The organism is Haemophilus sp. HN_Hi08, from assembly GCF_049824455.1.
Classification (GTDB): domain Bacteria; phylum Pseudomonadota; class Gammaproteobacteria; order Enterobacterales; family Pasteurellaceae; genus Haemophilus; species Haemophilus influenzae_D.
Genome location: NZ_CP187493.1, coordinates 1,499,458 through 1,557,128 on the forward strand (window position 1 = coordinate 1,499,458; position 57,671 = coordinate 1,557,128).

Sequence of the window (57,671 nt, forward strand, 5' to 3'; positions counted from 1 at the left end):
GGTACATCAATACCCGTTTCGATAATGGTTGAACAAACTAAGACGTTATAACGCTGATGATAAAAATCACTCATCACACGCTCTAATTCACGTTCGCGCATTTGTCCATGCCCCACAATCACTCGCGCTTCTGGCACAAGTGCGGTGAGTTTTTCTGCTGTATTTTCAATACTTGCGACATCATTATGGAGGTAATAAACCTGTCCGCCACGCAAGATTTCACGCAAAATCGCTTCTCGTACAACAAGATCATCATTCTGGCGGACGAAGGTTTTAATACTTAATCGGCGAGCAGGAGGTGTGGAAATAATGGACAGATCACGAATACCATTCATCGCCATATTTAGCGTACGCGGAATTGGCGTTGCCGTTAGCGTAAGAATATCGATATTCGCACGGAGCTGTTTGATTTTCTCTTTTTGCCCTACACCAAAACGGTGCTCTTCATCAATAATCAACAAACCAAGATCGCTAAATTTGACATCTGATTGAATTAATTTATGGGTACCAATCAATATATCGACTTTGCCTTCTGCAAGGTTTTCCAGAATTTGTTTTTGTTCTTTTGCAGTTTTGAAACGCGATAACACTTCTACGTTCACAGGCAAGTTCGCAAAACGATCTTTAAAATTCTCATCATGCTGTTGGGCTAACAATGTGGTTGGCACTAGCACTGCTACTTGTTTATGATTCATCACAGCCAAAAAGGCAGCACGCATTGCCACTTCAGTTTTACCAAAACCCACATCACCGCAAACAAGGCGATCCATTGCTTTTGGCTGACACATATCAGAAATTACCGCATTAATTGCCATTTCCTGATCGTAAGTTTCTTCAAAAGGAAAGGTTGCAGCAAATTGTTGAAATTCTTCACGATCATATTTAAAGGCAAAGCCTTTCTTCGCTTCACGTTGAGCGTAAACATCTAATAACTCGGCCGCCACATCACGAATTTTCTCCGCTGCTTTTTGACGTGATTTCGCCCAAGCCTCGTTACCCAGTTTATGTAATGGCGCACTTTCATCAGAACCACCCACATAACGGCTAATCAAATGTAATGAAGTCACTGGGACATAAAGTTTTGATTCATTGGCATAATTTAACAGCAAATATTCTGCTTTAATGCCGCCTGTATCTAAGGTGACCAAACCACCATAACGCCCCACACCGTGATCAAGATGCACAACTGGTTGCCCTATTTTCAACTCGGCAAGATTGCGTACAAGCGTGTCAGGATTAATCGTTTTACGTTTATCTCTAGAACGTTGTTGAACACGTTCGCCAAGTAAATTAGCTTCGCCAATAATCGCAACAGGAAACGATTGTTCAATAATAAAACCTTGTTCAAGAGAGCTGACTAACAAGCTAAATTTTTCATTCTTAGCCTGTTCCAAGGATTGAATTTGTTTTGGTTTAAGTTTTAACGCTGAAAGTAAATCAAGCAACGTCTCTCGGCGACCTTCTGTCTCCACAGAAAAGAGTATATTTCCTTTAAAATGCTCAATAAATTGGCGTAATTGCCCCAATGGTTCTTTTTGCTGGGATTGAATAGTCACTTCTGGTAAAGCGGCAACAGGTAAATTTTTCTGGCGTACCGATGACCGCACTTTTTCCGCTTTAAATGTAATACGTGGATAAGATTTCAATCGGCGATTAACTTTATCAACATTGAGCCATAATTTTTCAGGCGATAAAAGCGGACGCATTGGATCCACTTTACGTTGTTCATAACGCTGTTTGGCATCTTGATAAAAACGCTCGCCTTGCGTTTGGTTATTTTCCATATCCACAAACAGCGTTTGTTCTGGCAAATAATCAAACAACGTCGCCATTTCAGAAAAGAAAAGTGGCTGCCAATATTCAATGCCAGAAATCAAGGTACCTTTACTGATTTGCTGATAAATATGTTCGGGATCTCGACGGATCTCCCCAAAGGTTTCACGAAATTGTGCACGGAAAAATTCAATCCCTTTATCATCCGTTGGAAATTCGTGCGCTGGCAAAAGATTAATTGAGTTAATTTCATCAAGAGTACGTTGCGTATCCACATCAAAAGTGCGAATGGAATCAATTTCATCATCAAAAAAATCAAGACGAAAAGGCACCGCACTTCCCATTGGGAAAAGATCCAACAAAGCCCCACGAACGGCATACTCGCCGTGTTCTAATACTTGCTCCACAGCACGATAGCCCGCGGCTTCTAATTGTAAACGCATTTTATCGATGACCAAACGATCGCCTTTTTTAATCAGAAGCACATTGTGTTGTAAATATTGTGGCGGGCAAAGGCGTTGCATTAATGTCGAAATCGGCAATAAGAAAATGCCTTTTTTCGCATTTTGTAAATGGAAAAGCGCACTTAAACGAGAGGAAATAATTTCTTGATGGGGAGAAAAGGTATCATAAGGTAAGGTTTCCCAATCAGGGAATACGCAAACATTTTGACTGCTTAATTCCGATAAAACACGCGATAAACGTACCGCACTTCGTGTATCTGGTGTGACTACTACAGTTAAATTTTGATTTTGCTCTGCAATTTCACTAATCGCCAGTGCATCAGCACCTTGTAAGACATTGCCTAAAATTTTATGATCATTAGGTTGGGTTGGAATATCAGGTTGGAAAAAAGCCGTTTTCATAAATATAAATAATGCGTCAATCTTGTATAAAAATTGACGCATAGTGTACTGGAATTTGCCCTATCTTTCAATAAGCTTACTGTTTAAAAAAACAGTTAATATTTATTTCTTTAAAGAAGATTCTTCTTTCTTCAAATTACCATTTTCATCTTCTGTTGCTAACATAGGCACGCAGCTACAATTAGGTTGATCTAAACCCCATTCTTTAATGAAGTTGTCATATTTTTCAAGTGCGCGTTTAAACCAGCCTTTTGGTTTTGCGGTTTGTTCTGTCATAAAGTTCCTCGCTCTAAATATTGTTTAATTTCTAAACGTAGCCGTTCTACGCCTTTTTTCTTGTTAATGGGAAGTTGTTTTTTTGTTAAATAAGCGGAAATTAATGGGAAATTTTCTTTGCCCGCTAATTTTAATAAACGCCTCATCGCAGGAATGCTTGAAAATAAAGTGCGGTAAAAATTAGCGAAGTTTTTTAAGCTCATCCAATCAAAATCATCAAGCTGCCAATCAATTTGATTTTGCGAAAAATTTTCTGCCAAAGGATGATAAGACAGGCTAATATTTCGCTGAAATTGTTTATATGCAGTATCAACTAAAGCCAATCCTTCTTTAGAAATACCTTTTAGGGCTATCGCTGAATAACAACTACTACTCGCTTCTTGATGCTCGCCTAAATGCACCAAAACAAAACCGCACTTTTGCCAAAATTTTTCGAGTTCGTCAGTGTAACCAAAACTTACCGAAAGAAAATCCACTTCTGAATTTTCCATAAATTTCATTAGATTTTGACCAATTCCCTTTTTTTGCCAATTTGGCTGAACTGCGATACGAGAAATTCGTAAAGATCGTAATTTACAGGCTTGGGATAAATTTTCGTGGAAACATAACGCCTGTGGCACAAGGTTCCCTTTTGGACGGCGTCTGCCTTGTTGAATTTGCACAATCAATTCATCATCTGCCATATTTCCCTCTTCCAACGCCCAGATTGCACCGAGCAAATTCTGTTGATATTCTGCAAAATAAAAACGTTGATTTTCTCCATCAAGTAAACGGCGAAGATCGAGTGGCGATGTACGGTAGTGAGCAATCGTCATTAGTCCATAAAAATCTCGAAAGAAAAATTGATGACTATATTCCTCTTGTCTGCCCTTGCTTGTGAGGGGTGCTACCGAAGGCTGAGGGGGGCTGGCTATATCTAAGTCCCCCTTCCGCCCTACGGGCACCTTCCCCCGCAAGCAGGGGAAGGAAAGGTTTTTAGCGTTTTCCTCAATGTTATAAGTAATATCGCTATAGTCGAAGTGCTGAAAATCATCTTCGGCATTTAGCAACAAAAGATCATCAATAAAATGTTCTAAGGGATCATTTTCTTGCCAACGTAGAGGCTGTTTAAGCTCAAAATGCTGAAAAGTGCGGTGAATTTTCCGTTTAAATTTTAATTCGAAACCACGCCCCGTTCCTTCGTAGCTATGAATTGTAGTACTGAAGACAATATGTTGAAAATATTGAGAATATTGTTGCAATAATGGCAATGGGATCATCGCAGCTTCATCTACGAGCAACCAAGCAGATTGACTAAATTCAGGTTCATTTTGTAACCTAATAGCCAGTTCATCGGGGGCGATAAATTCTATCTCTCGTTCTGAAAATTCAATAACCGAATGTACCGCACTTTTATTTGGTGCAGTGAGATAAACTGGTGCTTGAATTTGGTTAGCAAGTATCCCCAATAATGCAGATTTCCCTCTTCCCCTCTTGGCTGTTAGAAAATAAATATCCTGATCGGCTTGTGAAATATTCTCAATAATTTGCTGCTGAACTAACGTGGCATTTTTGTGATGCTCGTTAGAATAAAAAACCGCAGGAAATTCAACCGCACTTTCCTCTCTGAAAATGGGGAAATGATAGCGTTCAATGCACTGTTTGAAATGATAAATAAAATTAGGCGTAGCAATCGCTGACTGATTTCCATTCCAACGTAAACTATCTTGATCAGGCTGCTGAGATAAATTTTCCCAATCGGATAAGACTAAACAAAGTGTACCGCCCATTTTTAGTGTTCCAGCTGCAATAGCCAGCGCTTCAAGATGAATGCCATTTCGTCCATCAAATAAGATATGTTCAAATTCTTGTCCGAGCAAATTCGTTGCTTTAGAAAAAGCAATGCCGCTTTCACCGATAATTAATACGTTATCAGACAAAAGCGGCAAAGTTTTTCTGATCAAAATTTGAAGATGGCGAGATGGCATCGTGTTATTTTAAATAGGCAATTAATATCGCACCAATAAAACTTACGCAAGCAAGCCAAAAGAAAATGCTTTTGGGTTGAGAAACTTTTTTACTGAAAAATTTTGCAGCAAACAGGATATACAAAATCAGTAATGCAAATTTAGCCACTAACCATAATTCAATACCAAAAGCAAAGAGATATAAAATGACGACACCAGATACAATCAGCAAGGTATCTGATAAGTGCGGTAAAATTTTTAATAATTTTATCGAACGCCAATTTTTACCATTAAGCTGCATTGCACCACGAATTACTAACAACGCCAAACTTACAAAGGCGAAAAAAATATGTAAATGAACTAACATAATCACTCCCAAAAAAGTAAGAAAAGTGCGGTCAAAATCCACCGCACTTTCTCAATCTAAATTACTTCGTAATACGTTTATATTTAATACGATGTGGCTGAGTTGCTGCATCGCCTAAGGTTTTCTTTTTCCACTCTTCATAGTCTGAGAAGTTACCTTCATAGAACGTGACTTTACCTTCATCGCCGTAGTCTAAAATATGCGTTGCGATACGGTCTAAAAACCAGCGGTCGTGCGAAATAACCATTGCACAGCCTGGGAATTCTAAGATCGCATTTTCTAAGGCACGCAAGGTTTCAACATCTAAGTCATTGGTTGGTTCGTCCAGTAATAGCACGTTACCACCACGTTGTAGAAGTTTCGCTAAATGTAAACGACCACGTTCCCCACCCGATAATTCGCCTACGCGTTTTTGTTGATCCACACCTTTGAAGTTGAAACGCCCCACATAAGCACGGCTTGGAATTTCAAAGTTGCCGATAGTGAGAATGTCTTGTCCATTAGACACTTCTTCCCACACGGTTTTCTTATCATCCATAGCGTCACGGAATTGATCCACAGACGCAAGCACAACGGTTTCGCCCATCGTAATAGATCCATTATCTGGCTGCTCTTGACCTGACAACATACGGAATAAGGTTGATTTACCTGCACCGTTCGCTCCGATAATCCCAACGATTGCACCTTTTGGAATACTAAAGGATAAATCATCAATTAAAGTGCGGTCGCCATAAGACTTGGTTAAGTTTTGCACTTCAATCACTTTATCGCCTAAGCGTGGACCTGGTGGAATAAAGAGTTCGTTCGTCTCGTTTCGTTTTTGATATTCGCCAGAGTTCAATTCATCAAAACGAGCCATACGTGCTTTGCTTTTCGCTTGACGGCCTTTAGGATTTTGACGAACCCATTCCAACTCTTTCGCAATGGATTTTTGACGTGCATTTTCAGCTGCTTGTTCTTGTTCTAAACGTTTCTCTTTTTGCTCTAACCAAGAAGAATAGTTACCTTCCCAAGGAATACCCTCGCCACGATCAAGCTCTAAGATCCAACCTGCTACATTATCTAAGAAATAACGGTCGTGGGTAATTGCCACAACAGTGCCTTCGTAGTCGTGTAAGAAACGTTCCAACCACGCCACAGATTCCGCATCTAAATGGTTAGTTGGTTCATCTAATAACAACATATCAGGTTTTTCGAGTAATAAGCGACAAAGTGCCACACGGCGACGTTCACCCCCTGATAAATGCTCAATTTTTGCATCCCAGTCTGGCAAGCGTAACGCATCTGCGGCACGCTCTAATTGGTTATCTAAATTATGCCCATCATGCGCTTGAATAATAGCTTCAAGATTGGCTTGTTCAGCCGCCAGTTTATCAAAATCTGCATCAGGATCCGCATAAAGTGCATACACTTCATCTAAACGAGTCAGTGCATTTTTCACTTCAGAAACCGCTTCTTCCACTGCTTCACGCACGGTTTGTTGTGGTTCTAATTTGGGTTCTTGCGGAAGATAACCAATTTTAATTCCTGGTTGCGGACGAGCCTCCCCTTCAAACTCTTTATCTACGCCTGCCATAATGCGTAAAAGGGTCGATTTCCCCGCACCATTTAAGCCCAATACCCCGATTTTCGCACCTGGGAAGAAGCTCAAAGAAATATCTTTCAAAATATGACGCTTCGGCGGCACCACTTTGCCGACACGGTGCATCGTATATACAAATTGAGATGACATTAATAATTCCTCACAAAAAAATTCGCCCTATTTTACTGGAAAATAGGGCGAAAATATAGAATACCAAGAACAAGATTTACTTAAATTCTTACTATTAACCAAAAATTTCTGAATGGGTATTAAGACGCGCTAATCTTATTTCATCCCCCACAATTTTATAAATAAGCACGAGATCATTCTTAATATGGCAATCTCGCCAACCTTTCCAATTGCCAGTTAAAGCGTGATCTTTATATTTTTCTGGCAATGGTAAGCTATTCAAAAGACAATACATAACTTCAATATATTCTGGACTATTTATAATAAGAGGAATATGTTTTTAAATTCTCTTTTATATTCCCCACTCACTGAAATCATAGTTTCATCTCCGATAGCATCGCTTGATGGAATTCCTCCAATGTTTTGTATTCACGCCCATTATGATTATCCAACTCTGCCATAGCCATTATCGTTTTTGAGTTAGGCATCTGTTCAGTTTGATAATCTAATGATACTGGAATCGCTTTCGTTTTAGCTATTTGAGCTAAAAACATATTAAGTGCTTGAGTTGGGGAAAGACCATAACTTTTAATCACTTCAAACGCTATATTTTTAGTTTCATCAGGTACTCGAAAGCTAACTGCAGCCATATTATTTTCTCCTTATCAATGATGCTTAACATACACAATAACATACAATGAAATACAATTAAAACACAAAAGATATACAAAAATGCGTTCCTAATAAATTTTAGATAAAAAAAACCACCCGAAACGGGTGGCAGGAAAGTAGTTTAGCTATATTTATGATTATTTTATTTAGGAACTTTATGAATATCAAGCAATTACTTGACGGGAGCAATGTTACTGAATATTCAGAGACGAGGGAAATGCTATTGAGAGTTTTTTTGATTTACATCAATATTTTTGACCGAAAAATTCGTTTTTGCGTGTAGAATAAACAACTTCTAATGCTAACGTTCAAAATAATTAGGATTTTTTGTGAAAACGTATTCATTATTACTCGGTCTATTCTTTAGTTGCAGTGCTTTATCTCACCCCCATGCATTTATTGATATACAAAGCACGCCCATTATAGAAAATAATCAACTTACTGGTTTTTCAATGAAATGGACGTTGGATGAACCAAGTTCGTCTGCAGTTATTTATGATATGAAACAAGCTAGAACTAAAACGGAGAAACAAAAACTTCTTGATGACGTCATGGGAAATATCGTCAGTGAACATTATTTCAGCTATTTATATGACAAGCAAAATAATAAAATCAAATATTCCCCTCGCCCAAAAAATTACGGCATTAACGTTCAAGGTTTACAACTGCAATATTATTTTGATGTGCCACTCGCCCATTCTCAAAAGTTAGAAAAAAACACATTTAGCTTACAAACTTACGATTCCACTTATTATGTGGCGATGACTTACGCCTCAAAAAGTGCGGTAGATTTTTCCGCACTTCCGAAAAATTGCCAAGGAAAATTAATTGAACCTAATGTGGATGAAAAAATCCAAGCCTACGCATCTTCACTTGATAAATCCCAAAAGAACGAAGATGATTCCTTAGGTGTGATGTTCGCACAAAAAATAATAATTCAATGTGAGTAGAAATGAAAAAATATAAAACAGTGCTAATGTTATCGATTGTTGCATTAGCCTTATTTGGCTATTTTTCCCCTTGGTTTTTCTTACATATTGCTGCATGGCAAAAAGAGTTTAATCAGCTTATTTCGGAAAATTTACATCAAATTCAAAATAATAGCATCAAGGCAGGCATCACACTTATTTTCGCCAGCTTTGTTTACGGCGTACTCCATGCCCTCGGGCCAGGACACGGCAAATTTATTATTGCCAGCTATCTTTCCACGCATGAAAGCCAATTAAAACAAAGCACTATCTTGAGCTTACTTTCATCCTTAATGCAAGGCATTGTCGCGATTACAGCAACAACATTGCTTGTTGTAGTGCTAAATCTTTCATCACGTTATTTCAAATTAAGTCAGCTTTGGTTAGAACGAACTGCCTTGCTATTATTGGTATTTCTCGGCTGTTATTGGATTTGGCAAGGTCTACGTGCCTATCGTAAAAAAGCTAAATTAACCATTAAATCCCTCAATCCCCTCCCTCTACACGAAAAAAGTGCGGTGAAAAATAACCGCACTTTTCAGCCAAACACTTGTAGCTGTGGACACCAACATTTGCCAAGCCCCACACAAACTGCACAAGCAACCAATCTAAAATCACAATTTCTCGTGATTTTAACAATTGGCATGCGCCCATGTAGCGGTGCAATTTTCGTTTTATTTTTAGCTTATATGCTTGATCTTTATAGCTGGGGAATTTTAGCTGTATTAGCCATGTCTTTCGGCACGGGGCTTATGCTGTCAGCCTTCGCAGGAATTGTGCGTTATGCGAGAAATACCGCAATCCACTTAGGGCGTTGGTATAGTTCAAAAAATACGAAAGGAAAAAGCGAAAGCATCGTGAAACTAATCGCTGGTGGAATAATGCTATTTTTTGCCTTGAGCTTGTTATACGGCACAACCATCTCAACTGGCGGAAGCAAAATCCTATTTTGAAGTTAAAAATAAAGCCCATCAACATGATGGGCTAAAAATCTTTTGGTTGCTAATTTAGAATTTGTAAAAGGAGACAAACAAACTCTAAACCAAAAGAAAAATTGGCTCCTCCTGCTGGACTTGAACCAGCGACATATGGATTAACAGTCCACCGTTCTACCGACTGAACTAAGGAGGAATAAACTTTGTATCACAAGGAACAGGGCGCGAATTTTAATGATCGATAGTTAGCTTGTCAATGCAAAATTTAAAAAAATTTCATAAAAAAATAAAAATTTTCTCATCTTTTATATACCCCCTAATATTTATTTTTCTATCCACAGAGCCTGTGGATAACTTTGTGGATTAACTTTTTAAAATTTTGCGGATCCCTTGTTCTTACAAGGATTATTCGATCTTGATTATAGATTAGCCTAAAATTAAATTTTAATTTAAAATCAATAAGTTAAGTTTTGTCTAGTAAAAATTTAAAGTTTTTTTAATGAATTTGTGACATCTTCCTCTTGACATCGCTAAGTCTGTGTAAAACTTAGATTTTTGCCTGATCAATTTTACACATTAAATATGCTAAAATAGACATTATTCAAAACTATGAAAAAACCGACCGCACTTTATGTCTGAAAAAATCAACACAAAACCGTTCATTCTACATTCCGACTTTCGTCCCTCTGGCGATCAGCCACAAGCTATCGAAAAATTGGCTGAAAATTTAACGGATGGTTTGGCACATCAAACTTTACTCGGGGTAACAGGCTCGGGGAAGACGTTTACTATCGCCAATGTAATCGCTCAATTAAATCGCCCCGCGATGTTACTTGCACCGAATAAAACCCTTGCTGCTCAGCTTTATGCAGAAATGAAAGCTTTTTTTCCAGAAAATGCGGTGGAATATTTTGTGTCTTACTATGATTATTATCAGCCAGAAGCCTATGTGCCGAGCAGTGATACATTTATTGAAAAAGATGCGTCTATTAATGATCAAATCGAACAAATGCGACTTTCTGCGACGAAATCTTTTCTAGAACGTCGAGATACCATCGTGGTGGCTTCCGTTTCTGCAATTTATGGTTTGGGCGATCCTGATAGCTATTTACAAATGATGTTGCATTTACAACAAGGTGCCATTATCGATCAACGCCAAATTTTAGCGAAGTTAGCGGAATTGCAATATACCCGCAATGATCAAGCATTTCAGCGTGGAACTTTCCGTGTTCGCGGAGAAATTATTGATATTTTCCCTGCGGAATCTGATGATCGTGCGGTGCGTATTGAATTATTTGATGATGAAATTGAGCGTTTAAGTTTATTTGATCCGCTCACTGGTAGTAGTTTTGGTGCTGTCCCACGTTTTACGATCTATCCTAAAACTCACTATGTAACGCCAAGAGAACGTATTTTAGATGCGATAGAAAAAATCAAAAAAGAACTGGTATCACGCCGTGAATACTTCATTAAAGAACATAAACTTTTAGAAGAACAGCGTATCAGCCAACGAACCCAATTTGATATTGAAATGATGAATGAATTGGGCTATTGCTCGGGAATTGAAAACTACTCTCGCTATTTATCGGGAAGAAATGAGGGCGAACCACCACCAACATTATTTGATTATATGCCCTCTGATGCCATTTTAATTATTGATGAATCTCATGTAACTGTGCCTCAAATTGGCGGGATGTATCGTGGCGACCGTTCACGTAAAGAAACCTTAGTCGAATATGGTTTCCGTTTGCCGTCCGCATTGGATAATCGTCCGTTACGCTTTGAGGAATTTGAACGCTTAGCCCCGCAAACCATTTATGTTTCCGCAACACCAGGGCCTTATGAATTAGAGAAATCAGGCTGTGAAATCATCGATCAAGTGGTTCGCCCCACTGGTTTACTTGATCCGCTTATTGAAATTCGTCCAGTATCAATTCAAGTGGATGATTTACTTTCCGAAGCTCGCCAAAGAGCGGATAAAAATGAGCGAGTTTTAGTCACTACACTCACTAAAAAAATGGCGGAAGATTTAACGGATTATTTAGATGAACACGGGATTCGTGTGCGTTATCTACATTCTGATATTGATACCGTGGAACGCGTCGAAATTATCCGTGATTTGCGTTTAGGCGAATTTGATGTATTAGTGGGAATTAACTTATTGCGTGAAGGTTTAGATATTCCAGAAGTGTCTCTTGTGGCGATTTTAGATGCAGACAAAGAAGGATTTTTACGTTCCGAACGTTCTTTAATCCAAACCATCGGCCGTGCTGCACGAAACTTAAATGGTAAAGCGATTTTATATGCGGATAGCATCACAAAATCCATGGAAAAAGCCATCACCGAAACCAATCGTCGTCGTGAAAAACAAACAAAATACAATGAAGAACATGGCATTGTGCCACAGGCATTAAATAAGAAAGTCGGTGAATTATTAGATATTGGGCAAGGTGCAAACCAAAAATCGAAAGCCAATAAACAACGTGGAAAAATGGCGGCAGAACCAACCGCACTTTATAATGCACCGAAAAATGCCAAAGAATATCAACAACAAATCAAAAAACTGGAACAACAAATGTATAAATTTGCGCAAGATTTGGAATTTGAAAAAGCCGCGGCTATTCGCGATCAATTACATCAATTACGTGAACAGTTTGTTTTTGATAACTAAAAGAAACGCCAGCTTAAGCTGGCGTTCTGTCTATTTATTTTCACCTGAAGAATACAAGCGATTTTTATACAAATAACTACCTAATAAAGCGTGAGCCAATGCCTCTTTTTTCATTGCATCAGGCACCTCTTTTGGCGTTAAAGTTTCTGTTGATTTATCATAATGATAACCTTGTGCCACTTTATTTGGCATTTGAATTACCACATCATTATTGCCTTTCATCATTGCTTGAGTTTGATCGTATTGCATAAAGGCACGATCTGGGTTTACATCTTGGGTTAAATCAAAGCCAATCATTGGATAATTGCCACTTACGCCTGCTAAAGAAAGTAATGTGGTTGGCATATCAATTTGGCTCACAAGACGGCTGTCACGGCGTGGCGTAATGCCCTCCCCAAGAATCAAGGCTGGAATATGGAAATGCTTAATTGGCACAAGACTTGCACCGCCTACACGAGAATCGTGATCCGCAATAATTAAGAAAATCGTATCTTTCCAATAATTAGACTGTTTTGCCATTTTAAAGAAATGACCTAAGGCATAATCCGCATATTTTGCTGCGTTATTACGAGTGGCTTTTGGTTGCTCATAAAGCTCAATCTTGCCATCTGGATATTCAAATGGATCGTGATTGCTGGAACTAAACACTAAACTAAAAAACGGTTTACCTTCATTTTGTAATTTCGTGAAAGTTTCATTGGCTTTATCAAATAAATCCTCATCACTCACGCCCCAAGTGCCAGTAAATTTTGGATTCTGATAGTCTTGTTGATCCCAAATATCTTTAAAGCCATTACCGTAGAAAAAACTCGCCATATTGTCGAAGTGCTTTTCGCCACCATAAATAAACGAAGTGTTATAGCCTTGTTTATGTAATAAATCCGCAATAGTAAAGAAACCACTTTGGGCATTATTAAGTTTCACCACTGCACGAGCTGGTGTTGGCGTAAAACCTGCCGTTGTTGCTTCAATACCACGTACTGAACGTGTGCCTGTTGCATAAAGATTTTCAAATAACCACCCTTCTTTTGCGAGCTGATCCACATTTGGAGAAAGTGGTTTGCCACCAAGTGTTCCAATAAACTGAGCACCGAGACTTTCTTGTAGCAAAATCACGATATTTTTAGGTTTCCCCTGATAAGTCGCGACATTTTTCGTTAAAGTTGGGTATTTATCTGAAATGTAATCACTTTCTGGACGGCCACGGCTAGCTTTAACAATACGAAACATTTCATCTGCATCCATTTTTCCGTACATTTCTGAAGATTTTTCTTCATCTTTAAATTGCTGTGCCGCATAAATGACGGAATAGCCCGAATTAAGCACCAAGGAATTAACTAACGCATCAGAAGAAAATGCCACCATGGCGGGGTTAATACCACGGTGTTGAAAACTTGAACGCGCGCCAAGGAAGCTCACGACAATCACAAGCAAAGCAATCACAGGGCGAAGTTTCCAACTCATTGAACGTAAATTTTTGACTGCCCAACCAGAAATTTTCCAATAAATCACGGCAGCTAAAATCGTGAAAACAAGGCTAAAAATTACCGCACTTAAATGTCCTTCCGCAAGCATTGAAAAAACTTCTTTCGGATAAATCAGGTATTCGATAAATAAACGATTTGGGCGGTAATCGTAGGTTTCAATAAAGGCAGGTGTGGCAATTTCCATAAAGATAATGAACACGCTACCAAAGGTTAGCCATAGACGTAAAATTTTTACCCAAACTTTACTGCTATGGAACAAGGTTGTGAGCAATGCTGGTACGCCAAATAAATAACAAAGTGCCACAACATCCATTCGTACGCCTTGCAAAAATAATTGCAACCAGCCATCTACGGTGGATACACGCTCTGATTGCCACACAGCAAGTCCCAAACGGGATAAGGAAAGGATAATGAGATTAATCAACACGAATGTGAAGATGGGGAATAAAGGAAAATGTGCTTTTTTCATTGTAAAAACCACTAACACAACGGCATCCAAGCCGTATTAAATTAAAGAAAGATAGGCAACTGTCTATCGGTCGGTTCCTTTTCGACACGACAAAAGTCTTAAAGTGCGGTAAATTTTCGCATAGTTTTACTTAATCTCAAATGTAAACACATTCACTAGAAAATAAAGCCTCGAGAAAAATCGAGGCTTCATTAAATAAACGACAAAAATTTACCGCACTTTTTTCGATTACTCTTGTTGTGCTTTCACTGCTGCATAGGCAATCATATTGATAATACGACGAACAGATGCACCTGGATTAAGAATATGCGCAGATTTATTCATACCCATTAAGATCGGGCCAACGGTAATTGCCGTAGTGGTGCTGCGTAATAAGCTATAACTAATACGTGATGCACTCAAATCAGGGAACACTAATAAATTTGCGCTTCCTTTCAATGGGCTATCAGGCATTAATTCTTTTCTGTGTGCTTCATTCATCGCTAAATCGCCACGCATTTCCCCATCAATCATTAAATGTGGATTGCGCTCTTTGACGATCTGTAATACTTCACGCATTTTTGGTGCGCCTAATGAATCAGATGAACCAAAATTAGAGTGTGAAAGCAACGCAACTGCAGGTTCAATACCAAAACGATGAATTTCTTCTGCTGCCATTAAGGTAATTTCAGCTAATTCTTCTGCTGTAGGATTACTGTTTACGTGAGTATCTGTTAAGAATACGTTACCAGTCGGTAATACAAGACTATTTAAAGCAGCGGCAGTTTTCACGCCGTCTTTTAAGCCAATAATATCTCGAATAGATGCAAGGTGTTTTCCGTATGAACCAAATAAACCACATACTAAAGCGTCTGCATAACCTAAGCTAAGCAATGTAGAAGCTAATACGGTAGTGTTAGAACGCACGACACGTTTTGCAATCGCAGGTGTAATGCCTTTACGTTTAGTAAGTTCGTAATAGTGTTTCCAACATTCTTCATAGCGAGGATTATCTTCGTTATCCACAATTTCAAAATCCACACCTGCAGTTAAACGTAAACCAAGTTTTTTAATTTTTTCTTCAATCACACTGCGGCGACCAATTAAAATTGGATTTGCCAAGCCCATTGAAATCACTTCTTGGGTGGCATGTAATGCTTTATTTTCTTCCCCTTCCGCTAAAATAATGCGTTGTTTTGCCGCTTTTGCTTGGCTGAAAATAGGGCGCATAAACAAGTTGGTTTTGTAAACAAACTGAGTGAGTTGGTCAATATAAATATCCCAATTTTGAATCGGACGAGTTGCCACACCAGATTCCATTGCAGCTTTTGCTACCGCTGGTGCAATACGCACAATCAAGCGAGGATCAAATGGACGAGGAATCACATAATCCGCACCAAATGTTGCCCCTTCGCCACCGTAAGCAGAGGTTACCACTTCGTTTTGCTCTTCTAATGCAAGGTCAGCAATGGCATAAACTGCCGCACGTTTCATTTCTTCATTAATAGTGGTTGCGCCCACATCTAATGCACCACGGAAAATAAATGGGAAACAAAGCACGTTATTTACTTGGTTTGGATAATCAGAACGACCTGTACATACAATCGCATCAGGACGAACAGCTTTTGCTTCTGGCGGGGTAATTTCAGGATTTGGATTAGCTAAAGCAAGAATAATTGGATGCGCAGCCATACTTTTAACCATATCTTGCGTAAGCGCACCAGCCGCAGAACAACCTAAGAAAATATCTGCATTTGGCATCGTATCGCCAAGTTTACGCCAGCCATTATCTTCAATTGCATAATCTTTTTTGGTTTGATCCATTTTGTCATCACGACCTTTATATACCACGCCTTTCGAGTCACAAACCGTGATGTTTTCACGTTTCATGCCTAAAGAAAGTAATAAGTTCAAACACGCAATTGATGCTGCACCCGCACCAGAAGCAACAAGTCGGACATCTTCAATTTTTTTACCTACAATACGAAGAGAATTGATGATCGCAGCAGCGCTGATGATCGCCGTGCCATGTTGGTCATCATGGAATACAGGAATATTCATTCGCTCACGCAATTTTTGTTCAATATAGAAACATTCAGGTGCTTTAATATCTTCAAGATTTACCCCACCGAAAGTTGGCTCTAACGAGGCAATAATATCAACAAGTTTATCGGGATCATGCTCATTCACTTCAATATCAAACACGTTAATGCCTGCAAATTTTTTGAACAATACGCCCTTCCCTTCCATTACGGGTTTGCCGGCAAGCGCGCCAATATTGCCAAGCCCAAGTACCGCTGTACCATTGGAAATCACCGCTACTAAATTGCCACGCGCGGTATATTTGTAAGAGGCGGCAGGATCTTTTTCAATTTCTAAACAAGGCTCTGCCACACCCGGTGAATAAGCTAAAGCCAGATCGCGTTGTGTTGCGAGTGATTTTGTTGGGGTAACTTCGATTTTTCCAGGAATTGGAAATTCGTGGAAATCCAAGGCTGCTTGACGTAATTGTTCGGTCATAATAAGTGCTCCATTTTCTTGAAACAGGATTGAAATACTGCGTCGATTATATCTGTTTTTTATTCAAAAAATTGTGACGAACTGCAAATTCTTACAACTTTATAACAAAATTTTTTTGATGCGAGGCATTAGCTAGACTTTTCATTTTTCAGTAAAAAAGGTAGGATTTTCGCAACAAAAGCATAAAGGATGAGAAAATGAATCCATTTCAAAAAATTAAAAGTGCGGTGAATAAATGCCAAAGATTTTTCATTAATCGCACTCTGCAACGTAAACTAACAAATCAAGGTATGACTGTCATTTCTGCCAATTGCGTGGGGGCTTTTATCTTACATGATTTGCACCAGCCGTTTAATTCCCCTTTTGTGAATCTCTGTCTCTCGCCACAGGATTTTTTGCGTTATTTACAAAATATGGATTTCTACCGTACTCAACCTCTCACATTCGTACAAACAGAAAAAAGTTATCCAGTGGGAAAACTTGCCGATCTTGAAATTCATTTTATGCATTATCACAGTGAGCAAGAAGCCAATGAAAAATGGCAACTTCGCACGTCACGAATGAAGTTAGACAATTTTTTTATTATGATGACAGATCGAGACGGCGTGACCGAAAAAGACATTCAACTTTTTGATCAACTCCCTTTCAAAAATAAAGTGATTTTTACTCACAAGCCCTATCCAGCTTTTAAATCGGCTTGTTATATAAAAGGCTTCGAGAAGCAAAATCAGGTGGGCGATATTTTTGAATTTTCTGGCTGGAATGGGAAAAAATATTACGATCAATTCGATTACCTGAAGTGGTTTAACCAAGCTTAATAGATAAAGGCTGCATTGCAGCCTTTTTTGTTTCGTTCTAAAAGCAAAAACCTGTACAATGCCTAGCGAATTTTAACAAGAGAAAACATAATGAGATTAGATAAATTTATTGCTGAAAATACGGGCTTAACGCGTTCTCAAGCAACAAAAGCGATCCGTCAAAGTGCGGTAAAAATTAATGGTGAAATTGTCAAAAGTGGTTCGGTTCAAATTTCACAAGAAGACGAAATTTATTTTGAAGATGAATTATTAACTTGGATCGAAGAAGGCCAGTATTTTATGTTGCATAAACCACAAGGCTGTGTTTGTTCTAATGATGACGGCGACTATCCAACTATTTATCAATTTTTCGATTACCCTTTAGCTGGAAAATTACATAGCGCAGGTCGCTTAGATGTGGATACGACAGGTCTCGTATTGCTTACTGATGATGGACAATGGTCACATCGTATTACTTCCCCAAAGCATCATTGTGAAAAAACATATTTGGTGACATTAGCTGATCCTGTAGAAGAAAATTATGCAGCGGCTTGTTCGGAAGGTATTTTATTACGCGGAGAAAAAGAGCCCACTAAACCAGCAAAATTAGAAATTTTAGATGATTACAATGTGAATCTGACCATTTCTGAAGGTCGTTATCATCAAGTAAAACGTATGTTTGCCGCACTTGGGAATAAAGTCGTTGGATTACATCGCTGGAAAATTGGTGATGTAGTGTTGGATGAATCCTTAGAAGAAGGCGAATACCGCCCATTAACTCAAAGTGAAATTGAAAAGTTAGTAAAATAATATGAATCAACAAAAATCGACTTTCATCTTTATTCTTACCCTCGGTATTCTCTCTATGCTACCGCCCTTTGGCGTGGATATGTATTTGCCGTCTTTTTTAGAAATTGCGAAAGATCTCGGCGTGAGTCCAGAACAAGTACAACACACGCTCACCTCTTTTGCTTATGGCATGGCGTTTGGTCAGCTTTTTTGGGGGCCTTTTGGTGATAGTTTCGGACGAAAACCGATCATTTTACTCGGTGTTATTGTGGGCGCATTAACAGCTTTAGTGCTTACCGAAATAAATTCAGTTGGAAATTTTACCGCACTTCGTTTTGTACAAGGTTTCTTTGGTGCCGCACCTGTTGTGCTTTCAGGCGCATTATTACGTGATTTATTTAGTAAAGATCAGCTATCTAAAGTGATGTCCACCATCACGTTAGTGTTTATGCTTGCACCTTTAGTTGCGCCAATTATTGGTGGTTACATCGTTAAGTTTTTCCACTGGCACGCGATTTTTTACGTCATTTCACTGGTGGGATTACTAGCCGCAGCATTGGTCTTTTTTATCATTCCAGAAACCCATAAAAAAGAAAATCGCATTCCACTGCGCTTAAATATTATTGCGCGCAATTTCCTTCTGCTTTGGAAACAAAAAGAAGTGCTTGGCTATATGTTTGCCACCTCCTTTGGCTTTGGCGGATTATTTACCTTTGTCACCGCAGGCTCAATTGTATATATCGGCATTTATGGGGTTCCTGTCGAACAGTTCGGTTACTTCTTTATGATGAATATCATTACGATGATCTTTGCTTCCTTTTTGAATACCCGATTTGTCACCAAAATTGGTGCAGAAACAATGCTACGGATAGCCCTCGCAATTCAATTTATTTCAGGAATGTGGCTAATTTTGACCGCACTTTTAGATCTCGGCTTTTGGTCAATGGCAATTGGCGTTGCCCTTTTCATCGGTCCAAACCCTGTGATTTCATCAAATGCAATGGCATCAGCTTTAGAAAGATGTCCTCAAATGGCGGGGACTACAAATTCTTTGATTGGTAGCGTGCGTTTTGCAGTAGGTGCAATGATGGGAAGTTTAGTTGCGTCAATGAAAATGGATACCGCTGCCCCAATGCTCTTTACTATGGGAGCATGTGTCGCGATTTCCGTATTATCCTATTATTTTCTAACCAGCCGAAATCTAAAAAGCCGTGGGTAAATATCCCCACGGCTCAATGATTGTTTTCTTTATTAAACAAATACCATCCATAACGGCAAGCAAGCAGCAATAAATAATAGGATAAATAAGCTATTGGCAGATAATTTCCACTTTTGGAAACCATGCAGAATCAGAATAGCCGCAATAACAAAATGGCAAACAAAATAAATGATGTAGGCAAAAACACTCTCAGAATTAACCGCACTTTCCATGCCATTTAAAAGCAAAAATAAGAACATTGCCAAGGCATTTAAAGCAAGCAATATAATCATGGCTAAGGGCAACAATGCGATAAAACCGTCCAAACGACTACGTGCAATCACAAGCGAAAGATTTGCTAAAATCACACCAGATAAAATCGGTGCAAAAGGGTTATATTCAGCAAAATCACTCGCAGGAAGCACGGTAAAAATCATTAAATAACTCAAGCAACCTAAACCCGCAATTAATGCAGCCATCAATAAAAAGCTGTTACGGATTTTTTCAGTTTTTGGCTGTTTCCAAATAAAATACACGACAGAAAGGCCACATACACTCATCACGTTAGTAAGCGTGTGATTATTCTGTAATAGGCTTATCAGCAACCAGACCGCCCAATAAATAGCAAAAGTCAGATTAACTTTGATTAAACGACCACGTTGTCCAGGGCAAATTTCGCCACGATAAAACACCAATAAAGAAATTAACTGTGCAACCAACACGCCTACACCTAAGTGAGGCATTGTTTGTTTTTCAGATTGCAAAGAAAAAATAAATAGATCGATGCCAAGCACCATTAAGGTTGATAATACCGCAAGCAATGCTGCGATATATTTAGAAGATTGTTCTGACATAATTTTGACGTCTGAAAAAATAATGCGCCATTATGCTAAAAATTCATTAAATTTTAAAGTAGAATGAAACCAATTTTAACCGCACTTAGGTACATGAATGTTACTTAGTATTTTATATATCATCGGTATCACTGCTGAAGGAATGACAGGTGCACTTGCGGCAGGTCGTGAAAAAATGGATATTTTTGGCGTGATAATTATCGCATCCGTTACTGCCATTGGTGGCGGCTCTGTGCGTGATGTACTGCTTGGGCATTACCCTCTAGGCTGGGTTAAGCACCCAGAATATTTTTTAATGGTGGCAAGTGCGGCAGTAATTACCGTATATGTTGCACCGTTCATCAATCATTTTATGCGCTATTTCCGCACTATTTTCTTGGTGCTTGATGCGATGGGCTTAGTGGTGTATTCCATTATTGGCGCGCAAATTGCAATGGATATGGGACATAGCCTCACTATTGTTTGTATTGCAGGCTGTATTACAGGTGCCTTTGGCGGTGTTCTACGCGATATGCTATGCAATCGAATTCCTCTGGTATTCCAAAAAGAACTCTACGCCAGCATTGCGCTATTTGCCACGCTGACTTATTACGCATTAAGCACAATTCAAGTAGAACATACGCTTGCCGTGTTACTCACACTTATTAGCAGCTTTACTTTACGCCTTTTAGCTATTCATTTTGAATGGGGTTTGCCGGTGTTTAATTACCAAGAACTCACATCGGAAGAACAAGATAAGCTGCCAAAGAAAAAGAAATAAATACAATAAAGGAAATAACTATGTTAGAACAAATGGGTAAACAAGCTAAAGATGCTGCATTTATCTTGGCTCAACTCACCACTGCTGAAAAAAATCGTGCATTATCCATTATTGCAGAACAACTCGAACAACAAGCACCGCTTATCTTAGCCGAAAACGCAAAAGATATTGAACTTGCTAAACAAAATGGATTATCCGATGCTTTGATTGATCGCCTACTGCTCACGCAAGAACGTTTGCAAGGCATTGCTAATGATGTACGCCATGTTATTTCACTTGCAGATCCTGTGGGTAAAATCATAGACGGCGGTACATTGGATAGCGGACTTAAAATCGAACGCGTACGCACGCCGCTCGGCGTCATTGGCACAATTTATGAATCTCGCCCAAATGTAACCATTGATGTGGCAAGTCTTTGCCTTAAAACGGGTAATGCAGTGATTTTACGCGGTGGTAAAGAAACGCAGTTTTCTAACAAGATCTTAATCGAAGTTGTGCAAAATGCTTTAGAACAAGCAGGCTTACCAAAATTTGCTGTGCAAGCCATTACCGATCCAAACCGTGAACTCGTTATGCAATTATTAAAACTAGATCGCTATGTGGATATGATTATTCCTCGTGGTGGTGCGGGTTTACATGAATTGTGTAAACAACATTCAACTATTCCTGTTATTGTAGGTGGCGTGGGTGTTTGCCATACTTTCGTTGAAGAAAGTGCGGATCAAAATAAAGCGATTTTTGTTATTGATAACGCTAAAACACAACGTCCAAGCACTTGTAACACATTGGAAACATTGTTAGTTCAACATTCTATTGCTAAAGAATTTTTACCTAAACTCGTGTCTCACCTCGCTGCCAAAAACGTAAAATATCACGCAAAATCCACCGCACTTAATATATTAAAACAAGCGGGTGCGAATGTCTGCGAAGTGACAGAAAAAGAATTGCGCGAAGAGTGGGGATCATTGGATTTGAATGTGGTTGTTGTGGAAGATATTCATGCAGCTATTGAGCATATCCGCCAATATGGTACGCAACATTCTGAAAGTATTTTAACCGCTTCACAAAACCTAGCCCGTCAATTTATTAATCAAGTCGATGCAGCTGCCGTTTATGTGAATGCAAGCACACGCTTTACTGATGGCGGACAATTTGGATTAGGCGCAGAAGTTGCCGTGAGTACTCAAAAACTTCACGCTCGTGGCCCAATGGGATTAGAAGCATTAACGAGTTATAAATGGGTGTGTGAAGGAGAATATACGGTTCGCAAATAGTGCCATTGAACAAAAAGCACAAAAAGTGCGGTAATTTTTAAAAGAGATTATTTGCATATAAAAAAGTCCGCGAAATGCGGACTTTTTCATAATCTTTATTTGTCAGACTTACCCAAATTATCAAAGAATTTTTTCACACCATCTAAAAATCCTGAAGATTTTGGTGCGTGTTTACTTAAATCTTTACCTTGTAAACTTTCTTCAAGTTTTTGAAGTAATTCTTTTTGTTCGCTGGTTAAATTAACTGGCGTTTCTACCACAATACGGCAAATCAAATCGCCCGCATAGCCACTACGTGTAGAGGCGACACCTTTGCCTCGCATACGGAATAATTTTCCAGTTTGGGTTTCTGCAGGAATTTTAAGCTTCACTCTACCATCTAAAGTTGGCACTTCAATTTCCCCACCTAATGCCGCAATTGCAAAGCTAATTGGTACTTCGCAGTAAAGATTAGAACCATCACGTTCAAAAATATGATGTTCTCTTACGTGAATGACCACATATAAATCGCCAGCTGGCGCACCATTTTCGCCCACTGCGCCTTTTCCAGCTAAACGAAGTTGATTGCCCGTATCTACGCCTGCAGGAATTTTTACTGAAAGATTTTCTTTCTTATGAACTCGCCCTTCTCCATGACAGCTGCGACAAGGTTTTTCAATTTTCTTACCGCTACCATGACAAGTTGGACAAATACTTTCAGATACGAAGAAACCTTGCTGACGACGAATTCGACCAGAACCGTGGCAATGCGGACAAGTTTCCACTTTAGAACCTTTTTCAGCCCCAGAACCACCACAGCTATCACAATGTGCAAGAGTATTGATTTGAATATCTTTGGTTGTACCTTTTACAGCTTCTTCCAAAGTAATTTCTAAGTCATAACGTAAGTCTTCGCCACGAACAACGCGCTGACGACCACGTCCACCACCGCCGAAAATGTCTCCAAAAATATCGCCGAACATATCGCCGAAATCAGCACCACCAAAGCCGCCACCGAAACCACCAGCTCCCCCACCTTGTTCAAAGGCTGCGTGGCCATATTGATCGTAGGCTGCGCGTTTTTGATCGTCGCCTAATACTTCATAAGCTTCATTAATTTCTTTGAATTTTTCTTCTGCTTCTTTACTGCCTTGGTTTTTATCAGGGTGATGTTTAGACGCTAAACGTTTATACGCACGTTTAATATCGTTCTCACTCGCCCCTTTTTTCAATCCAAGGACTTCGTAGTAATCTTTTTTTGCCATAGTGTTTCGTTTGTAAATTTTATAGAAATTTGACCGCTTGTAACATACTCCCCTCTTTAACAAAGAGGGGCGGGGGGAGATTTGGCAGAAGTAAATTTAGCTCATAAGAAAATTTGATATCGCTATCAAATCTCCCCTAACCCCTCTTTTCTAAAGAGGGGGATCATTTATATACACCAAAAGGGCGTGTTTCCACGCCCTTTGTTTATGTTAAGAAGAGCGGTGAATTATTTATTATCTTTCACTTCTTCAAATTCAGCATCTACCACGCCATCATCTTTTGCTGATGATTGTTGTGGTTGCTCGCCACTAGCTTGTTGAGCTTTTGCTTGAGCTGCTTGCATTAATGGTTCAGAGGCTTTAATTACTGCTTCAATTTTCGCTTCAATCTCTGCTTTATCTTCGCCTTTTGCTGCGGTTTCAAGCTCAGCGACTGCAGCTTCAATTTTCTCTTTGTCTGCGGCACTCAATGCATCGCCAGCTTCTGCAATTTGTTTACGTGTTGCGTGAGCAATACCATCTGCTTGGTTACGAGCTTGAACAACTTCTTCAAATTTACGGTCTGCATCAGCATTTGCTTCTGCATCACGCACCATTTGTTGAATTTCTTCATCAGATAAACCAGAAGATGCTTGAATACGAATTTGTTGCTCTTTACCCGTATTTTTATCTTTTGCCGATACGTTGATTACGCCGTTTGCATCGATATCAAATGTTACTTCGATTTGTGGCATACCACGTGGTGCAGGATTAATACCCTCTAGGTTGAATTGACCTAAAGATTTATTGTCTGCCGCACGTTTACGTTCACCTTGAAGAACGTGAATAGTTACCGCACTTTGGTTATCTTCTGCTGTTGAGAATACTTGCGATTTTTTGGTTGGAATCGTGGTGTTTTTCTCAATTAAAGTGGTCATCACGCCACCCATGGTTTCGATACCAAGTGATAATGGAGTAACATCTAATAAAAGAATGTCTTTCACATCGCCTTTTAATACACCACCTTGTACTGCCGCACCGATTGCCACCGCTTCATCAGGGTTTACATCTTTACGAGCTTCTTTACCAAAGAACTCAGCCACTTTTTGTTGTACAAGTGGCATACGAGTTTGGCCACCCACAAGAATAATATCGTGGATTTCACTTACACCTTTACCAGCATCTTTTAATACAGTTGTAAGTGACTCAATTGAGCTTGCCACTAAATCTTCTACCAATGCTTCTAATTTTGCACGAGTGATATTTAATGCTAAATGTTTAGGGCCAGTCGCATCTGCAGTGATGTAAGGTAAATTGACTTCGGTAGATTGCGCTGATGAAAGTTCAATTTTTGCTTTCTCTGCCGCTTCTTTCACACGTTGTAATGCCATCGCATCATTACGTAAATCGATGTTTTGTTCTTTTTTGAATTCATCAATGATGTAATCAATTACACGGTTATCAAAGTCTTCCCCGCCTAAGTGAGTGTTCCCCCCCGTTGCCAATACTTCGAAAGTTTGTTCGCCATCAAAGTTATCAATTTCGATGATTGAAATATCGAATGTACCACCACCTAAGTCATAAACTGCGATCACTTGGTTCTCTTTACTTGAACCTAAACCGAACGCTAACGCAGCCGCTGTTGGTTCATTAATGATACGTTTAACGTCTAAACCAGCGATCTTACCTGCATCAATCGTTGCTTGACGTTGTGCATCGTTAAAGTATGCAGGAACGGTAATTACCGCTTCTGTTACAGACTCGCCCAAGAAATCTTCTGCCGTTTTTTTCATTTTTTTCAACACTTCAGCAGAGATTTGTGGCGGTGCTAATTTATCGCCTTTTACATTGACCCAAGCATCGCCATTGTCAGCACGAGTAATTTCAAAAGGCATAATTTTAATATCGCGTTGAACTTCTTCACTTTCAAAACGACGACCAATTAAACGTTTAATAGCAAACAATGTATTTTTCGGGTTAGTGATTGCTTGACGTTTTGCTGGCTGACCCACTAAAGTTTCGTTATCTGTATATGCAATGATTGATGGAGTGGTACGCGCACCCTCTGCATTTTCAATTACACGAGCTTTGTCGCCGTCCATTACAGCTACACAAGAGTTTGTTGTACCTAAGTCAATACCAATAATTTTTCCCATTTTGTACTCCTAGTAAAAATTTTAAAATTCAGGGTAATTTATTACGAGTTTTAAGATGTGGATATTCTTTCGCATTTCAAGAGAAAATTTTAAAAATTTTTTATTTCTTAAAGTGCGGTAATTTCCGTTCTTGTTTTTCAAAATAAGTCTCAAATGATGAACTTCAAGGGGAAAACAAAAATTTTCAGGCAAGAAAAAGGGATTTGTGATAAATTTGGCGAAAATTTTTACTTTAAAATAGGAAAGAAATAAATGAAAAAATCAAAAATTGCTGCAGGCGTAGTCGTTGCGCTTGCTGCTGTTTGGTGTACCAGTGCATGGTTTACAGGGAAAAAAGCTGAAGAAGAATATTTACATCAACTAAAACAATTAAATCAACTATTTGCCAAAACTGAGGCATTAGAAGAAAGTAAAATTTTTTATAAAAATATAAAATATGACAGAGGATTATTTGCGTCTCATATTCAAGATCAAATTGAAATTCATAAAGCAAATGAAACGATCATTATTCCTTTATCATCAATACTTTATCACGGGCCTTTGCCGCTTGATCGTGTGGCAAAACTGAATTTCGTTCCAACCATTTTCTCAAGCCAAACCTTGTTAGGAAAAAATGCAACAACTCAGGCACTTTTTGACGTCACAAAATCAGAAAAACCGCTACAACTGAATTTCGCAATGAATTATGCCTTAAACGGTAATGCGGAATTAAAACTTGCATCGGGACAATATCACAATGAACAATCTAAGGCAGATTTTGATTGGTCAAATATCGTATTAAATGTTGATTTAGACAAAAATGAACCCAGCCATTATACGCTATCTGTAGATGCATTTAATTCAAATGACCCAAATCATGCAGTTTCAACTGCTTCATCAATTAAAATAAAAGATCTTGTCGTACAAGGCGCATTACAAAATACAAAATGGCCATTTATTTATAGTGGAAACCTCAATAGCAAAATTGGTTATTTTGAGCAAAATACCGAGTTTGCAGAGACAGGAGAAAAATTTTCTCTGATTCAGAAAAATAGCCAATCAGATTTAATGACTCAAGTTGATGACGACACAGTAAACATCATCAGTAAAACTAATATGGATGAACTACATATTAATGGCAAAAATTTAGGGAAATTTACCAACAACCTAGAATTGAATCACATTGATGGCAATGCATTACAAGAACTTTTAAACATTTTAGTAGCAATAGGCAAGGCTGATTCAGATATGCCGTTACCTAAACCATTGGTGCAAAAATTACAACAAGCAGGCATGGTCATTGCAAATAATCAGCCTCAAATTAAGTTTGCCCCTCTTTCTATTTCTGATGAAAAAGGCAAAGTAGCATTAGATCTGAACATTGCTTTAGTGCCAAATCCTAAATTTGATTTAATGCGTAGTGGCTTATACAAACAATTCAAAGATTTTTCCATCAATTTTGATGTGAATAAAGAAACTACAATTTCATTGTTATCTAAATTCACACCAGAAAACCAAAAGCAAGATTTAGTTTACAGAATAGATGAATTAGTTGCTGAAGGCGAAGCAAATGGCATTATCGTAAACACCGATAAAACCGTCACATTAACGCTTGCTTTAGAGAATAACGAATTGAAACTAAACGGCAAGCCAATCCCAGAAGAACAATTGAAAATGGTACTCTTTATACTTGTAATGGGGGGATTTGGGAGATAACTAAAACAGGGCGATAAATTTTGTTCGCGTTTTTCAGTATCGTAGGGTGGGCTTCAGCCCACCGTTTTTATTCATTTTTTATGGTTAATTGGTGGGCTAAAGCCCACCCTACAACTATAAAGTGCGGTAAATTTTCGTTGCAGTTTAAGCTAAACGCTCTTTTAAATACCCTTCATAATCTGGCACGTCAATTTCCACATCTTGTTCAAATAAAACTGAAGTTAAAAGAAAATCTGCAGAACTTTGATTAATAGCGACAGGGATATTCCACACTGTTGCAATACGCATGAGGGCTTTTACATCAGGATCGTGTGGTGCGGCATTCATTGGATCCCAAAAGAAGATCATCATGTCAATTTTCTTTTCTGCGATTAATCCTCCAAGTTGTTGGTCGCCGCCCATCGGACCACTTAATAAAGATTGAATGCTTAAACCTGTTTCTCGTTCTAAAATATGTCCAGTCGTACCTGTTGCATAAAGTATATGAGGCTTAAGAGCCTCTTTGTGTTTTTGCGTCCAATTCAGTAAATTTTTTTTGCAGCTATCGTGAGCCACAAGTGCAATACGTTTGTGTTGAGTGAGGGTTCGAGTTGTTGTCTGCATTGCTGATTCCTTTTTGAAAAAAATTTGAAAAAACTTTAAAGCAAAGCCAACTGGAATGCAATATTTTACTGGTTATTTTAGCGAACAAAAAAACACGAAAAAATTACCGCACTTTCAAATAATTATTTACGCCAAAGCTGATTTGATATGATGATTTGATGAAAATTCACTATCTTTATCTCAAAAAATCTTCTAAAATTTACAAGATTTGTTAAATGTTTGTGAAAAGCAAATGTTGCCGTATTCGTGTTTAGCCTTGTCTAAACTAATATTCACTCAAAACAGATTAAGGAAAACCTATGTCTGAGATTTTAAAAAATGACGTTGATCCAATCGAAACACAAGATTGGTTGCAATCATTAGATTCATTAATTCGTGAAGAGGGCGTTGAACGTGCTCAATATATCGTTGAGCAAGTTATTGGTCAAGCACGCACAAGTGGTGTTTCATTGCCAACAGGGGTAACCACTGATTACGTGAATACTATTCCTGTGGCTGAGCAACCTGCTTATCCAGGTGATCACGCCATCGAACGTCGTATTCGTTCAGCAGTACGTTGGAATGCGATCGCAATGGTTTTACGCAGTCAGAAGAAAGATCTTGACTTAGGTGGTCATATTTCCACTTTTCAATCTGCTGCAACTATGTATGAAGTGTGTTATAACCACTTCTTCAAAGCTGCAACAGAGAAAAACGGTGGCGACTTAATTTTCTTCCAAGGCCATGCAGCACCAGGTATGTATGCGCGTGCTTTCTTAGAAGGTCGTTTAACTGAAGAACAAATGGATAACTTCCGTCAAGAAGCCTTTACGGACGGTTTATCTTCATATCCACACCCTAAATTAATGCCTGAATTTTGGCAATTCTCTACGGTTTCTATGGGATTAGGCCCTGTAAACGCCATCTATCAAGCGCGTTTCTTAAAATACTTAGATAACCGTGGCTTAAAAGATACCAAAGATCAAAAAGTTTATGCTTTCTTAGGCGATGGCGAGATGGATGAAATTGAGTCTAAAGGAGCATTAACTTTCGCAGCACGTGAAAAATTAGATAACTTAATCTTCACTATTAGCTGTAACTTACAACGTTTAGATGGCCCTGTGAATGGTAACGGTAAAATCGTTCAAGAATTAGAAGGATTATTTACTGGTGCGGGCTGGGAAGTGATTAAAGTTTTATGGGGAAGCGATTGGGATAAATTATTCGCTAAAGATACTTCAGGTAAATTAACTCAGTTAATGATGGAAGTGGTTGATGGCGACTATTTAACCTTTAAATCTAAAGATGGTGCGTATATTCGTGAACACTTCTTCGGTCGTTACCCAGAAACTGCGGCATTAGTAGCAGATATGACCGATGATGAAATTTGGGCATTACGCCGTGGCGCACACGATAGCGAAAAATTATATGCAGCCTATGTAAAAGCACAAAATGCAACGAAACCAGTTGTAATTTTAGCCCATCAAGTTAAAGGTTATAAAATTCCTGAAGCGGAAAGTAAAAACACCGCTCACCAATCTAAAAAAATGTCTTACGAAAGCCTTAAAGGTTTCCGTGACTTCTTTGAACTACCATTAACCGATGAACAAGTCGAAAAATTGGAATACATTAAATTTGCTGAAGGCACTCCTGAGTATGAATACTTACATGGCCACCGTAAAGCATTAAACGGCTATGTTCCTGCTCGTCGTACTAAATTTGATGTTGAATATAAAGTTCCTGCATTAGAAGAGTTTAAAGCATTATTAGAAGAACAACCTCGTGGTATTTCAACCACTATGGCGTTCACTCGTGCATTAAACATCCTATTAAAAGATAAAAATATTGGTAAAACTATCGTTCCAATGATTGCGGATGAAGCGCGTACTTTCGGTATGGAAGGTTTATTCCGTCAAGTTGGTATTTATAATCCTCACGGTCAAAACTATGTGCCTTCAGATCGTGATTTAGTGGCTTACTACCGTGAAGCGAAAGATGGTCAAGTGCTACAAGAAGGCATCAATGAATTAGGTGCAACGGCATCTTGGTTAGCAGCTGCGAATTCATATTCTGTCAATAACCAACCAATGATTCCATTCTTCATCTATTACTCAATGTTTGGTTTCCAACGCGTGGGCGATTTAATGTGGGCAGCGGGAGACCAATTAGCGCGTGGCTTTATGGTAGGGGGTACTTCTGGTCGTACAACCTTAAATGGAGAAGGTTTACAACACGAAGACGGTCACAGCCATATTCAAGCGGGCGTTATTCCTAATTGCGTTACTTACGATCCATCATTCGCATTTGAAGTCGCTGTAATTATGCAAGACGGTATTAACCGTATGTACGGCGAAAAACAAGAAGATGTGTTCTATTATATGACTACATTAAATGAAGTTATGGATCAACCTGCAATGCCTGCTGGTGCGGAAGAAGGTATCCGTAAAGGTTTATATAAATTTGAAACAGTGGAAGGTAAAAAAGGCAAAGGTCACGTTCAATTGTTAGGTTCTGGTGCAATTATGCGTCACGTGCGTGAAGCAGCACAAATTCTTGCAAATGATTATGGCGTAACCGCTGATGTATTCTCTGCCCCATCTTTCAATGAATTAGCTCGTGAAGGCCACGATGCGGCACGTTGGAACTTATTACACCCAACAGAGACACAACGTGTGCCTTATGTTACTCAAGTATTAGCTGATTTACCAACAGTTGCTTCAACTGACTATGTGAAAGGTTACGCTGATCAAATTCGTGCGTTTGTTCCAAATCGTCACTATCACGTATTAGGTACAGATGGTTTCGGTCGTTCAGATAGCCGTGCAAACTTACGTGAACACTTTGAAGTCGATGCTCGTTATGTGGTGGTTGCAGCACTTTCACAATTAGCAAAAGAAGGTACAGTTACTACTAAAGTAGTGGCTGATGCGATTGCAAAATTTGGCTTAAATGTGGATCGTATCAATCCGCTTTATGCGTAATTGATAAGAACGCGGTTAAAATTTTGGTAAATTTTGACCGCACTTTAAAAGGAACAAACAAATGTCAAAACAAATTAATATTCCAGATATTGGTAGCGATGAAGTTACCGTAACAGAAGTGATGGTAAATGTGGGAGATACCATTTCTGTTGATCAATCCATTATTAACGTTGAGGGCGATAAAGCTTCAATGGAAGTCCCTGCACCAGAAGCTGGTGTTGTAAAAGAAGTTTTAGTCAAAGTGGGCGATAAAGTTTCAACTGGTACTCCAATGCTTGTATTAGAAGCGGCAGGTGCTGCACCAGCAGCTGATGCACCTACTGCACCAGTGGCTGCTACCGCACCAACGGCTTCAGCTATTGTGGAAGTAAATGTGCCAGATATTGGATCTGATGAAGTCAATGTTACTGAAATTATGGTTAAAGTGGGCGATAGCGTTGAAGTTGATCAATCGATCATTAATGTTGAAGGCGATAAAGCTTCAATGGAAGTTCCTGCTCCAATCGCAGGTGTGGTAAAAGAAATTTTAATCAATGTCGGTGACAAAGTTTCAACTGGCAAATTGATTATGAAATTTGAAACAGCATCAGCTGCTCCAGTTGCTGCAACAGCACCTGCTCAAACTGCTGAGCCTGTAGCTGCTACAACATCTGCAATCAAAGATGTGAATGTGCCAGATATTGGTGGCGATGAAGTCAATGTAACCGAAATTATGGTCGCAGTTGGCGATACAATCACTGAAGAACAATCTTTAATTACCGTTGAAGGCGATAAAGCCTCAATGGAAGTTCCTGCTCCATTCGGTGGTGTGGTAAAAGAAATTCTAGTGAAATCAGGCGATAAAGTTTCAACTGGTTCATTAATTATGCGTTTTGAAGTAGCAGGCGCAGCTCCAGCAGCAACATCAGCTTCAACATCAGCATCAGCACCACAGGCAGCAGCTCCTGCACCTACTGCACAAGCACCTCAATCAAATAACAACGTATCTGGATTAAGCCAAGAACAAGTAGAAGCAAGTACAGGCTATGCACACGCAACACCTGTAATTCGTCGTTTAGCACGTGAATTTGGCGTAAACTTAGATAAAGTAAAAGGTACAGGTCGTAAAGGTCGTATCGTTAAAGAAGATATCGAAGCTTATGTGAAGACCGCAGTTAAAGCCTATGAAAGCGGTGCAACAGCCCAAGCATCAGGCAATGGCGTAGCAAACGGTGCTGGCTTAGGCTTATTACCGTGGCCAAAAGTTGATTTCAGTAAATTTGGTGAAATTGAAGAAGTTGAATTAAGTCGTATCAACAAAATTTCAGGTGCTAACTTACATCGTAACTGGGTAATAATTCCACACGTTACTCACTTCGATAAAGCAGATATCACTGATTTAGAAGCCTTCCGTAAAGAACAAAATGTATTAGCAGAAAAACAAAAACTTGGTGTAAAAATCACGCCAGTTGTGTTTATTATGAAAGCAGCGGCAAAAGCATTAGAAGCCTACCCTCGTTTCAACAGCTCAATTACCGAAGATGCACAACGTTTAATCTTGAAAAAATACATTAATATTGGTGTTGCTGTAGATACGCCAAATGGCTTAGTCGTTCCAGTATTCAAAGATGTAAACAAGAAAGGCATTATTGAACTTTCACGTGAATTAATGGAAGTGTCGAAAAAAGCACGTGAAGGCAAATTGACTGCATCAGATATGCAAGGTGGCTGTTTTACCATTTCAAGTCTTGGTGGTATTGGTACAACCCATTTTGCGCCAATCGTAAATGCGCCAGAAGTAGCTATCCTCGGTGTGTCTAAATCATCAATGGAGCCAGTATGGAACGGTAAAGAATTTGCGCCACGCTTAATTCTTCCGATGTCATTATCATTTGACCACCGTGTCATTGATGGTGCGGATGGTGCTCGTTTCATTAACTATCTTGGCTCTGTTTTAGCAGATTTACGCCGCTTAGTAATGTAATACTTAGGTGGGCTTTAAGCCCACCTATTAATGAGATCTATTAGAAATCTTTGGTGGGCTGAAGCCCACCCTACAAAGACTACAAAGACCGTAAAAGTGCGGTCAATATTTTTAACGTTTTTACGAGGTAAAAATGAGTAAAGAAATTAAAACCCAAGTCGTTGTACTTGGTGCAGGTCCTGCAGGTTATTCAGCCGCATTCCGTTGTGCGGATTTAGGATTAGAAACTGTTATTGTTGAGCGTTATTCAACCTTAGGTGGGGTGTGTTTAAACGTAGGTTGTATTCCATCTAAAGCGTTATTACACGTTGCAAAAGTAATTGAAGAAGCAAAGCATGCTAATAAAAATGGTATTTACTTTAGTGAACCACGCATTGATCTAGATGAAGTTCGTGCAGGAAAAGAAGCCGTTGTTGCTAAATTAACAGGCGGTTTAGCGGGAATGGCAAAAGCGCGTAAAGTGACTGTTGTTGAAGGTTTAGCGGCTTTTACCGATCCTCATACATTAGTTGCGCGTGATCGCGATGGAAATCCAACGACTGTTAAATTCGACAATGCCATTATTGCGGCAGGTTCTCGTCCAGTTCAATTACCCTTTATCCCACACGAAGATCCACGTATTTGGGATTCAACAGATGCGCTTAAATTAAAAGAAGTACCGAAAAAACTACTTATTATGGGCGGTGGTATCATCGGCTTAGAAATGGGTACTGTATACAATGCTTTAGGTTCTGAAGTTGAAGTTGTTGAAATGTTCGACCAAGTGATTCCTGCAGCAGATAAAGATGTTGTTGGTATTTACACTAAACAAGTTGAGAAAAAATTTAAGTTAATGCTTGAAACCAAAGTGACGGCAGTTGCAGCAAAAGATGATGGCATCTACGTTTCAATGGAAGGCAAAGCATGCAATGACACAAAACGTTATGATGCGGTTCTAGTTGCTATCGGTCGTGTGCCAAATGGTAAATTGATTGATGCAGGTAAAGCTGGCGTTGAAGTGGATGATCGTGGTTTTATTCACGTTGATAAACAAATGCGTACCAACGTGCCACATATCTACGCAATTGGGGATATTGTAGGTCAGCCAATGTTAGCACATAAAGGTGTTCACGAAGGTCACGTTGCCGCAGAAGTCATTGCGGGACAAAAACACTACTTCGATCCTAAAGTGATTCCATCCATAGCTTATACTGAACCAGAAGTGGCTTGGGTAGGTAAAACCGAGAAAGAATGTAAACAAGAAGGTTTAAACTACGAAGTCGCTAAATTCCCTTGGGCTGCATCAGGCCGTGCAATTGCCTCTGAATGTTCAGAAGGTATGACGAAGTTAATCTTTGATAAAGATACACATCGCGTACTTGGCGGTGCAATCGTAGGTTCTAATGGTGGGGAATTATTAGGCGAAATTGGTTTGGCAATTGAAATGGGTTGCGATGCAGAAGATATTGCATTAACTATCCACGCTCACCCAACTTTACACGAGTCTGTTGGTTTAGCTGCGGAAGTATTTGAAGGCTCAATCACTGACCTTCCAAATGCAAAAGCGAAGAAAAAATAATTCTTATTGAAGAATTTTTAATTCGGCTAAGATTAAAAATTCCAGCCTAAATAAAAATCCCCAATTGGGGATTTTTATTTTCCTCTCTTTCTATTTTTTTATGATAGAATGCCAGTCTAAAAACGTTTATTTTTTTACCGCACTTTTGAGCATTATTTATGACTACACAACTTGATTTAATTAAATCTTCTATCAAATCAATTCCTAACTATCCAAAAGAAGGCATTATCTTCCGCGACATTACGACCCTTTTAGAAGTTCCAGCAGCTTTTAAAGCAACAATAGATCTTATTGTGGAACAATATCGAGACAAAGGAATCACAAAAGTACTTGGAACTGAATCTCGTGGTTTTATTTTTGGCGCACCAGTAGCTTTAGCCTTAGGTTTACCTTTTGAATTAGTACGTAAACCTAAAAAATTACCACGTGAGACTATTTCGCAATCTTATCAATTAGAATATGGTCAAGATACTTTAGAAATGCACGTTGATGCAATTTCACAAGGAGATAATGTTTTAATTATTGATGATTTATTAGCAACAGGTGGCACCGTTGAAGCAACGGTAAAATTAGTGCAACGTTTAGGTGGAACTGTAAAACACGCTGCATTTGTGATTAATTTACCTGAATTAGGTGGCGAAAAACGCTTAAATAATTTGGGCGTTGATTGCTATACACTCGTCAATTTTGAAGGTCACTAATTAAGGATTCGATGAGCTACCAAGTCTTAGCCAGAAAATGGCGACCAAAAACATTTGCTGATGTCGTTGGGCAAGAACACATTATCACGGCATTAGCAAATGGATTAAAAGATAATCGACTACATCACGCCTATCTCTTTTCTGGTACGCGTGGTGTAGGAAAAACCTCTATTGCTAGATTATTCGCAAAAGGATTAAATTGTGTTCACGGCGTAACAGCAACCCCTTGTGGAGAATGTGAAAATTGTAAAGCGATCGAGCAAGGCAATTTCATTGATTTAATTGAAATTGATGCGGCATCTCGCACAAAAGTTGAAGACACGCGTGAATTATTGGATAACGTGCAATATAAACCTGTTGTGGGCAGATTTAAGGTTTACTTAATCGATGAAGTCCATATGCTATCTCGTCATTCATTTAATGCGTTGCTCAAGACTTTGGAAGAACCACCAGAATATGTAAAATTCTTACTCGCGACAACGGATCCACAAAAATTACCTGTAACTATTCTTTCGCGCTGTTTACAATTTCATCTTAAAGCATTAGATGAAACCCAAATCTCCCAGCATCTTGCCCATATTCTGACGCAAGAAAATATTCCTTTTGAAGAGCCTGCATTAGTTAAACTTGCAAAAGCGGCGCAAGGAAGTATTCGTGATAGTTTAAGTTTAACGGATCAAGCCATTGCAATGGGCGACCGACAAGTTACGAATAGTGTTGTAAGCAATATGTTAGGGTTGCTTGATGATAACTATTCTGTTGATATTTTATACGCCTTACACCAAGGCAATGGCGAACTCTTAATGAGAACACTGCAAAGAGTTGCAGATGCAGCAGGCGATTGGGATAAATTACTTGGCGAATGTGCAGAAAAATTACATCAAATTGCACTCATGCAACTTCTTCCACAAAAATCTTCAGATAACAATGAACATTTTTCATTTTTAGCCAAACATATCTCTCCAGAAGATGTTCAGTTTTTTTATCAAGTGATCATTTCTGGTAGAAAAGATTTATCAAATGCGCCAAATCGTCGTATTGGAGCAGAAATGACATTATTGAGGGCATTGGCATTCCACCCAAAGTTCCTTACGGCAGTACCAAAGGCTAACACTACAATTACTCCACCGCCATCAACGCCAAGTGCGGTTGAAAATACTGGTAATTATGTAGATGTGCCAGTACTGTCGCAAAGTATAAAATCAGCTTATTCTCAAGCAAAACCAAATAAAACGAGCATTCCAAATTTGGCAAGCCTTTCGGCTTTAGATGCGCTAGAACATTTAACACAACTCGAAAACCAAGAACGTCAAGAACACAAAGCTGAATCATTAGCTGCAGTAAGTGAAACTTTACATCATATCCAAGAACTGGACGAAGAAAAATCTCATAAAAAAATGACCGCACTTCCCGTGCGAGAAATGACTGAACCAAAGCCCAAGCACATAGAAAAGCCAACATCACCACCAAATGCCGCACAAGCTCCACAAGAAAATAGCACAGAAGAAAATTCAAGTGATGATAATGCAGAAGTGGCTCAAGATGAACAAGAAATCTTGAGTGCTGACACCTATCGTTGGGAATGGAGCAATCCAGAACTTGCTAAAGCCGATACAGGTGTTCGTCCTTCCGATATAAAACAGGCGATTTTAAAAGATATTACGCCTGAATTACGTTTAAAAATCATCACCCAAACTCAACAACAAGATGAGTGGGCAGATATAGTTGAACGTTCTGGCGTAACAGGATTTAGCAAAGAATTAGCGTTAAATTGTTTCTTACAAAGCAAAACCGATGATGAAATCAATCTTGGACTACATTCAGAAAAATCTCATTTACGCCAAGACAGAAGTATAAAAAATTTGGTTGAAGCTTTAAGTAAATTGCAAGGTAAAGATATTCGATTAACAATCAATCTTGATGATAGCAATGTCACGACGCCAATTGAATATCGCCGTAATATTTATCAAGCATTGCGGGAAAAAGCTCAAAATGAATTGCAAAAAGATAGTAAATTACAAATTCTGCTCAATGAGTTCGATGCAAAATTAGATGTAGAAAGTATTCGACCAGTTTAAAAATATTGTGTTTTCCCCTCACAATTTCCCTATCAAATTTATAAAACCATCAGAATATTTTTATTAAACTCTACCATTTTGTATGTTTTTAATCTAAAATTCGTTAATTTGTTTTTTAAGAGCCAAAAGGAGAGTGAAAATGAAACTAGTTGAAGTAAAACACCCACTTGTAAAACACAAACTAGGTGTGATGCGTGAAGCTGAGATTGATACAAAAAAATTCCGTGAACTGGCAACAGAAATTGGTAGCCTATTAACCTATGAAGCAACCTCTGATTTAGAAACTGAAAAAGTAACGATCAACAGTTGGAATGGCCCTGTAGAAATTGATCGAATTAAAGGTAAAAAAGTAACGGTTGTGCCAATTTTACGTGCAGGTTTAGGTATGATGGATGGTGTACTTGAACATGTACCAAGCGCACGTATCAGTGTAGTGGGAATCTACCGTAATGAAGAAACCCTTAAGCCAGTCCCTTATTTTCAAAAATTAGCCAGCGATTTAGAAGAACGTCTTGCAATTGTTGTCGATCCAATGCTTGCAACAGGCGGTTCTATGATTGCCACCCTCGATCTTTTAAAAGCAAAAGGTTGTAAACATATCAAAGTATTAGTATTGGTCGCTGCGCCAGAAGGAATTAAAGCTCTTGAGGCTGCGCACCCTGACATTGAACTCTACTGCGCTTCTATTGATAGCCATTTAAATGAACAAGGTTACATTATTCCGGGTCTTGGTGACGCGGGCGATAAAATTTTTGGGACAAAATAATCCCCAAAACAAGACGGCATTTAAGCCGTCTTTTTTCCGTGCGTGAAACACAAGAAAAACTGACCGCACTTTTAAGTTAATTCAAACAGAGAGTTGAAACTAAATGACAAACCAAACTTCTTCTTTTCCTTCGGAAAATCAAAGCAAATTAAAACAATCTTTCGTTGGCCTACAAATGCTCTTCGTCGCATTTGGTGCGCTTGTTCTTGTACCATTAATTACAGGCCTTGATTCCAATACGGCATTATTAACAGCAGGCGTTGGCACTCTACTTTTCCAATTTTGTACAGGCAAACAAGTGCCTATTTTCTTGGCATCATCTTTTGCCTTTATCGCGCCCATTCAATATGGTGTTCAAACTTGGGGTATTGCGACTACGATGGGCGGTTTAGCGTTTACTGGGCTTGTTTATTTCGCCTTGAGTACGTTAGTAAAATTACGGGGAGCAGAAGCACTACAACGTTTTTTCCCACCAGTGGTTGTTGGGCCAGTAATTATTATCATTGGCATGGGGCTTGCACCTATTGCGGTGGATATGTCCTTAGGCAAAAACAGTGCTTATGCGTATAACGACGCAGTATTAGTTTCAATGGTAACGCTTCTTACCACTTTATCTGTGGCTGTATTTGCCAAAGGATTGATGAAACTTATTCCAATAATGTTCGGTATTACCGTAGGCTATATTTTGTGTTTGTTTCTGGGTTTAATTAATTTCCAACCAGTGATTGATGCACCTTGGTTCAGTTTGCCAAAATTAACGACACCTGAATTTAACCTAGAAGCCATTCTTTATATGTTACCAATTGCTATTGCCCCAGCAGTAGAACACGTGGGCGGCATTATGGCGATTAGCTCTGTGACAGGTAAAGATTTTCTAAAAAAACCAGGATTACACCGCACTTTATTAGGCGATGGCGTCGCTACTGCTGCAGCTTCTTTAGTGGGCGGTCCGCCTAATACGACTTATGCGGAAGTTACTGGTGCTGTGATGCTAACACGCAACTTTAACCCAAATATTATGACTTGGGCTGCTGTTTGGGCTATTGCGATTTCATTCTGTGGAAAAGTAGGCGCATTCCTATCAACCATTCCAACGATTGTAATGGGTGGAATTATGATGCTTGTTTTCGGTTCAATCGCAGTCGTGGGCATTAGCACCTTAATTCGTGGCAAAGTTGATGTTACCGAAGCGCGTAATCTATGTATTATTTCTGTTGTAATGACATTTGGTATCGGCAATATGTTTGTAGATGTGGGTAACGTATCACTAAAAGGTATCAGCTTATGTGCGATTGTTGCTATCATCTTAAACCTTGTTTTACCGAAAGCAAAAAATGAAGTAGAATAATCCTCATTTCAAAGGGTTAAATTATCATTTAGCCCTTTCTTACTTAATCTGTAATACATAAACATTTGAATAAGCAGCTTCCCTTACCCATTCATCAAATTGATGATGCCACATTAGAAAACTTTTACGGCGATAATAATCTTTTATTGCTCGATTCTTTACGCAAAAATTCATCTGATTTAAAACAACCGTTTTTCTACATTTGGGGAGATAAAGGCTCTGGTAAAACCCATTTACTTAGAGCATTCAGTAACGAATATTTAATCAATCAACGTACTGCTATTTATGTACCCCTTAGCAAATCTCAATATTTTTCTACCGCAGTTCTTGAAAATTTAGAACAGCAAGAATTGGTATGCTTAGATGATTTACAAAGCGTCATAGGAAATGATGAATGGGAATTAGCTATTTTTGATCTATTCAATCGAATTAAAGCAAGCGGAAAAACGCTGTTACTAATTAGTGCAGATAAATCTCCCTCCGCACTTTCTGTAAAATTACCTGATTTAAACTCTCGCTTGACTTGGGGGGAAATTTATCAATTAAATTCATTAACAGATGAACAAAAAGTCGAAGTACTACAGCATACAGCTTACCAACGAGGATTCCAATTATCTGACGAAACTGCAAATTTTTTAATTACACGACTAGCACGAGATATGCATACTTTATTTGAAGCACTTGATCTACTAGATAAAGCATCATTGCAAGCACAACGAAATCTCACAATTCCTTTCGTCAAAGAAATTTTAAACCTATAACAAAAAAGGCACTAATGTGCCTTTTTAATCATCCACCTGATAATTTAACTTTAAACCCTTTTTGCTCTAATAATTGCTTGAGCAAATCTCGTTTTTCCCCTTGAATTTCAATAATACCATTTTTAACTGATCCGCCACATCCACAACGTTTCTTTAATTCTACAGCTAATTTTTTCAAATCCTCGTCAGATAAATCTAAACCAGTTATAACCGATACGCCAGCACCTTTCCTACCACTTGTTTGTTTTTGGATACGTACAACACCGTCTCCTTTTGGGCGAACTACAGAAGCCTTTTCCTCTTTAATTCGCCCCACATCTGTTGAATACACTAAAACAGAATCTGACATTATGATTACCCAATAGATACATTAATAGAACGGAGAACCTCCGCAGGATTATCCGCTTGAGTTATTGGGCGTCCAATAACTAAATAATCTGAACCTGCACGAATTGCTGCAGTAGGCGTCATCACACGTCGTTGATCGCCAAAATCAGTTCCTATTGGACGAATCCCCGGTGTAACTAATTTAAACTCTTTACCACAAGTATTACGTAAAATTTCAACTTCTTGAGGGGAACAGACTACACCATCTAAACCCGCCCGTTGGGTTAAATGAGCTAAGCGTAAAACTTGTTCCATTGGCGATGCATTAATCCCAATTTGTAATAAATCCAAATCTTCCATACTGGTTAATACCGTCACGGCAATAAGCAATGGTGCATCTTTCCCATAAGGTTCAAGAATTTTCTTCGCCTCTTCCATCATACGCAAACCACCACTTGCGTGTAAATCCACCATCCATACGCCTAAATCAGCAGCAGAACGAACTGCTCTTGCTACCGTATTTGGAATATCGTGATATTTAAGATCCAAAAAAACATCAAAGTTACGTTGATGTAATTGTTTTACAAAATTAATACCAAGTGTAGTAAACATTTCTTTACCCACTTTTAATCGACACAAACTTGGATCAATTTGATCAACTAAAGCAAGAGCCTCTGCTTCTTTCTCATAATCCAATGCCACAATAATTTTGCTTGTCATAATGTTACCTCACTGAGTATCAATTAATTATGTTCTTGATTTGAAACCGGTTTAATACTTTCCCATTGACGGCAAGATGGGCAATTCCACAATAGCTTATGAATTTGATAACCACAATTTGCACAACGATAAGGCGATGTTTGCTTAATCCTTTCGCCAACCATTTTATGTAATAAAATTAAGCTTTCTTTTCCCCGCCCGTCTTCTGCATCATCAATTTGATACTGCATAAAACGATGGAAAATTAAAGTACTTGGATTTTTTGTAAGTTGTTGATAAAGCTTAGCTTGCGCAGCAGACTTACCATCTTTTTCTTCAATTAATTTGACTAGAGCTAGTTCTACTTCATCATTATTAATAATTTGACCTGCACGAATTAAAAATAACTCAAAATTATCTAACTGATTTAATTCTTCGTAACAATGTTTTAAAGGTGACAAAATTTCACCCGTATAATCTGGATTTTGCTCCAAAACTTTTTCTAGTATTTTTGCTGCTTGTTGATATTGACCGTCAAGCATTGCTAAATTTGCAAGTAATAAAGAAGCACGAACACAAGTCGGAGAAACCGACAAAGCTTTTTGTAAAACACTGCGTTTTTCAACCGCACTTTCAGGCTCTAAACTTTGTGAATATTCACAATAACATTGCGCAAGTTCAATATTATTCTCTTGTGGCTTTATTTTAGCGAGTTTTTCAGCAATATTGACTGCTTTTTTCCATTCTTTTGTTTTTTGATAAATCACTAAAAGTTGCTGTAAAGCATTTTCTGCAAATTCAGGTTCATCTACTAGTAAAATATAAAGATTCTCAGCTCGGTCAAAAAAACCAACCACCATAAAATCTCGAGCAAGCTGTTGTTTTGCAAGTAATTTTTGTTCAAAAGTATAATTAGGACTAAGATCTAAAGCTTGATGAATACGCAATGCACGATCAACTTCGCCTCGAGAACGAAACAGATTGCCAAGTGTAAGCTCGGCTTCAAATTGGGAGTGGCTTTCGATTTCATTTTCGATTTCTTGCTTTTGCAACATATCTAAAAACAAATCTACAGCTTTATCAGTTTGATTAGAAAGTAAAAAATTCACTCCCGTAACATAATCTCGGGAGAGTTTATTACTTATGTCATCTTGATCTTTCTTCGCACTACGCCGCCCCATATACCAGCCATAGGCAGCAGCAATAGGCAATAATAGAAAGAGTAATTCTATCATTAAGCGACCTTATCGCGCGTAGTCGTCAATTCATTGATTTGTAAAGTCTGACGTTTCACTTGACGAGCTAATGCCATATTTTTTAATTTTAACTTAATATAGAAAAAAGCAGTAATTAACCAACCAAGAATTAAACCTAACCCAAATAAAATAGCAACGAGGCTTGAAAGCTGAAACTGACTTTCTGCCACAATATAATTAAATGTAATAATCTGATCGTTATTCGCACCAATGGTAATTGCAACTAACACAATAGCAATAAAGATCACAATGCCTAAAATATATTTAATCATTTCATTTCCTTTAAAATATTTGTAACCCAAAATAAACTTTTTAATCAAAAATATTTTAATTAAATTTTAATCAATTAAGCCTGAACATCCACTCGAGCTTTTAATTCTTTACCCGCTTTAAAATATGGAACAGACTTAGCTGATAAGTTTACTGAATCGCCTGTTTTCGGATTTCTTCCCAAACGTGGTTGCCGATGATGTAAAGAAAAGCTACCAAAACCTCGAATTTCAACACGATCACCATTTTCAAGAGATTGAGAAATAAACTCTAAAATATCTTTTACCATATTTTCAATTTCTTTTGCAGGTAAAGTCGGCTGTTTTGCTAACAATTTTTCTATAAGTTCTGACTTAGTCATCGTCTATGCTTCCTTAATATTATTTAAATTAAGATCTATTGATAATAAATTACACAAATATATTAGCAATAACTCCTAACAAATAAGGCTGGACATCAGCCCAGCCTTATTACGTGAATTAATTATTCACCTTTAGCTGCTTTAAATGCTTCAGCCATTGCATTTGGAATAACAATATCTTCTTGTTTGTTATTTACACTTGCAACTGCCGCAGCTTCTTCAGCTTGATCTTTTGCTTTCACTGATAAGTGAACAATACGAGATTTACGATCTACCCCAGTATATTTCGCTTCAACAACATCGCCAACAGCTACTTCATTTGTTAAATCAGCAGAACGGATATAACCTTCAACACCACCTGCTAATTCAACTTTAGCACCTTTAGCATCTGCTTCAACAACAGTTGCAGATACTACCGCACCTTTTTTGTTGATTGCGACGAAGTTATTGAATGGATCTTCTTCAAGTTGTTTAATACCTAAAGAGATACGTTCTTTTACTGCATCAACAGCTAATACAACAGCTGACACTTCGTCACCTTTTTTGTATTGACGAACAGCTTCTTCGCCTGAAATACTCCAAGAAATATCAGATAAGTGAACTAAACCATCGATACCACCTTCAAGACCGATGAAGATACCGAAATCAGTGATAGACTTGATTTTACCCGTTACTTTATCGCCTTTGTTGTGAGTATCAGCAAATTGAGTCCAAGGGTTAGCTTTACATTGTTTTAAGCCTAAAGAAATACGACGACGTTCTTCATCAATTTCTAATACCATTACTTCTACAGTATCGCCTAAGCTAACCACTTTAGATGGGTGGATATTTTTATTAGTCCAATCCATTTCAGAAACGTGAACTAAACCTTCAACGCCATCTAAGATTTCAACGAAACAGCCATAGTCAGTCAAGTTAGTTACTTTACCTGTTAATTTGCTGTTTACTGGATGATTTTCAGCAATTGCTGCCCATGGATCTTGACCTAATTGTTTTAAGCCTAAAGATACGCGAGTACGATCTTTATCGAATTTTAATACTTTAACAGTTACTTCATCGCCAACATTTACGATTTCACTTGGGTGTTTAACACGTTTCCAAGCCATATCTGTGATGTGTAATAAACCATCAACACCGCCTAAATCAACGAATGCACCGTACTCAGTTAAGTTTTTAACGATACCTTTAACTTCTGAACCTTCAACAAGATTTTCTAATACTTGTTCACGTTCTTGGCTGTTTTCAGATTCAATTACTGCACGACGAGAAACAACAACGTTGTTACGTTTTTGATCTAATTTGATTACTTTGAATTCTAATTCTTTACCAAGTAAGTGATCTGCTTCACGCGCTGGACGAGTATCAACTAAAGAACCTGGTAAGAATGCACGAACACCGTTTAACTCAACTGTGAAGCCACCTTTCACTTTGCCGTTGATTAAACCGATAACGGTCGCTTTTTCTTCGTAAGCTTTTTCTAATTCAATCCAAGATTCGTGACGAACAGCTTTCTCACGAGAAAGTTTAGTTTCGCCGAAACCATCTTCAACTGCATCTAAAGCAACATTTACAGTATCGCCAACTTGGATTTCAAGTTCGCCTTGTGCATTTAAAAATTCAGCAACTGGAATTGCAGACTCAGATTTTAAACCTGCATCAACAAGCACAAAGCCTTTTTGGATAGCTACTACAGTACCGCCAACGATTGAACCTTGACGAGTTTCAAGGCCTTTTAATGATTCTTCAAAAAGTTGAGCAAAAGATTCTGACATATAAATAATCTTCTTAATTTAAGTTAATAACATCCACATTAAAATCCATAAAATGCGGGGTTGAGGATAAATGCTTATTCTTCCTTGAACAAACAGTTAAATCTAAACTGATACCTTTTCTTGAATATAAGCTAACGCCTTATCGATCACTTCATCGATACTCAAGGCTGTGCTATCCAATAATAAAGCATCATCTGCTGGTTTTAGCGGCGCAACTTCACGATTTCTATCACGAAGATCACGCTCTTTTATCTCGGCTAAAATCTGTGCAAAGTTACCATTTATTCCTTTATTTTGCAACTGTTTATAGCGTCTTTTTGCACGTTCTTCAGCACTTGCATCTAAAAATAATTTTACTTGTGCATTTGGGAATACAACTGTTCCCATATCTCTACCATCCGCAATTAATCCATCATTTTTCGCAAAATCTTGCTGAAGTTGTAATAAAGCTGACCGCACTTTTTGAAAGACTGCTACTTTTGACGCAGCATCTGCCACTTCTTGCGTGCGAATTAAACGGCTCACATCCATTCCTGCAAGCAAAATGTTTACCTCGCCATTTTGAGGAATAAATTGAATATCTAAATGACGTGCTAATTCTGCTAAATCTGTTTCATTTGCTAGATCAGTTTTACGTTGCAACGCTGCCAATGCAGTAACGCGATAAATCGCCCCACTATCCAACAGTGCATAGCCCAACTTTTCAGCCAACGCGTAACAAAGCGTCCCTTTCCCAGCACCACTAGGCCCATCAACAGTAATAATCATTCCCATACAAATTATCCTTTCATTATCAAAATTTTGCGCATTATAGAGACAATTGCCCCTCATTACCATCCTAGAGATTATTACTAGCTTTTCAAACTTGTTCTAAAGACTTTTCTACATTACAATAAAAAACGTAGCTATCAATACAAATAATCAAATAATGAGGACAAAGAAATGGCTGAAAATCGTTATGAACTAAATAAAAACTTAGCACAGATGCTCAAAGGTGGAGTTATCATGGATGTTCAAAACCCTGAGCAAGCTCGCATTGCAGAAGCTGCTGGTGCAGCTGCAGTGATGGCTTTGGAACGAATTCCTGCAGATATTCGTGCTGTTGGAGGTGTCTCTCGCATGAGCGATCCTAAGATGATCAAGGAAATCCAAGGAGCAGTTAGCATTCCAGTTATGGCAAAAGTTAGAATTGGACATTTCGTTGAAGCTCAGATTTTGGAAGCTATTGAAATTGACTATATCGATGAAAGTGAAGTGCTTTCTCCAGCTGACAACCGTTTCCATGTGGACAAGAAAGAATTCCAAGTACCTTTTGTATGTGGTGCCAAGGATTTGGGCGAGGCCTTGCGTCGTATCGCTGAAGGGGCTTCAATGATTCGTACAAAAGGAGAACCAGGAACAGGAGATATCGTCCAAGCTGTTCGCCATATGCGCATGATGAATCAAGAAATTCGTCGCATTCAAAATTTACGTGAGGACGAACTCTATGTTGCTGCCAAAGATTTACAAGTTCCTGTAGAATTGGTTCAATACGTCCATAACCATGGGAAATTGCCAGTTGTCAACTTCGCAGCTGGAGGAATTGCAACTCCAGCAGATGCAGCCTTGATGATGCAACTTGGCGCAGAGGGAGTCTTTGTTGGTTCAGGTATTTTTAAGTCAGGAGATCCTATAAAACGTGCGAGCGCTATTGTCAAAGCTGTAACTAACTATCGAAATCCACAAATCCTAGCACAAATCTCCGAAGATTTAGGTGAAGCCATGGTTGGTATCAATGAAAATGAAATCCAAATTCTCATGGCCGAGCGAGGAAAATAAATGAAAATCGGAATATTAGCTCTACAAGGTGCCTTTGCGGAACATGCACGAATGCTAGAAAAATTAGGAATTGAAAGTGTCGAACTGAGAAATTTAAAAAATTTTCAACAATATTACAGTGATTTATCAGGTTTGATTCTGCCTGGCGGTGAGTCAACCGCCATAGGAAAACTTTTAAGAGAGCTGCATATGCTGGAACCGATGAAACAAGCTATCTCTTCTGGCTTTCCTGTCTTTGGAACTTGTGCTGGTTTGATTCTGTTGGCTAAAGAGATTACTTCTCAGAAAGAGAGTCATTTTGGAACGATGGACATTGTAGTTGAGAGGAATGCCTATGGACGCCAATTAGGAAGTTTCTATACAGAAGCAGATTGCAAAGGGGTTGGTAAAATTCCTATGACTTTTATCAGAGGACCTGTTATCAGTAGTGTTGGTAAAAAAGTCAATATTCTTGCAACGGTAAATAATAAAATCGTTGCAGCTCAAGAAAAGAATATGCTGGTAACATCATTTCATCCTGAATTAACAAATAACATGAGTTTGCATAAGTACTTTATTGATATATGTAAAGTAACAAGTTGAGAAAATATTTTCTCAATTTGTTACTTGGATAGTATTGAAATTATCTCTGCCACTCTACACCTTTCTCCAAGTCTCGGATAGTTTCTCCTTGTTTTGATTATTACCACTATTCCTTGGCTTATTCAGCACGTATATTTTTATCTATCCATCTAATCAATATTTCATTTTATTCTATTAATTATCGGATAAATAAAAATTAGTAATAAAAATGTAAAAAATGAAAACAAAATGTTAAATTTTATGAGATATTGATCACATTTTCTTAAAATAGGTATATGATTTTTTTATATAAATCCATAAAATCATCACATCTTTTACTCTAACTTTGAGGATATTTTATGCTGTCTTTTATTCTAAGTATTTTTCCTATCGTTTTACTGATTTATCTTATGGTAAAAAGAAACGCGCTACCTTCTTATGTTGCCTTACCTTGGATTGCGACATTAGTTATGGGCGTTCATCTTTTACACTTTAATACAGATATTGTCACTATTAGTGCAAATGTTGTTTCTGCAATTGTTGCGGTACAAACTCCTATTACAGTAATTTTTGGTGCGATTCTCTTTAACCGTTTCTCTGAAATTTCAGGCGCAACAAATATTATGCGAAAATGGTTAGGAAATATTAATCCAAATCCCGTTGCACAATTAATGATTATTGGTTGGGCGTTTGCCTTTATGATCGAAGGTGCAAGTGGTTTTGGTACACCAGCGGCAATTGCTGCACCTATTTTAGTGGGATTAGGTTTTCATCCATTAAAAGTGGCGATGTTGGCACTGATTATGAACTCAGTTCCCGTATCCTTTGGTGCGGTAGGTACACCAACTTGGTTTGGTTTTGGTGCTTTAAAATTATCAGAAAATATGATTTTAGAAATTGGGTCTATTACAGCATTTATACACTCCGTTGCTGCACTTCTTATCCCATTATTAGCACTTCGTATCTTAGTAAGTTGGGATGATATTCGTAAAAACATCGTATTTATCTATATTAGCGTACTGGGTTGCGTAGTACCTTATTTCTTGATTGCTCAAGTCAATTACGAATTTCCATCACTCGTTGGGGGGGCAATCGGCTTATTTATCTCTGTATGGGCTGCTAATCGCAATATTGGTTTAGCAAAAGTAACAAATACCCTTGATAATAATGCGGTAAGTACGGGAGAAGTAGTTAAAGCATTATTCCCTACAGGTTTACTTATTGCATTTTTAATTGTGACTCGTATTCATCAATTACCATTCAAAGCAATGATGAATGACGCAACTATTTGGTTCTCAACCACATTAGGTTCGTTAGGATTATTTGAAATTAGTAAAGGTTTAATCTTTAGCTTAAAAAATATTTTTGGCTCAAATGTTTCATCAAGCTATAAACTTCTTTACGTACCCGCATTGATTCCATTTGTCATTACAGTGCTAATTGCGATTCCTTTCTTTAAAATTTCCAGTTCAAATGTTAAACAGATTTTTGTATCAAGTTTACAACAATCTAAAAATCCATTTATTGCCTTAGTTGGTGCCTTAGTGATGGTAAACCTAATGTTAGTGGGTGGCGAACATTCTATGGTAAAAATTATTGGTCGAACTTTTGCTGAAATTTCTGGTAGTAACTGGACTATTTTCTCCTCTTTCTTAGGTGCGATTGGATCGTTTTTCTCAGGTTCAAATACCGTATCCAACCTAACATTTGGTAGTGTTCAACTTTCTACCGCAGAAACAACTGGCATTTCTGTCGCACTTGTTCTTGCTTTACAATCTGTCGGTGGGGCAATGGGAAATATGGTATGTATCAATAACATTGTAGCGGTAAGTTCTGTGTTAAATATTTCAAACCAAGAAGGCACAATTATTAAGAAAACCATTATACCTATGATCGTTTACGGTATTATTGCCGCACTTGGCGCGCTGTTCTTAGTACCTTTATTTTATAATCTATAAAATTTACGCCAAAAATGACCGCACTTTTGCGGTCATTTCCTATTTTTCTCTTTTATATTTCTACTATCAAAACTAACCTTTAACCCATTAAAGTGCGGTTGATTTTGCGAATAAATTTCTCCATTTCGCAAAAACCAAACTTTCTTTTTCTTTATCTTCTCAACATATTTCCTCTCTAAAAATTAATTTTTTTCATTATTTTTAGGTATTTTCATTAAATCATTCCTTGAAATCCCTCTTATAAAATGGATAATCGTAATCCTTCTCAAAAATAAATAGGAACTATAATGAAGAAAGCTATAAAATTAAATTTAATTACACTTAGCCTAATCAATACAATCGGTATGACGATTACACAAGCTCAAGCCGAAGAAACATTAGGACAAATTGATGTCGTAGAAAAAGTGATATCAAATGATAAAAAACCTTTCACTGAAGCCAAAGCCAAAAGTACCCGTGAAAATGTCTTTAAGGAAACCCAAACCATTGACCAAGTCATTCGGAGCATTCCTGGAGCATTTACTCAGCAAGATAAAGGCTCGGGTGTGGTTTCTGTAAATATTCGTGGCGAAAATGGATTAGGTCGTGTCAATACGATGGTTGATGGTGTAACACAGACTTTCTATTCTACAGCCTTAGACTCTGGTCAATCAGGCGGAAGTTCTCAATTTGGTGCGGCAATCGATCCTAATTTTATTGCAGGTGTAGATGTTAATAAAAGCAACTTTTCAGGATCAAGCGGTATAAATGCGTTAGCAGGCAGTGCTAATTTTAGAACATTAGGCGTTAATGATGTTATTACCGATGACAAACCATTTGGCATTATTCTGAAAGGAATGACAGGAAGTAATGCTACTAAATCCAATTTTATGACAATGGCTGCAGGCAGAAAATGGCTTGATAACGGTGGCTATGTAGGCGTGGTATATGGTTATAGCCAACGTGAAGTTTCACAAGATTATCGTATCGGTGGCGGAGAACGATTAGCATCATTAGGGCAGGATATTCTCGCGAAAGAAAAAGAAGCTTATTTTCGTAATGCGGGTTATATTTTAAATCATGCAGGGCAATGGGCACCTGATTTAAACAAAAATCATTGGTCTTGTAATGCCTCCTCTCCAAAATTTCATGGAAGTACAGAAAAAACAAAAACCTCTAATCCTTTAACGGGAGACACAGAAGAAATATGGACCGAGTCAAATTGTATTACTCATATTAAAAAAAACGGTGAAAACGAGATCAAGCAAAATATTTATAAAAATCAGGATAGAAAAAAAATTCTCGAAGAATTAGAACAACACAAAAACCCAGAAAAGATACCAAAATTACAAGAAGACATAAAAGAAACTGATGAAAGCTTTGAACGTAATAAAGATCAATATAGCGTCGCCCCTATTGAACCGGGTAGTTTGCAATCACGCTCCCGTAGCCATTTGTTAAAATTTGAATATGGCGATGATCACCAAAATTTAGGAGCGCAAATACGTACATTGGATAATAAAATTGGTTCTCGCAAAATTGAAAACCGTAATTACCAAGTCAATTATAACTTCAATAATAACAACTATCTCGATCTTAATTTAATGGCTGCACATAACATTGGTAAAACCATTTATCCTAAAGGTGGTTTTTTTGCTGGCTGGCAAGTGGCAGATAAACTTATTACCAAAAATGTCGCAAATATTGTTGATATAAACAACAGCCATACTTTCTTGTTGCCAAAAGAAATCGATTTAAAAACCACATTAGGTTTTAACTATTTTACCAATGAATACAGTAAAAACCGTTTTCCAGAAGAATTAAGTTTGTTTTATAACGATGCTTCACATGATCGAGGTAACTACAGTAATTTAGGACGACTTAAAGGTGCCCAAGGTTTACTACCCCAACGTTCAGTGATTTTACAACCTTCTGGCAAGCAAAAATTTAAAACGGTCTATTTTGATACCGCACTTTCTAAAGGCATTTATCATTTAAATTACAGCGTGAATTTTATCCATTATGCGTTTAATGGTGAGTATGTTGGATATGAAACTACAGCGGAACCGATTTTGCATAAATCAGGGCATAAAAAGGCATTCAATCACTCTGCTACATTAAGTGCGGAACTAAGCGATTATTTTATGCCATTTTTCACTTATTCACGCACACACAGAATGCCGAATATTCAAGAGATGTTTTTCTCTCAAGTGTCTGATGCAGGGGTAAACACGGCATTAAAACCTGAACAATCTGACACCTATCAACTAGGCTTTAATACTTATAAGAAAGGTCTATTCACTCAAGACGATGTGCTAGGTATCAAATTAGTGGGTTATCGTAGCTTTATTAAAAACTATATCCATAATGTTTACGGTGTTTGGTGGAGAAATGGTAAGGTACCTGATTGGGCAGCCACGAATGGTTTTCGCTTTAATATCGCACATCAAAATTATCAACCTATCGTGAAAAAAAGCGGTGCCGAGTTAGAGTTAAATTATGATATGGGGCGTTTTTTTGCGAATGTCTCTTACGCTTATCAACGTACTAATCAGCCAACCAATTATGCCGATGCCAGCCCACGTCCGAATAATGCTTCAAAAGAAGATATTTTGAAACAAGGTTATGGCTTATCTCGTGTTTCAATGCTACCAAAAGACTACGGCAGATTAGAGCTTGGTACACGTTGGTTTGATAAAAAATTAACTTTGGGTATGGCAGCTCGTTATTATGGAAAAAGTAAACGTGCGACAATTGAAGAAGAATATATCAATGGCTCTCGCTATGAAAACTATACTGCGGGCGACAGAACTTACTATGCCGTGAAAAAAACAGAAGAGATTAAAAAACAACCGATTATTTTAGATTTACACGTCAGCTATGAACCAATCAAAGATTTGATTATTAAAGCGGAAGTACAAAATCTATTAGATAAACGTTATGTTGATCCGTTAGATGCTGGAAATGATGCGGCTTCGCAAAGATATTATTCAAGCTTAAATGATTCAATTTGTAGTAAAGGTAATACTTGTGAAGATGGAGGAAAAGATAAAACTGTGCTTTATAACTTTGCACGTGGAAGAACTTATATTCTGAGTTTGAACTATAAATTCTAGAGAGTTCATATAAAAGGCATAGCTAATAAGCTATGCCTTTTCAATAATGTTTATGAAATTTTTGATCTTATGAAAAGATTATGACGACAGTCTATCTATCATCTCTAACACTAATGCGGAAGACTGCTTCGCCGCCAATGGCAAAAACTCTTCAAAAGATATACTTGCTTTGCCATCGCCGCCATCAGAAATAGCACGAACCACCACAAAAGGCACATTAAAAGCATAACAAACTTGCGCAATCGCTGTGGCTTCCATTTCAACCCCCGTCACATTGGGAAAATCTGCTTTTATTTGTGCGATTCTGTCTTCGCTATTAATGAAACTATCGCCAGAGCAAATTAAACCACGTTTTACCGATTGTCCTTGCTTTTCTGCAATTTCTTGAGCGAGATCTGCTAATTTTTTATCCGATAAAAATGCAGCAGGATTAGCAGGTAACTGCCCTTTTTCATAGCCAAAAGCGGTCACATCCGCATCGTGGTGGCGTGTTTCATCAGAAATTACAATATCCCCCACTTTCAAGCCTTTTGCGACCCCACCTGCAGAACCAGTATTGATTACTAAGTCTGGTTTGGCTAATTGCAATAACGCCGTCGTGCCAATGGCAGCTGCCACTTTGCCAATGCCTGATTGCAATAAGGCAACATTTTTACCGTTAATTTTACCTTCAAAAATGACCGCACTTGCTACTCGAGTTTCCGTTCTATCAGCCATTAAATTTTTTAAAATTTCGACTTCTTGTGCCATTGCACCAACAATTCCTATTTTCATTGTTTTTGTTCCTGTTCTATTTTATTTACCAAAAAATCTAACACTGCTACGCTATAATCATCGTTATAAAGCGTACTTGCAGTGAGTACATATTTTCCACCAATGACAACATAAGGATAGGTAAAAACACCATATTCTTCCGTCAATTCAATCGCATTTTGGATCTGTTCTTTTACGCTTTGTGAATTTTCAGTTTGAATAAATAACTGCTTATCTAGCCCTTGTTTTTCTGCCCATTGTTGAATTTTATTTGATGTGGACAATTCTGTATAACGGGATTTTTCTGAAGTTTCAAATAACAAAACATTGGATAATTCGCCCGCACTTAATGCTTGCAAAGTATAAAAAATACGTGCACTAAACTGGCTATCGGCAGTTGCAATAGGATATTGTTCCAACACAACTTTATATGTGCGTATTTGACTATAAAGCTCTAAAATATCCTGCGCTGAAGAACATACTCGACAATCATAATCAAAAAAGAATTGAATGCGGATTTTTTTATCGGTTCGAGACGCTTGTTCGATAGGTTCTTTATAAGAAAAATAATCCCGTCCATCTTCAAAATAGATCGTATCCCGTGATGGCAAGTGCGGAGAATTTTGCACTGAAAATTCTTTCTGATTGACTTCTGCTAAAACAAACGACGATAAAAAAAGCAAACAAAATGCCAATATTCCCTTTAATTTCATTCTATCACTCATCTATCGGCTCAATATAATCTACCAATAATTGTAGGCTACGATTGCCACGAAATTCGTTAATATCTAATTTATAGGCTAAACGAGCCTGTTTAATTGAAAGATCAGGATACAATCTTGTATTAATATTAAACGCAATCGCATCTAATAAAACCCCACCTTGTTTCGGTTCTAGCAACATTTTTAGATGATTTTTATTTTGCCCAATTGCGCGCTGGTCTAAAATTTTAAATTCGCCATCAAAGCAAGGCTCAGGAAACCCTTGCCCCCAAGTGCCTACCGATTTTATCAACTCTGCCGTTTCAAGATTAAATTCATTTGAATTTAGTTCGCCATCTGTCCAAATTACACCTTGTAGATGTTCTTCATCAAGCCAATCGGCAACGGTTTGATTAAAAATATGTTGGAAATCCGCAAAATGTTCTTCGCGAATACTCAAGCCTGCCGCCATTGCGTGTCCGCCAAATTTTAAAATCATATTAGGATGTTGCGAATGAATACGCTCCAGAACATCACGCATATGTAACCCCTCAATAGAACGCGCGGAACCTTTCAAAATTCCCTCACTATCTTGTGCAAAGGCAATCACTGGACGATGATATTGATCCTTAATCCTTGATGACACAATGCCTAATACGCCTTGATGCCAATCAGATTGATAAAGCGTAATACCATAGGGTAACTCTTTAAAAAGTGCGGTAAGATTTTGACAAATTTTTATTGCCTCAAGCTTCATACCCGCTTCAATTTCTTTACGCGTTTGGTTAAGCTGATCGAGATCTAAAGCTAATTCTCTGGCTTTTGACATTTCGTTCGCCAGCAAAAGCTCTACCCCAATCGACATATTATCTAAACGCCCTGCCGCATTTAAACGAGGTCCGATACAAAAACCGAGATCACTTGAAGTAAACTGTTCAACATTACGGTTAGCCACTTCTGCCAACGCAATAATACCGAGACGGCAATGTCTAGCACGGATACGCATTAAACCTTGATAAGCAAGGATACGATTATTTTGATCCAAAGGAACAACATCAGCTATAGTGCCTAGTGCCACCAGATCGAGCAAATCAGTAAAATTAGGTTGTGTTTCTGCCGTAAAAATACCGAGTTCACGAAATTTTGCTCGTACGGCTAACATCAAATAAAATGCCACACCCACACCTGCCAAGGATTTTGAAGGAAAACCACACTGACTTAAATTAGGATTAACAATCGCATCGGCTGGCGGCAAAGTTTCGGGGGGTAAATGATGATCCGTGACTAAAACTCGAATGCCTTTTTCTTTCAAAAATGCCACACCGTCAAAAGATGAAACGCCATTATCCACCGTCATTAAAAGCTGAACGCCCTTTTCAATTGCCATTTCAGCCACGGGAATACTCAAGCCATAACCCTGTTCAAATCGATTTGGCACAAGGTAATCCACATCAGAAAAGCCAAGTTGTCTTAAAGCCAGCACACTCAATGCTGTACTCGTTGCACCATCAGCATCAAAATCCCCAACAATCACAATTTTTTGCTGTTGTTGATAGGCTTCCACTAATAAATTTACCGCTTGCTCAATGCCATATAACTGATTTGGATTGAGCATTGATTTCAAAGTGCGGTCTAATTCTTTGGTGTTTTGAATATGACGAGCGCGATAAAGGCGATCTAATAAGGGATGATTTGAAACAGAATTTCCAATTTGAATTTCACGGCGTTTGATAAGTTTTTTCACTGGATATTAATTCATACCTAAAAGCAAAAAGCTGTTGAAATCAACAGCTCTTTTATCTATACTTTTTCCTGTCGGTCAGGGCTTTTAACCCTGAATGCTGACAGGGGTTAAAAGCCCTACTGACCATTAGTCTAACTATTGTGTCAGCTAAGGATTTTAATGATGCCTAAATTATGCATTTATATCATAATTTTTGTGTTGTTAATGCTTTTAAGCTCCCCAGCATATTAAGCATAACCGACTAAACACAAGGGGTAGGCAACTGCCCCTTGCTCTTTATTATAAAATTATTGTGCTGTTTCTTCAAGAGCTCTTAATAAATCAGCAGGTTTTAAATAACCGCCAATAAGCTCACCTGTTGAGGTAACAATACTTGGTGTTCCTCGTACACCAAATTGAATACCTAATTCATAATGTTTTTTCACGATATTTGGCATTTTAACTTCTTTTGGTAAATTGCCTTTTTCTGCTTCATTTAAAGCAAAAACGGGATCTTTCGCCGTCCAAATCGCTTCCATTTGTTTCGCCGTTTGATTATTCATACCTGCACGAGGGAAAGCTAAATAACGTACGGTAATGCCAAGATCGTTATATTCTTTTAATTGCTGATGTAACAAATGGCAATAATGGCAGGTAATATCCATAAATACTGTTACTACGTGTTTTTCATTTTTCGCAGGATAAACAATCATCTCGTTTTTATAAGAATTAAGTTTATCCACTAAAATTTTACCTGCGACATCAACAGGGCCATTATTTGTGAGTTCATAAAGTTTACCTTCAAAAAGATATTTTCCATCTTCGCTCACATAGAATATACCTTGATCCGTGACAGCCGTTTTAATGCCTGAAATCGGCGAAGATTTAATAGCAATATTTGATACATTAAAAGACTGTAATTTGCGTTTAATTGCCGCATCATCTGCCATTGCATTAGCCGCAGCCACGCACAAAAGTGCGGTAAAAATTTTCTTCATTTTTTGTTCCTAAATTAGCTTGAGTGAGAAAGTCTAAAATTATAGAGAGATTGCTAATTTCTGCAAGGTCAAACTATCCAAAAATCAGAAAATAGCATATAATTCCACACTTTATCACACAGTGAATTTATTATGTTTGAAATCAATCCTGTAAAAAATAAAATCATCGATTTATCTGACCGCACTTCAGTGCTTCGGGGGTATCTTTGACTTCGATGCCAAAGTTGAGCGTTTAGAAGAAGTCAATGGGGAATTAGAACAGCCAGATGTTTGGAATGATCCAGATAAAGCCCAAGCACTTGGTAAAGAACGCGTTTCTTTAGAACAAGTTGTAAATACCATCAAAAATTTAGAACAAGGTTTAGAAGACGTTGATGGATTATTAGAACTTGCCATCGAAGCAGAAGACGAAGACACCTTCAATGAAGCGGTAGCTGAATTAAATGAACTTGAACAACAACTCGAAAAATTAGAGTTCCGTCGAATGTTTAGTGGCGAACATGATGCTTGCGATTGCTATGTGGACTTACAAGCTGGTTCTGGCGGTACGGAAGCTCAAGATTGGACAGAAATGTTGCTCCGTATGTATCTCCGTTGGGCTGAAAGCAAAGGTTTTAAAACTGAACTGATGGAAGTATCTGACGGCGATGTAGCTGGATTGAAATCGGCAACCATTAAAGTGAGCGGTGAATATGCTTTTGGTTGGTTACGAACAGAAACGGGGATTCATCGCTTAGTGCGTAAAAGTCCATTTGATTCCAATAACCGTCGTCACACATCATTCAGTGCGGCATTTGTCTATCCTGAAATTGATGACGATATTGATATTGAAATCAATCCAGCTGATTTACGTATTGATGTTTATCGTGCATCAGGGGCAGGTGGGCAGCACGTAAACAAAACTGAAAGTGCGGTGCGAATTACCCATATGCCAAGCGGCATAGTTGTGCAATGTCAAAACGACCGTTCACAGCACAAGAACAAAGATCAAGCAATGAAACAATTAAAAGCGAAATTGTATGAGCTTGAATTACAGAAGAAAAATGCAGATAAACAAGCAATGGAAGATAATAAATCCGACATTGGTTGGGGAAGCCAAATTCGCTCTTATGTATTAGACGATTCACGCATTAAAGATTTGCGTACTGGCGTAGAAAACCGTAATACGCAAGCCGTATTAGACGGGGATTTAGATCGATTTATTGAAGCGAGTTTAAAAGCGGGCTTGTAGAAATTTCTTGCCTTCCCCTGTTTA

At 38.2% G+C, this 57,671-nt stretch carries 45 protein-coding genes, 1 tRNA gene and 1 pseudogene (1 of these 47 running past the window's edge); 22 read left to right on the top strand and 25 right to left on the bottom strand.

The features are described 5' to 3' along the window. The 7 genes and pseudogenes from mfd to ACPT8O_RS07375 form a co-directional block, all read right to left on the bottom strand. Window positions 1-2,639: the 5' portion of a transcription-repair coupling factor gene (gene mfd / locus ACPT8O_RS07345; RefSeq protein WP_041175406.1), read on the bottom strand. Its footprint begins 802 nt before the window's first position; the window shows 2,639 of its 3,441 coding nt (coding positions 1-2,639); its start codon is at window positions 2,637-2,639; its stop codon lies beyond the left edge, outside the window. A gap of 102 nt (window positions 2,640-2,741) precedes the next feature. Then, window positions 2,742-2,915, bottom strand: coding sequence for a DUF5363 domain-containing protein (locus tag ACPT8O_RS07350; RefSeq protein WP_021035056.1), 174 nt, complete (start codon window positions 2,913-2,915; stop codon window positions 2,742-2,744). Beyond that, entirely contained in the window at window positions 2,912-4,882 is a 1,971-nt protein-coding gene (locus tag ACPT8O_RS07355; protein ID WP_021035055.1) for a tRNA(Met) cytidine acetyltransferase TmcA, read from the bottom strand. The genes ACPT8O_RS07350 and ACPT8O_RS07355 overlap by 4 nt, the downstream gene beginning before the upstream one ends. Window positions 4,883-4,886: 4 nt before the next feature. Continuing rightward, on the bottom strand, window positions 4,887-5,228 hold the full coding sequence (locus ACPT8O_RS07360; RefSeq protein WP_021035054.1) for a SirB2 family protein: 342 nt from the start codon (window positions 5,226-5,228) through the stop codon (window positions 4,887-4,889). A gap of 61 nt (window positions 5,229-5,289) precedes the next feature. Continuing rightward, window positions 5,290-6,960, bottom strand: coding sequence for an energy-dependent translational throttle protein EttA (ettA, locus tag ACPT8O_RS07365; protein ID WP_041175310.1), 1,671 nt, complete (start codon window positions 6,958-6,960; stop codon window positions 5,290-5,292). 94 nt (window positions 6,961-7,054) lie between these two features. Further along, window positions 7,055-7,317, bottom strand: a pseudogene (locus ACPT8O_RS07370) (type II toxin-antitoxin system YafQ family toxin). Further along, window positions 7,314-7,589 (bottom strand): type II toxin-antitoxin system RelB/DinJ family antitoxin, encoded by a 276-nt coding sequence (locus ACPT8O_RS07375; RefSeq protein WP_021035051.1) that lies wholly within the window; start codon window positions 7,587-7,589, stop codon window positions 7,314-7,316. Before ACPT8O_RS07375 ends, ACPT8O_RS07370 begins: the two are co-directional and overlap by 4 nt. Before the next feature lie 351 nt (window positions 7,590-7,940). Between ACPT8O_RS07375 and zevA the strand changes: the two genes are divergently transcribed. Both zevA and zevB read left to right on the top strand, forming a co-directional pair. Next, window positions 7,941-8,561, top strand: a complete 621-nt coding sequence (zevA, locus tag ACPT8O_RS07380; RefSeq protein WP_041175308.1) for a zinc transporter binding subunit ZevA — start codon at window positions 7,941-7,943, stop codon at window positions 8,559-8,561. Window positions 8,562-8,563: 2 nt separating this feature from the next. Further along, complete coding sequence (gene zevB, locus ACPT8O_RS07385; RefSeq protein ID WP_146379030.1) at window positions 8,564-9,532, top strand: zinc transporter permease subunit ZevB; 969 nt, start codon at window positions 8,564-8,566, stop codon at window positions 9,530-9,532. 102 nt (window positions 9,533-9,634) lie between these two features. Here the strand turns inward: zevB and ACPT8O_RS07390 are convergent. Next, window positions 9,635-9,710 (bottom strand) — tRNA-Asn (locus ACPT8O_RS07390). Between the two features lie 435 nt (window positions 9,711-10,145). Between ACPT8O_RS07390 and uvrB the strand changes: the two genes are divergently transcribed. Continuing rightward, on the top strand, window positions 10,146-12,185 hold the full coding sequence (gene uvrB, locus ACPT8O_RS07395) for an excinuclease ABC subunit UvrB (protein ID WP_110426066.1): 2,040 nt from the start codon (window positions 10,146-10,148) through the stop codon (window positions 12,183-12,185). A 30-nt stretch (window positions 12,186-12,215) separates the two neighbouring features. Here the strand turns inward: uvrB and ACPT8O_RS07400 are convergent, their stop codons facing one another. Both ACPT8O_RS07400 and ACPT8O_RS07405 read right to left on the bottom strand, forming a co-directional pair. After that, window positions 12,216-14,141: an LTA synthase family protein gene (locus tag ACPT8O_RS07400; RefSeq protein ID WP_186706372.1), complete on the bottom strand. Its 1,926-nt coding sequence runs from the start codon at window positions 14,139-14,141 to the stop codon at window positions 12,216-12,218. A gap of 228 nt (window positions 14,142-14,369) precedes the next feature. Beyond that, window positions 14,370-16,640 carry an NADP-dependent malic enzyme gene (locus ACPT8O_RS07405; RefSeq protein ID WP_112080755.1) on the bottom strand — a complete coding sequence of 757 codons (2,271 nt, stop codon included), beginning with the start codon at window positions 16,638-16,640 and terminating at the stop codon, window positions 14,370-14,372. Between the two features lie 197 nt (window positions 16,641-16,837). On the opposite strand from ACPT8O_RS07405, the gene ACPT8O_RS07410 reads away from it, so the two are divergent. The 3 genes from ACPT8O_RS07410 to ACPT8O_RS07420 all read left to right on the top strand — a co-directional run bounded on the left by ACPT8O_RS07410 (window position 16,838) and on the right by ACPT8O_RS07420 (window position 19,445). Next, the gene (locus ACPT8O_RS07410; RefSeq protein ID WP_146379035.1) at window positions 16,838-17,458 is read left to right on the top strand and encodes a DUF1919 domain-containing protein; all 621 of its coding nucleotides are present in this window, start codon (window positions 16,838-16,840) and stop codon (window positions 17,456-17,458) included. Between the two features lie 90 nt (window positions 17,459-17,548). Further along, the gene (gene rsuA, locus ACPT8O_RS07415) at window positions 17,549-18,247 is read left to right on the top strand and encodes a 16S rRNA pseudouridine(516) synthase RsuA (RefSeq protein ID WP_005667258.1); all 699 of its coding nucleotides are present in this window, start codon (window positions 17,549-17,551) and stop codon (window positions 18,245-18,247) included. A 1-nt stretch (window position 18,248) separates the two neighbouring features. Further along, the gene (locus tag ACPT8O_RS07420) at window positions 18,249-19,445 is read left to right on the top strand and encodes a Bcr/CflA family multidrug efflux MFS transporter (protein WP_021035042.1); all 1,197 of its coding nucleotides are present in this window, start codon (window positions 18,249-18,251) and stop codon (window positions 19,443-19,445) included. Between the two features lie 32 nt (window positions 19,446-19,477). Here ACPT8O_RS07420 and ACPT8O_RS07425 read toward each other — a convergent pair whose 3' ends face one another. After that, window positions 19,478-20,278 carry a hypothetical protein gene (locus tag ACPT8O_RS07425; protein ID WP_021035041.1) on the bottom strand — a complete coding sequence of 267 codons (801 nt, stop codon included), beginning with the start codon at window positions 20,276-20,278 and terminating at the stop codon, window positions 19,478-19,480. Between the two features lie 97 nt (window positions 20,279-20,375). Between ACPT8O_RS07425 and ACPT8O_RS07430 the strand changes: the two genes are divergently transcribed. Together ACPT8O_RS07430 and proA are read left to right on the top strand one after the other, a co-directional pair. Further along, on the top strand, window positions 20,376-21,038 hold the full coding sequence (locus tag ACPT8O_RS07430; RefSeq protein WP_021035040.1) for a trimeric intracellular cation channel family protein: 663 nt from the start codon (window positions 20,376-20,378) through the stop codon (window positions 21,036-21,038). 20 nt (window positions 21,039-21,058) lie between these two features. Continuing rightward, complete coding sequence (proA, locus tag ACPT8O_RS07435) at window positions 21,059-22,312, top strand: glutamate-5-semialdehyde dehydrogenase (RefSeq protein ID WP_021035039.1); 1,254 nt, start codon at window positions 21,059-21,061, stop codon at window positions 22,310-22,312. Window positions 22,313-22,407: 95 nt separating this feature from the next. Here proA and dnaJ read toward each other — a convergent pair whose 3' ends face one another. Both dnaJ and dnaK read right to left on the bottom strand, forming a co-directional pair. Next, window positions 22,408-23,556, bottom strand: coding sequence for a molecular chaperone DnaJ (dnaJ, locus tag ACPT8O_RS07440; RefSeq protein WP_021035038.1), 1,149 nt, complete (start codon window positions 23,554-23,556; stop codon window positions 22,408-22,410). A 227-nt stretch (window positions 23,557-23,783) separates the two neighbouring features. Next, on the bottom strand, window positions 23,784-25,691 hold the full coding sequence (dnaK, locus tag ACPT8O_RS07445) for a molecular chaperone DnaK (RefSeq protein WP_021035037.1): 1,908 nt from the start codon (window positions 25,689-25,691) through the stop codon (window positions 23,784-23,786). A 252-nt stretch (window positions 25,692-25,943) separates the two neighbouring features. Here dnaK and ACPT8O_RS07450 point away from each other — a divergent pair, with 252 nt between their 5' ends. Continuing rightward, window positions 25,944-27,386, top strand: coding sequence for a YdgA family protein (locus ACPT8O_RS07450; protein ID WP_021035035.1), 1,443 nt, complete (start codon window positions 25,944-25,946; stop codon window positions 27,384-27,386). Window positions 27,387-27,530: 144 nt separating this feature from the next. Here ACPT8O_RS07450 and mgsA read toward each other — a convergent pair whose 3' ends face one another. Further along, window positions 27,531-27,989, bottom strand: coding sequence for a methylglyoxal synthase (gene mgsA, locus ACPT8O_RS07455; protein ID WP_005687337.1), 459 nt, complete (start codon window positions 27,987-27,989; stop codon window positions 27,531-27,533). A gap of 299 nt (window positions 27,990-28,288) precedes the next feature. Between mgsA and aceE the strand changes: the two genes are divergently transcribed. The 8 genes from aceE (at window position 28,289) to hda (ending at window position 40,124) form a co-directional block, all read left to right on the top strand. Next, window positions 28,289-30,949 (top strand): pyruvate dehydrogenase (acetyl-transferring), homodimeric type, encoded by a 2,661-nt coding sequence (gene aceE / locus ACPT8O_RS07460; protein ID WP_021035034.1) that lies wholly within the window; start codon window positions 28,289-28,291, stop codon window positions 30,947-30,949. Window positions 30,950-31,010: 61 nt separating this feature from the next. Further along, entirely contained in the window at window positions 31,011-32,912 is a 1,902-nt protein-coding gene (gene aceF / locus ACPT8O_RS07465; RefSeq protein WP_021035033.1) for a pyruvate dehydrogenase complex dihydrolipoyllysine-residue acetyltransferase, read from the top strand. Between the two features lie 133 nt (window positions 32,913-33,045). Then, window positions 33,046-34,470, top strand: coding sequence for a dihydrolipoyl dehydrogenase (lpdA, locus tag ACPT8O_RS07470; protein ID WP_021035032.1), 1,425 nt, complete (start codon window positions 33,046-33,048; stop codon window positions 34,468-34,470). A gap of 158 nt (window positions 34,471-34,628) precedes the next feature. Next, window positions 34,629-35,171, top strand: coding sequence for an adenine phosphoribosyltransferase (gene apt, locus ACPT8O_RS07475; RefSeq protein WP_005657614.1), 543 nt, complete (start codon window positions 34,629-34,631; stop codon window positions 35,169-35,171). Window positions 35,172-35,182: 11 nt separating this feature from the next. Next, window positions 35,183-37,249: a DNA polymerase III subunit gamma/tau gene (dnaX, locus tag ACPT8O_RS07480; RefSeq protein WP_021035031.1), complete on the top strand. Its 2,067-nt coding sequence runs from the start codon at window positions 35,183-35,185 to the stop codon at window positions 37,247-37,249. Between the two features lie 139 nt (window positions 37,250-37,388). Then, entirely contained in the window at window positions 37,389-38,015 is a 627-nt protein-coding gene (gene upp / locus ACPT8O_RS07485) for a uracil phosphoribosyltransferase (RefSeq protein ID WP_005657618.1), read from the top strand. 103 nt (window positions 38,016-38,118) lie between these two features. Continuing rightward, window positions 38,119-39,363, top strand: a complete 1,245-nt coding sequence (locus ACPT8O_RS07490) for a nucleobase:cation symporter-2 family protein (RefSeq protein ID WP_021035030.1) — start codon at window positions 38,119-38,121, stop codon at window positions 39,361-39,363. Window positions 39,364-39,428: 65 nt separating this feature from the next. After that, on the top strand, window positions 39,429-40,124 hold the full coding sequence (gene hda, locus ACPT8O_RS07495; RefSeq protein WP_005689548.1) for a DnaA regulatory inactivator Hda: 696 nt from the start codon (window positions 39,429-39,431) through the stop codon (window positions 40,122-40,124). A 28-nt stretch (window positions 40,125-40,152) separates the two neighbouring features. Here hda and yciH read toward each other — a convergent pair whose 3' ends face one another. From yciH to cmk, 7 genes are all read right to left on the bottom strand, one after another. Then, window positions 40,153-40,473 (bottom strand): stress response translation initiation inhibitor YciH, encoded by a 321-nt coding sequence (gene yciH, locus ACPT8O_RS07500; protein ID WP_005657626.1) that lies wholly within the window; start codon window positions 40,471-40,473, stop codon window positions 40,153-40,155. Between the two features lie 5 nt (window positions 40,474-40,478). Next, window positions 40,479-41,171, bottom strand: a complete 693-nt coding sequence (gene pyrF, locus ACPT8O_RS07505) for an orotidine-5'-phosphate decarboxylase (protein ID WP_005657628.1) — start codon at window positions 41,169-41,171, stop codon at window positions 40,479-40,481. A 23-nt stretch (window positions 41,172-41,194) separates the two neighbouring features. Then, window positions 41,195-42,385 carry a lipopolysaccharide assembly protein LapB gene (gene lapB, locus ACPT8O_RS07510; protein WP_021035029.1) on the bottom strand — a complete coding sequence of 397 codons (1,191 nt, stop codon included), beginning with the start codon at window positions 42,383-42,385 and terminating at the stop codon, window positions 41,195-41,197. Next, on the bottom strand, window positions 42,385-42,678 hold the full coding sequence (locus tag ACPT8O_RS07515) for a LapA family protein (protein ID WP_005652934.1): 294 nt from the start codon (window positions 42,676-42,678) through the stop codon (window positions 42,385-42,387). Before ACPT8O_RS07515 ends, lapB begins: the two co-directional genes overlap by 1 nt. 74 nt (window positions 42,679-42,752) lie before the next feature. Next, window positions 42,753-43,037 carry an integration host factor subunit beta gene (locus tag ACPT8O_RS07520; protein ID WP_005652932.1) on the bottom strand — a complete coding sequence of 95 codons (285 nt, stop codon included), beginning with the start codon at window positions 43,035-43,037 and terminating at the stop codon, window positions 42,753-42,755. A gap of 122 nt (window positions 43,038-43,159) precedes the next feature. Beyond that, complete coding sequence (gene rpsA, locus ACPT8O_RS07525) at window positions 43,160-44,809, bottom strand: 30S ribosomal protein S1 (protein ID WP_005667223.1); 1,650 nt, start codon at window positions 44,807-44,809, stop codon at window positions 43,160-43,162. A gap of 102 nt (window positions 44,810-44,911) precedes the next feature. Continuing rightward, complete coding sequence (cmk, locus tag ACPT8O_RS07530) at window positions 44,912-45,583, bottom strand: (d)CMP kinase (protein ID WP_021035027.1); 672 nt, start codon at window positions 45,581-45,583, stop codon at window positions 44,912-44,914. 168 nt (window positions 45,584-45,751) lie between these two features. On the opposite strand from cmk, the gene pdxS reads away from it, so the two are divergent. From pdxS to ACPT8O_RS07550, 4 genes are all read left to right on the top strand, one after another. Beyond that, on the top strand, window positions 45,752-46,627 hold the full coding sequence (gene pdxS, locus ACPT8O_RS07535) for a pyridoxal 5'-phosphate synthase lyase subunit PdxS (RefSeq protein WP_005667219.1): 876 nt from the start codon (window positions 45,752-45,754) through the stop codon (window positions 46,625-46,627). Next, entirely contained in the window at window positions 46,628-47,209 is a 582-nt protein-coding gene (gene pdxT, locus ACPT8O_RS07540; protein WP_021035026.1) for a pyridoxal 5'-phosphate synthase glutaminase subunit PdxT, read from the top strand. Between the two features lie 338 nt (window positions 47,210-47,547). After that, entirely contained in the window at window positions 47,548-49,146 is a 1,599-nt protein-coding gene (locus tag ACPT8O_RS07545; RefSeq protein WP_080228109.1) for a lactate permease LctP family transporter, read from the top strand. Between the two features lie 287 nt (window positions 49,147-49,433). Then, entirely contained in the window at window positions 49,434-52,241 is a 2,808-nt protein-coding gene (locus ACPT8O_RS07550) for a TonB-dependent receptor domain-containing protein (RefSeq protein WP_425613299.1), read from the top strand. Window positions 52,242-52,319: 78 nt separating this feature from the next. On the opposite strand, the gene ACPT8O_RS07555 is transcribed toward ACPT8O_RS07550, so the two are convergent. The 4 genes from ACPT8O_RS07555 to dsbC form a co-directional block, all read right to left on the bottom strand. Further along, the gene (locus ACPT8O_RS07555) at window positions 52,320-53,015 is read right to left on the bottom strand and encodes a 5'-methylthioadenosine/adenosylhomocysteine nucleosidase (protein ID WP_425623320.1); all 696 of its coding nucleotides are present in this window, start codon (window positions 53,013-53,015) and stop codon (window positions 52,320-52,322) included. After that, window positions 53,012-53,707 carry a thiol:disulfide interchange protein DsbA/DsbL gene (locus ACPT8O_RS07560; RefSeq protein ID WP_005689242.1) on the bottom strand — a complete coding sequence of 232 codons (696 nt, stop codon included), beginning with the start codon at window positions 53,705-53,707 and terminating at the stop codon, window positions 53,012-53,014. The genes ACPT8O_RS07555 and ACPT8O_RS07560 overlap by 4 nt, the downstream gene beginning before the upstream one ends. Before the next feature lie 4 nt (window positions 53,708-53,711). Further along, window positions 53,712-55,439 carry a single-stranded-DNA-specific exonuclease RecJ gene (gene recJ, locus ACPT8O_RS07565; RefSeq protein WP_425613301.1) on the bottom strand — a complete coding sequence of 576 codons (1,728 nt, stop codon included), beginning with the start codon at window positions 55,437-55,439 and terminating at the stop codon, window positions 53,712-53,714. Between the two features lie 287 nt (window positions 55,440-55,726). Continuing rightward, window positions 55,727-56,416: a bifunctional protein-disulfide isomerase/oxidoreductase DsbC gene (gene dsbC, locus ACPT8O_RS07570; protein ID WP_425613302.1), complete on the bottom strand. Its 690-nt coding sequence runs from the start codon at window positions 56,414-56,416 to the stop codon at window positions 55,727-55,729. Window positions 56,417-56,548: 132 nt separating this feature from the next. Here dsbC and prfB point away from each other — a divergent pair. Beyond that, a protein-coding gene (gene prfB / locus ACPT8O_RS07575) for a peptide chain release factor 2 (protein ID WP_112071464.1) occupies window positions 56,549-57,647 on the top strand; the annotation gives its coding sequence in 2 pieces (ribosomal slippage) (window positions 56,549-56,623 and window positions 56,625-57,647; 1,098 coding nt in all). Window positions 57,648-57,671 lie beyond the last annotated feature (24 nt).

Bases quoted from the DNA above. Each gene is read 5' to 3' on its own strand.
- apt (WP_005657614.1), top strand. From the start codon at position 34,629: ATGACTACACAACTTGATTTAATTAAATCTTCTATCAAATCAATTCCT.
- ACPT8O_RS07450 (WP_021035035.1), top strand. From the start codon at position 25,944: ATGAAAAAATCAAAAATTGCTGCAGGCGTAGTCGTTGCGCTTGCTGCT.
- ACPT8O_RS07405 (WP_112080755.1), bottom strand. From the start codon at position 16,640: ATGACCGAACAATTACGTCAAGCAGCCTTGGATTTCCACGAATTTCCA.
- ACPT8O_RS07430 (WP_021035040.1), top strand. From the start codon at position 20,376: ATGTTACTTAGTATTTTATATATCATCGGTATCACTGCTGAAGGAATG.
- ACPT8O_RS07515 (WP_005652934.1), bottom strand. From the start codon at position 42,678: ATGATTAAATATATTTTAGGCATTGTGATCTTTATTGCTATTGTGTTA.
- ACPT8O_RS07355 (WP_021035055.1), bottom strand. From the start codon at position 4,882: ATGCCATCTCGCCATCTTCAAATTTTGATCAGAAAAACTTTGCCGCTT.
- lapB (WP_021035029.1), bottom strand. From the start codon at position 42,385: ATGATAGAATTACTCTTTCTATTATTGCCTATTGCTGCTGCCTATGGC.
- dsbC (WP_425613302.1), bottom strand. From the start codon at position 56,416: ATGAAGAAAATTTTTACCGCACTTTTGTGCGTGGCTGCGGCTAATGCA.
- lpdA (WP_021035032.1), top strand. From the start codon at position 33,046: ATGAGTAAAGAAATTAAAACCCAAGTCGTTGTACTTGGTGCAGGTCCT.
- pyrF (WP_005657628.1), bottom strand. From the start codon at position 41,171: ATGACAAGCAAAATTATTGTGGCATTGGATTATGAGAAAGAAGCAGAG.
- upp (WP_005657618.1), top strand. From the start codon at position 37,389: ATGAAACTAGTTGAAGTAAAACACCCACTTGTAAAACACAAACTAGGT.
- ACPT8O_RS07545 (WP_080228109.1), top strand. From the start codon at position 47,548: ATGCTGTCTTTTATTCTAAGTATTTTTCCTATCGTTTTACTGATTTAT.
- ACPT8O_RS07410 (WP_146379035.1), top strand. From the start codon at position 16,838: ATGAATCCATTTCAAAAAATTAAAAGTGCGGTGAATAAATGCCAAAGA.
- rsuA (WP_005667258.1), top strand. From the start codon at position 17,549: ATGAGATTAGATAAATTTATTGCTGAAAATACGGGCTTAACGCGTTCT.
- dnaJ (WP_021035038.1), bottom strand. From the start codon at position 23,556: ATGGCAAAAAAAGATTACTACGAAGTCCTTGGATTGAAAAAAGGGGCG.
- pdxT (WP_021035026.1), top strand. From the start codon at position 46,628: ATGAAAATCGGAATATTAGCTCTACAAGGTGCCTTTGCGGAACATGCA.
- ACPT8O_RS07360 (WP_021035054.1), bottom strand. From the start codon at position 5,228: ATGTTAGTTCATTTACATATTTTTTTCGCCTTTGTAAGTTTGGCGTTG.
- mgsA (WP_005687337.1), bottom strand. From the start codon at position 27,989: ATGCAGACAACAACTCGAACCCTCACTCAACACAAACGTATTGCACTT.
- ACPT8O_RS07420 (WP_021035042.1), top strand. From the start codon at position 18,249: ATGAATCAACAAAAATCGACTTTCATCTTTATTCTTACCCTCGGTATT.
- aceE (WP_021035034.1), top strand. From the start codon at position 28,289: ATGTCTGAGATTTTAAAAAATGACGTTGATCCAATCGAAACACAAGAT.
- cmk (WP_021035027.1), bottom strand. From the start codon at position 45,583: ATGGGAATGATTATTACTGTTGATGGGCCTAGTGGTGCTGGGAAAGGG.
- rpsA (WP_005667223.1), bottom strand. From the start codon at position 44,809: ATGTCAGAATCTTTTGCTCAACTTTTTGAAGAATCATTAAAAGGCCTT.
- yciH (WP_005657626.1), bottom strand. From the start codon at position 40,473: ATGTCAGATTCTGTTTTAGTGTATTCAACAGATGTGGGGCGAATTAAA.
- ACPT8O_RS07555 (WP_425623320.1), bottom strand. From the start codon at position 53,015: ATGAAAATAGGAATTGTTGGTGCAATGGCACAAGAAGTCGAAATTTTA.
- ACPT8O_RS07550 (WP_425613299.1), top strand. From the start codon at position 49,434: ATGAAGAAAGCTATAAAATTAAATTTAATTACACTTAGCCTAATCAAT.
- ACPT8O_RS07350 (WP_021035056.1), bottom strand. From the start codon at position 2,915: ATGACAGAACAAACCGCAAAACCAAAAGGCTGGTTTAAACGCGCACTT.
- aceF (WP_021035033.1), top strand. From the start codon at position 31,011: ATGTCAAAACAAATTAATATTCCAGATATTGGTAGCGATGAAGTTACC.
- zevB (WP_146379030.1), top strand. From the start codon at position 8,564: ATGAAAAAATATAAAACAGTGCTAATGTTATCGATTGTTGCATTAGCC.
- ACPT8O_RS07425 (WP_021035041.1), bottom strand. From the start codon at position 20,278: ATGTCAGAACAATCTTCTAAATATATCGCAGCATTGCTTGCGGTATTA.
- ACPT8O_RS07375 (WP_021035051.1), bottom strand. From the start codon at position 7,589: ATGGCTGCAGTTAGCTTTCGAGTACCTGATGAAACTAAAAATATAGCG.
- dnaK (WP_021035037.1), bottom strand. From the start codon at position 25,691: ATGGGAAAAATTATTGGTATTGACTTAGGTACAACAAACTCTTGTGTA.
- pdxS (WP_005667219.1), top strand. From the start codon at position 45,752: ATGGCTGAAAATCGTTATGAACTAAATAAAAACTTAGCACAGATGCTC.
- uvrB (WP_110426066.1), top strand. From the start codon at position 10,146: ATGTCTGAAAAAATCAACACAAAACCGTTCATTCTACATTCCGACTTT.
- ACPT8O_RS07520 (WP_005652932.1), bottom strand. From the start codon at position 43,037: ATGACTAAGTCAGAACTTATAGAAAAATTGTTAGCAAAACAGCCGACT.
- ACPT8O_RS07490 (WP_021035030.1), top strand. From the start codon at position 38,119: ATGACAAACCAAACTTCTTCTTTTCCTTCGGAAAATCAAAGCAAATTA.
- proA (WP_021035039.1), top strand. From the start codon at position 21,059: ATGTTAGAACAAATGGGTAAACAAGCTAAAGATGCTGCATTTATCTTG.
- ettA (WP_041175310.1), bottom strand. From the start codon at position 6,960: ATGTCATCTCAATTTGTATATACGATGCACCGTGTCGGCAAAGTGGTG.
- dnaX (WP_021035031.1), top strand. From the start codon at position 35,183: ATGAGCTACCAAGTCTTAGCCAGAAAATGGCGACCAAAAACATTTGCT.
- ACPT8O_RS07560 (WP_005689242.1), bottom strand. From the start codon at position 53,707: ATGAAATTAAAGGGAATATTGGCATTTTGTTTGCTTTTTTTATCGTCG.
- ACPT8O_RS07400 (WP_186706372.1), bottom strand. From the start codon at position 14,141: ATGAAAAAAGCACATTTTCCTTTATTCCCCATCTTCACATTCGTGTTG.